Source organism: Histidinibacterium aquaticum (genome assembly GCF_008710275.1).
GTDB classification, from domain to species: Bacteria; Pseudomonadota; Alphaproteobacteria; order Rhodobacterales; family Rhodobacteraceae; genus Oceanicola; species Oceanicola aquaticus.
In genome coordinates, this window is the sequence record NZ_VYQE01000004.1 from 393239 (window position 1) to 447703 (window position 54465).

Sequence of the window (54465 nt, forward strand, 5' to 3'; positions counted from 1 at the left end):
GATCCCGAGATCTCGCGCACCTCGCGCTTCACGCTGGCCCGGGGCGACGTATTCACCTTCGACGACCAGGTCTTCGCGGGCTTCCGGCCCGGGACCGGGACGGCGACGCTGTCGGTCGGGCCGCTCGCGCGGTTCGACGCACCGGGCCTGCTCGCCATGCTCGACCGGTATCCCTACGGCTGCACCGAGCAGATCGCCTCGCAGGCCCTGCCGCTGCTCTACTTCGGCGCGGTCGCCGAGGCGATGGACCTCGGGACGGGCGAGGGCATCGACGCCCGCATAGACGAGGCGATCACGGCGATCCTCGGACGGCAGGACCGCAACGGGGCCTTCGGGCTCTGGGGGCCCTACGCGGGTGATCTCTGGCTCGACGCCTACGTGACCGACTTTCTCTCCAAGGCCCGGGCCCGGGGGCACGAGGTGTCCGATGTCGCCTTCTCGATGGCGATCGACAACCTGCGGAACCGGGTGAACTACTATCCCGACTTCGATGCCGGAGGGACCGACCTCGCCTATGCCCTTCTCGTCCTCGCCCGCGAGGGAGCGGCGGCCATCGGCGACCTGCGCTACTACGCGGACGAGAAGGCCGTGGACTTCGGCACGCCAATGGCGCTCGCCCAGCTCGGCGCGGCGCTGGCGCAGTACGGCGAGCAGAGGCGGGCCGACGAGATGTTCGCCCGCGCGGCCTCGATGATGACGCTCCGCCTCGACCGCGAGGAGCCGGCCCTATGGCGCACGGACTTCGGCACGGATCGGCGCGACGCCGCGGCGGTCCTGACCCTCGCCGTGGAGGCGGGCAGCAACGCGGTGGACCGAGACCTGCTGGCAGAGGCTATTGCCCGGCCCGGCCGCGCCTCCACCCAGGAGGCCGCCTGGCAGCTCATGGCAGCCGATGCGCTGATCGACGATCTCCGCGACACCGGCGTGCTCGTGAACGGCGAGGAGCCCGAAGGACCGCTCGTCCACCTGCGCGAGGACGAGGCGGACGCGGAACCGGTGATTTTCGAGAACCGAGGCGCGGACACCGAGCTCACCCTGCACAGCTTCGGTGTGCCGGAGGAGCCGCTGACCGCCGGCGGGAACGGCTACGCGATCCGACGCAGCTACTACACGATGGACGGCGAGGCAGCGCAGCCCTCCGGCCTGCGGACCGGCACCCGGCTCGTGACGGTGCTGGAGGTCACGCCCTTCGGCGAGCGGGAAGGGCGACTCATGGTAAGCGATCCGCTTCCGGCGGGCTTCGAGATCGACAACCCGAACCTGATCCGCGGGGGCGATATCTCTGCGCTTGCCTGGCTGGAGACCGCCGAGACCGAGGCGGCGGAGTTCCGATCCGACCGGTTCCTCGGCGCGGTGAACCACCGGTCCGGTGAGCCCTTCCGCCTGGCCTACGTCGTGCGCGCCGTCAGCCCGGGCGAGTTCCACCACCCGGCGGCGAGCGTCGAGGACATGTACCGGCCCGACATGCGCGCGAATACCGACGCGGGCCGGGTGATCGTCGTCGAATGAGCCGACGCCCGGCCTACTGGCTCTGGGCGCTGGTCGTCGTCCTCGGTCTTCTCGCGGCGGGACGCGACGCCTTCGACCGCTGGGTCGAGGCGACGGAACTTCCGCCGCTCGTCGCCGAGACTTCCGTCGAGGTCATCGACCGGGACGGCGTGCTGCTGCGTCCTTTCCTCGTCGCCGACGGGCGCTGGCGGCTGGCGGTGGCCTACGACGGCGTCGATCCGCGCTACGTCGACATGCTCGTGCGCTACGAGGACAAGCGCTTCTGGGACCACGGCGGGGTCGATCTCGTCGCCATGACCCGGGCGGTGGCGCAGGCGCTCCGGTCGGGCCGGATCGTTTCCGGCGGCTCGACGCTGACGATGCAGGTGGCGCGGATCCTCGAGGACGGGCCCACGGGACAGCTCGAGGGCAAGCTGCGCCAGATCCGCGTGGCTCTGGCGCTGGAGCGGCGGCTGTCGAAACGCGAGATCCTCACGCTCTACCTCAATCGCGCGCCATTCGGCGGGAACCTCGAAGGCGTCCGTGCCGCCTCCATCGCCTACTTCCGCAAGCCGCCCGCCCGGCTGACCCCGGCGCAGGCGGCGCTGCTCGTCGCCCTGCCGCAGTCGCCGGAGGCGCGCCGTCCCGACCGCGACCCCGAGGCGGCGCGGGCTGCACGGGACCGGGTCCTGCGGCGAATGGTGCGCGACGGGGTCCTGACCGGGGCCACGACGGAGGCCGCGCTGACGGAGGCCTCTCCTCGCCGACGCCACGACTTTCCGGCCCTTGCCGCGCACCTCGCAGAGCGAATTGCACAGGAAGACCCGGTGGCGGGCACGCACCAGCTGACAATCGACGCCGGGCTGCAGGCCTCGCTGGAGGAACTGGCGGCGGACGCTGTGCGTGGATCGGGCGACAGGATGCAGGTCGCGATGATCGTGGCCGATCACCGCAGCGGCGAGGTCCTGGCGCAGGTCGGATCGGCCGCCTACCGCGCGGACGGGCGGCAGGGATTCGTGGACATGACCCAGGCCCTGCGGTCGCCGGGCTCCACGCTGAAGCCGCTGATCTACGGGCTGGCCTTCGACCAGGGGCTCGCGCACCCCGAGACGCTCATCGCCGACCGTCCCGTGAGCTTCGACGGCTACGCGCCGCAGAACTTCGACGGGATCTTCCGCGGCGAGCTGACGGTCCGGCGCGCGCTTCAGCTGTCGCTCAACGTTCCCGTCGTTCAGGTGCTGGAGGCCCTCGGGCCACAGCATCTCCTGACCGCGCTGCGCCGGGCCGGAGCCGAGCCCGATCTCCCCGGCGGCAAGCCGGGGCTCGCGGTGGCGCTGGGCGGGATCGGCGTCACGCTGGAGGACCTCACGCGCGCCTTCGCCGCGCTCGCCCGCGGCGGAGAGGCCGTGGATCTGCGGGTGCGGCCCAATCCGACCGAGGGCTTCCTGCCCCGGCGGATGATGAACAGGGCGGCCGCCTGGCAGATCGCCGACATCCTGCGTGATGCGCCGCGTCCGTCCGGCGTGCTGGGCGAGGGGATCGCCTACAAGACCGGGACGTCCTACGGCTACCGGGACGCCTGGGCGCTCGGCTTCGACGGGGCGCATGTGGTCGGTGTCTGGATGGGCCGGGCGGACGGCACGCCGGTACCCGGCATCTACGGCGGCGGGCTCGCTGCGCCGGTCATGTTCTCGGCCTTTGAGCGGATCGGCGAGATCGAGCCACTACCGCCCCCGCCTCCGGAAACGCTGCTGGTTTCCAACGCGCGCCTGCCCCAGGCGCTGCAGCGCTTCCGCCCGCCGGGCGAGGTCGTGGCGCCCGAGGGTCCGCAGATCGCCTTTCCGCCGGAGGGAGCCATCGTCGAGGGCGAGATGCTCGTGGTGAAGGTCCGGGACGGAGAGGCGCCCTTCACGGTGCTGGCGAACGGCAGGCCTGTCGCCCGGGCGCAGCGGCGCGAGATCCCTGTGGGGGAGATCGGTCGGGGGTTCTCGCGGCTGACGGTGATCGACGCGGAGGGACGTGCGGCGCGGGTCTCGGTCGAGATGCGCTGACCGGTCAGTCGACCGCGCGGATCAGCTTGCGCTCCAGCACGCGCAGCACCTGCTTCAGGTCGTTGCCCCGCTTCAGGATCCGTCCGTCCATGCCGATGACCGAATACTGGCCCTGCTTGAGCCGCAGCCGGGGCCGCTTCTCGATCCGGTAGAGCGGCTGTTCGGCGGTGCGCCGGAAGACCGAGAAAATGGCGACGTCCCGCAGCGCCGAGATGCCGTAGTCGCGCCACTCGCCGGCGGCGACCATCCTGCCGTAGACGGCGAGGATCACGGACAGTTCGGTGCGGTGGAAACTGACCCGTTCCTCGCCGCGTGGCGTCGGAAACGGGACGGGAGGCTGAAGGGTCATGGTGAAAGAGTTGCGTCTTTGCCGCGGCAAATCAAGAGAGGGCGCGGCGTCCTGCCCGCGAATGACCGCCGGTCCGCCTCACCTTCGCCATTCCCCTGCGTCACATAGAAGGCCTGAACGGAGGCCCGGGGCGCCGCGTCATTGCCCCCACCCAGCCGGTGCTTCGGGTCTTCGTTCAGTTTCCAAGGCATGGTGACGCACCGCTCGCGGCGGGCCGATGTGCCCCGACGCGAGCGGTTCTTTCGCGCGCGCCGGCGGCCCTAGCCGCAGAAGGCGCGGACGAGGTTGCCCTCGGCATCGACTTCCAGATTCAGGCGCTCGGGCACGAAATCCATCGTGCGCGCGTCGTTCGGTCCGAGGGTGCGGACCGGGCCCGTGGCCGTGATCTCGAGCTCGCCCACGTTGCGGCCGATGTCGTCCGAGAGCTGGTCGGCGTTGCAGGTGTCCTCCTGTGGAGCAGTCTCGACCGGCGTACCGGGAGCTGTGTCGCAGGCGGCGAGCGTCGCCAGGGCGGCGGCGGGAAGGCTTGCGATGCGAATCATGTGGGACTCCTTCGGGTCAGCCGCAGTAGATGCGGGCGATGGATCCGTCCCCTCCGATAACGAAATTGATCCGGGCGGGTCTGAGGTCCTCGGAAATCGCATCTCCGGGCCGGATCACCCTGACCTGGCGCATGATGAGCACCCGCTCCAGCGCGGTGCCGTCGCGGCCGACGAGACCCGTGTAGGGCGATGCGCCGCAGGTGTCCTCGCCCGGCGCCGGAACCGGCGGGCCGGGCGGCACCGAGGGCGCGCCGCAGGCGGCGAGAAGGAGTGCGAGAGCCGCGAGCGCGGCCCGCCTCATCCGCAGTAGACCCGGGAGATCATGCCCGACGGCTCGACGACCACCGTGATGCGCGAGGGCACCGCGACCTCTCCGGCTTCCATGCCGGGGCGGAGGAAGCGGAGCTGCTCGCTTTCGCCGATGCCGACGGTCGAGGCGTCACGGCCAATGAGGCCCAGGTACGAGCCCGCGCCGCAGGGGTCGGAGTTGTCGCCCACCTCGGGCTGGCGGGGCTGGAACGGAGGGGGAGGCGGCGGCGGAGCGGCGGCCCCGGCGGTCTCCTCTCCGACCGTCACCGGGCCGGTCGTCATCAGCATGGACTCGTCGCAGGCGGCGAGGGCGAGGCAGGCAAGAAGGGCACGCATTTTCATGGCCGCAGCTAGGCGCGATCGCGCGCGCGGCGCAAGTCGATGACAGGTTGCGTCGCGGCCATTCCTGCCGCAGCGTTGCGCGAAAGACATGCAAGCAGGGAGGTCGGGATGAAGACCCGCGCCGCAGTGGCCACGAAGGCCGGAGAGCCGCTCGAAATCATGGACGTGAACCTCGAAGGCCCGCGCGCCGGCGAAGTCCTCGTGGAGATCAAGGCCACTGGCCTCTGCCACACCGACGAGTTCACCCGTTCGGGCGCCGACCCCGAGGGTCTCTTCCCGGCGATCCTGGGCCACGAGGGCGCGGGCGTCGTGATGGAGGTGGGCGAGGGTGTCACCAGCGTGAAGCCCGGCGACCACGTCATCCCGCTCTACACGCCCGAGTGCCGCGAGTGCGAATACTGCCTCAACCCGAAGACCAACCTCTGCCAGGCGGTCCGGACGACCCAGGGGCAGGGCAAGATGCCCGACGGATCGTCGCGCTTCAGCACGCTCGATGGTGACGAGATCCTGCACTACATGGGCTGCTCGACCTTCTCGAACCACACGGTCCTGCCGGAGATCGCGCTGGCAAAGGTCCGGGAGGACGCGCCCTTCGACAAGATCTGCTACATCGGCTGCGGCGTCACCACCGGCATCGGCGCGGTGATCAACACCGCCAAGGTCGAGATCGGTTCCCGCTGCATCGTCTTCGGCCTGGGCGGCATCGGCCTCAACGTGATCCAGGGCCTGCGGCTTGCCGGGGCGGACCAGATCGTCGGTGTCGACCTGAACCCCGAGAAGAAGGCCATGGCCGAGCGGTTCGGCATGACCGACTTCGTGAACCCCTCGGAGGTGGAAGGCGACCTCGTCCCCTACCTGGTCAATCTGACCAAGGGCGGCGCGGACTACACCTTCGACGCGACGGGCAACGTGGGCGTCATGCGCACGGCGCTGGAGTCCGCACACAAGGGCTGGGGCGAATCGATCATCATCGGTGTCGCTCCCGCCGGCGCCGAGATCTCCACCCGTCCCTTCCAGCTCGTGACCGGCCGCTCCTGGCGCGGCACCGCCTTCGGCGGCGCCCGCGGCCGCACCGACGTGCCGAAGATCGTCGACTGGTACATGGAGGGGAAGATCGAGATCGATCCGATGATCACCCACACCATGGGCCTCGACGAGATCAACAAGGGCTTCGACCTCATGCACGAGGGCAAGTCGATCCGGTCCGTGGTCCTCTACTGAGCGATAGAGGCGTCGCCCGGCGTGCCCGCCCTCGGGGCGTCTCGCAGCCGGGCGACGCGCCGTTCTCTCGTGGCCGCTTGGTCCCCCCCTCGCCACGGCGGGCGAGGCCGGATAGGGTCGCGCAGCCCTATTTCTGAAGTCGGAGTCCCATGCCAGTCGACCGCCCTCTCCTCGCCGTGCTCATCGACGCGGACAACACCTCTCCCAAGCATATCGGCGCGATCCTCGAGGAGATCGCCGGTCTTGGCGAGGCCTCCGTCCGCCGCTGCTACGGCGACTTCTCCAGCCAGCAGATGGCCGGCTGGAACCGGGTCCAGGCGGAGCACGGGATCGTCCCGCACCACTCGCCGGCGAACACGGTCGGCAAGAACTCCTCCGACATCAGCCTCGTGATCGACGCGATGGACCTGATGCACACCGGGCGCTTCAACGGCTTCGTGCTGGTCAGCTCCGACAGCGACTTCACCCGGCTCGCCAGCCGCATCCGCGAACAGGGTCTCGACGTCTACGGCATCGGCCAGAAGAAGACGCCCGACGCCTTCCGCAAGGCCTGCAAACGCTTCATCTTTCTCGAGAACATCGGCGCGACCGAGCAGGAGGAGAAGCCGCAGAAGATCGAGGCCAAGGCAAAATCCCCGGTCGAGGCGCGCGATATCATCCTGCGCGCCATGGACGCGATCGAGCAGGACGACGAGTGGTACGCCCTGGGCCCTCTCGGCCAGTACATCACCGCCGCCGACCCGGACTTCGACACCCGTACCTACGGCAAGAAGAAGCTGTCGGACCTCGTCAAGGAACTGAAGGTCTTCGAGACCAAGCGCGGGCCCGACAACCAGCTCCTCGTGCGGCGGCTGGACTAGAGGCTCAGGCCCGCTTGCGCGCGGTGGGATAGAGCAGCGTCATGCCCGGCACCCGGCGAACCGTGGGGTAGGGACGCACGTCCTCGTCCTCCTCCACCGGTCCGGTGTGGCGCGGAATCCGCGGCGGGCTCATGCTCGGCCGGCCCGAGGCGCGGGCGTCCGACATGACGATGCCGAGCGCGCGTCCCTCCTCCGGCGTGAGGATGCGGCGACCCTCCGGTGCACAGTCGGCGCCGACGCAGTCGAGGTCCATCCGCGACAGGCCTTCGGGCTCGAGCGAGCTGCAGAGCGCCATGTCGGCGAAGACCACCTCCGGCCGGTCCAGCAGGAAGCCCACGTAGTCCACCGTGCCTCCGTCGCGGACAGAGATCTCGTGGCCGTCGGCGAGGTCGCCCACAGAGACCATGACCTCCTGCTCGCCCGTGAGGATCTCTGCAGCCCAGCCGGTTACCAGGACCCGGTGCGGAGACGGCAGGCGAAGCGTGCGTTCGTTGCCGAGGACGTGCGGCGCGATTTCCACCGGCGCGGAGCGCCCCGTCGCGGCCACCCGCTTGCGGCCGATCCAGCGGATCGGCTCGTAGCCGCGGTCGCGGGTGATGACCTCGTCGCCGATCTTCAGCTCGTCTGCCCGGATCTCGCCCCGGCGCGTCAGGATCATGGTCTCGGGCGCGAAGCAGCCGGAGAGATCGGGCTGCCGCCCCAGCTCGAGGTCGAGACGGGCGGTGCGGCGAAGGTGGGCCGAGACATCCGCGATCTCCTGCCGGTCGATGGACCGGTCGAGTTCCGGATTGTCGAGGATCGTCCGCTCGAGGCTTTCGAGCAGGTGAGAGAGGTCGTCGTCGGGAAAGCGGACGAAGGTCATGCCGCAGTTGGTCTCGTAGGCGTGGACCCGGATCGACTCCGGCGGGCGGGCGACGAGGCCGCCGCCGAGCGCTAGCGAGATAGAGGCGCGGCCCGTGGTGACGCGGTTGACCGTCTCCTTGCCGACCTTCACCGGAAGCCCGGGAGGATCGGACCGACGGCCGGGCCGGTCGTCGAACACCAGGCTGCGCGGAACGGGCCGGGAGAAGTCCGTCGGCGTCCGGTTCAGTTCAGCCGCGAAGAGCCCGCCACTGAAGATGTGGACGTCGTGCGTTTCAGTCACTCGTTCGGGCATGGGGATCCTCCGCCAACATGATGCGCTCAACCCTCTCCACTCGTACCGTCGGTCCGGGCGGTGCCCCCGCGCCTCCCGGAACATGTACTTTAGTACAGGTACACGCGGCGGCGGGGAATACAATTCATGGTTGTGCCTGCTTCGGGGCGGTCTTTGGGCGCTCTCCTGCCGTTTTTGTACGGAGCGCGTGCTGGCGTGGGAAACAGTCGGGGCCGGCCGGTCGCATTGTGGAGCCGGCCTTGGGAGAATCAGGTCCCGTAGCGGGCCATGAAGGTCTCCACCGCGCCCTCGACGACGCGGCGCTTCTCTTCTGCGTCGAAGCTCCGGGCCATAGAGAACACGAGCCGCGGAAAGAGGTCGGCCTTGCAGAGCTCGTGGAACTGGTCCGCGGCGAGTTCGCGGTCGTCGATCCTCAGCTCTCCTCGCGCGATCGACTCGTCGAAGTAGCTCAGCAGTTTCTTTCTTACGAGGAGCGGGCCGTTCTCGTAGAATTCGCGCCCCAGCTGGGGAAAGCGCTCGGATTCGGCGACGCAGAGACGGAAGACCCGCTGCCCGAAGTCCGAGGTCACGAACTCGATCATCCGCCAGCCGATGTCGCGGAGGACCTCGCGCGGTGAGCCGGACATGTCGACCTGGTGCACCGCGCTGTCGGCCTGCCGGGCGCACTCGGATTTGGCGACCTCGAGGAAGAGAAGCCGCTTGTCGGTGAAATAGCTGTAGAGCGTCGCCTTGGAGACGCCCGCCCGCTTCGCGATCTCGTCGACGCTGGCACCCTCGAACCCGTCGCTCATGAAGACATCCCGCGCGCCCTCGAGCACCTGGTCGAACTTGCGGCCGCGCTTGATCTCAGCCTGGGCGCCGTCGGGCATCTGGGGGTCTCCTCCAACCTAATGGAAAACCCTAGTCCAGTCCCGGCGGTTCCCACAAGCGCGGCTCGCCATCACTGCTGTGGGAGTTCGACCGTCGGCTCGATGGAGGGCGGCGGGGGCGGAGGCGTTGCGGGCTCCGGGTAGAACAGGTGCGGCAGGTCGAAGCTCACCGCACTCGCGGGAAGGGGCAGGACAAGGAGGCAGAGCATGAGAATACGGCGCATGGTCTGGACCTTTCTTCGTTGAACCTGGAACAAGAAAGGGTCGATGAGTGTCACTGTCCGCGAGCAGTTTACCACGAATCCGGCGGATGGGGCGGCCAGTCCCGCGCGCTCCTGACATTAACTGACGTGGTGGCGGCTCCCGCGCGCCCGGTGCCCTAGACCGCGTAGTCTTCGGGCTCGGGCGGATGCAGGAAATCGCCCTTGGAATAGCCCTGCAGGTAGAGCAGCGCGCTCAGGTCGCCGTGATTGACCCGGAGCTTGCAGGCGGCCTGCACCGAAGGCTTGGCGTGCAGCGCGACACCGGTCCCGGCGAGCTCCAGCATGCCGAGGTCGTTCGCGCCGTCGCCCACCGCCATGGCCTCCCGGGGGGAGATCCCCTTGGCCCGGCAGGCCCGTTCGAGGGCCTCGACCTTGGCCTCGCGACCGAGGATCGGCGGCGCGGCTTCCCCGGTGAGCTTGCCGCCCTCGACGATCAGCCTGTTGGCCTGCACCTCGTCGAAGCCCAGTTCGGCGCCCAGGGGCTCCGCGAAGGCGGTGAAGCCGCCGGAGACCAGGACGGTATGCGCGCCGTTGGCCTTCATCGTCGCCAGAAGTGGTTTGCCGCCGGGAGTGAGCGTGATCCGCTCTTCCAGCACCCGGTCGACCACCCCGGCCTCGAGACCTTCCAGCAGGGCGACCCGCTCGATCAGGGCGCCCTCGAAATCGAGCTCGCCGTTCATGGCGCGTCGTGTGATGTCGGAGACCTTCTCGCCCACGCCCGCCGCGTCGGCGAGCTCGTCGATGCACTCCTGGCCGATCATCGTGCTGTCCATGTCGGCGATCAGCAGCTGCTTGCGCCGGTGCCCGGTGCGCTGGATGCAGAGGTCCGCGCCCTGCTCCTGCAGCGAGGACCAGACGTCCTCCCAGTGGTTCGGAACGCGGCGAACCGGGAACTCCGCCGCCTCGTCGGGCGCGAGCCAGACGGCGTCGCCGCCGCCCCAGGCGTTCCGCAGCGAGTGGACCATCTCCGGCGCCAGCGCGCCGGGTTTCGCGATCATCGTGACGGTGAACATGTCCGGTCCTCCTCGGTCGTCTCCAGAAACAGACCTCCCCGCTCCGGTGCAACCCCCTGCTTCATCTAGCTCCAAATACCTCTACCCCGCCCGGAACCGGAGCCCCGGGTTTCCGATAGTGTCCATCCGCCGCGGTCCGTGCCGCCGATTCCGGCGTCCTGCCCGATTTCGCGGCTTGCCGCAGCGCCACCCGCGCCGTAGATGCCGCGGTGGGACACCCCTCCCCAACGAGGGGCGTATATCTGAGAGGGTATCAGAAATGGCACCGACGACACCCGGCACGCGGCCGGCAAACCCGCGTTTTTCCTCCGGCCCCTGCGCCAAGCCCCCCACATTCACGCTCGACAAGCTCTCCGGCGCCGCGCTCGGCCGCTCGCACCGGGCCGCAATCGGCAAGGAGAAGCTCGCCGCCGCCATCGAGCGGACGCGCGACATCCTGGGCGTTCCCGCCGACTACCGCATCGGGATCGTACCCGCCTCCGACACCGGCGCGGTCGAGATGGCCATGTGGTCCATGCTCGGTGCCCGCAAGGCGACCATGGTCGCCTGGGAAAGCTTCGGCGCCGGCTGGGTGACCGACGTGGTCAAGCAGCTCAAGATCGACGCCGAGGTGAAGGAAGCCGGCTACGGCGAGATCGTCGACATGGCCTCCCTCGACTACGCGACCGACGTGGTCTTCACCTGGAACGGCACCACTTCCGGCGTGCGCGTCCCGAACGGCGACGCGATCCCCGCGGACCGCGAGGGCCTCACGATCTGCGACGCGACCTCCGCCGCCTTCGCGCAGGACCTGCCCTGGGACAAGCTCGATGTCGTCACCTTCTCCTGGCAGAAGGTCATGGGCGGCGAGGCCGCGCACGGCATGCTGATCCTCTCCCCCCGCGCCGTCGAGCGGCTGGAGAGCTACACCCCCGCCTGGCCGCTGCCCAAGATCTTCCGCATGACCAAGGGCGGCAAGCTGAACGAGGGCATTTTCCGGGGCGAGACGATCAACACCCCCTCGATGCTCGCGGTCGAGGACTACCTCGTCGCGCTCGACTGGGCCGAGCAGATCGGCGGCCTGAAGGCCCTCATGGCCCGCGCCGACGCCAACGCGCAGGCGATCTGGGACTTCTGCGATAGCCGCGACTGGATCGCCAACCTGGCGCAGGACCCGGCGACGCGCTCGAACACCTCGGTCTGCCTTAAGTTCACGGACGACCGCATCGCCGACGGCGCGGGCTTCGCCAAGGCCGTGCAGAAGCGGCTGGAGGCCGAGGGCGTCGCGCTCGACGTCGGCGCCTACCGCGACGCGCCGGCCGGCCTGCGCATCTGGTGCGGCGCCACGGTGGAGACCTCCGACATCGAGGCGCTCCTGCCCTGGATCGAGTGGGCCTTCCACGCCGAGCTCGAAGCCCAGACCGAATCCGCATGACATGGCCGGGCTGAAGCCCGGCCTACACCAGCATTCACGCAAATCGCCGTAGGCCGGGCTTCAGCCCGGCTCGCTACGGATAAGACAAAGGACCACACGTAATGGCCCCCCGCGTTCTCATTTCCGACAAGCTCTCCGACGCTGCCGTGCAGATCTTCCGCGACCGCGGCATCGACGTCGACTTCCAGCCCGACCTCGGCAAGGACAAGGACAAGCTCCTCGAGGTCATCGGCCAGTACGACGGCCTCGCCATCCGTTCCGCCACCAAGGTGACCGAGAAGGTCATCGCCGCCGCGGACAACCTCAAGGTCATCGGCCGGGCCGGCATCGGCGTCGACAACGTCGACATCCCCGAGGCCTCCAAGAAGGGCATCATCGTGATGAACACGCCCTTCGGGAACATGATCACCACCGCCGAGCACGCCATCGCGATGATGTTCGCCGTGGCCCGGCAGATCCCCGAAGCCAGCGCCTCCACCCACGCGGGCAAGTGGGAGAAGTCGAAGTTCATGGGCGTCGAGCTGACCGGCAAGACGCTCGGCGTCATCGGCGCGGGCAACATCGGCTCCATCGTCTGCGCCCGCGCGCTCGGTCTGCGGATGAAGGTCATCGCCTACGACCCCTACCTTTCCGAGGAGCGCGCGACCGAGATGGGCGTCGAGAAGGTCGACCTCGAGACGCTGCTCAAGCGGTCCGACTTCATCACCCTGCACGTTCCGCTCACCGACCAGACCAAGAACATCCTGGGCCGCGAGAACCTCGCCAAGACCAAGAAGGGCGTGCGCATCATCAACTGCGCCCGCGGCGGACTGGTGGACGAGCAGGCCCTGGCCGATGCCCTCAAGGACGGCCATGTCGCGGGCGCGGCCTTCGACGTCTTCGCCGAGGAACCGGCCAAGGAGAATCCGCTCTTCGGGCTGCCGAACGTGGTCTGCACGCCGCATCTCGGGGCCGCCACCACCGAGGCGCAGGAAAACGTGGCGCTCCAGGTCGCCGAGCAGATGTCCGACTACCTGCTGACCGGCGCGGTGCAGAACGCGCTGAACATGCCCTCGGTCACCGCCGAGGAGGCCAAGGTCATGGGTCCCTGGATCAAGCTCTCGGGCCACCTCGGGCAGTTCATCGGCCAGATGACGGACGAGCCGATCAAGGCGATCAACATCCTCTTCGACGGCGAGGCGAGCACGATGAACCTCGGTGCGCTCACCTCCTCGACCGTGGCCGGGATCATGGCCACCACGAACCCCGACGTGAACATGGTCTCCGCTCCGGTGATCGCGAAGGAGCGCGGGGTGAAGATCTCCACCACCAAGCAGGACCAGTCCGGTGCATTCGAGGGCTACATCAAGGTGACCGTCGTGACGCCCACGCGGGAGCGCTCCATCGCCGGGACGGTTTTCTCGGACGGCAAGCCCCGGTTCATCCAGATCAAGGGCATCAACATCGATGCCGAGATCGGCCGCCACATGGTCTACACGACCAACAACGACGAGCCGGGCATCATCGGCGCGCTCGGCAACACCATGGGGTCGAACGGCGTGAACATCGCCAACTTTACCCTGGGCCGGTCTGCCCGGAACGGAGAGGCCATCGCGCTGCTCTATGTCGACGACCCCGTGCCCGCCCATGCTCTGGACGCGCTCCGGGACACGGGTCTTTTCGGTCAGGTCAAGAACCTGACCTTCGACGTGGCCTGACGCCGTCGCGCCGGCGCTTCGCGGCGCCGGCGCGCATCCGCGCTTGACCCCGCTCCCGGCCGGTGGTCGATGCGGAGCCGAGCGGGGCCGCCCTTAGCGGCCCCGGAACCGGAGGACGCGACATCACCCAGCCCCTCTATGCCATCGGCGACATTCACGGCCAGCTGTCGGAACTCGAACGGGCGCTCGCCCTGGTGGAGGCCGACGGCGGTCCGGAGGCGCCGATCATCTTTCTCGGCGACTACTCCGACCGGGGCCCCGACAGCCGCGGCGTCCTCGACCGGCTGATCGCCGGGCGCGACGCGGGCCGTCCCTGGCGGTTCATACTCGGCAACCACGACCGGATGCTCGTGCGGTTCTACCACGACTGCGAGCAGCACGACGAGAACGTGAAGTCGGGCAAGGGCTGGTTCCACTCCGCTCTCGGCGGAGACGCGACACTCGCCTCCTACGGCATCGACGGCATCGGGGTCCGGGCGCTCGCCGATATCCAGCGGCTGGCGATCGAGCGGATCCCCCGGTCCCACATCGAGTTCCTCGAGAGCTTGCCGCTCTGGATCGAGGACGGTCCGCATCTCTTCGTCCATGCCGGGATCCGTCCCGGCGTGCCGCTGGAGGAGCAGGCCGAGGACGACCTGATCTGGATCCGCGAGGGCTTCCTCGATTTCGACGGGGACTTCGGCTGGCTCGTCGTCCACGGTCACACCATGGTCGAGACGCCCACCCACTTCGGAAACCGCATCGACATCGACGGCGGTGCGGGCGCCGGGCGGCCGCTCGTGCCCTGCGTCTTCGACGGAGGGGCCTGGCATCGGCTGACCGACCGGGGTCGGGCGCCGCTCGCGGCCCCGGCCTGATGCGGCTCGACCACGTCCAGCTCGCGATTCCGCCCGGCGGCGAGGCGAAGGCGCGCGCCTTCTGGTGCGACCTGTTGGGTCTTTCCGAGATCTCCAAGCCGCCCGGTCTGGCCAGGCGCGGCGGTCTCTGGCTCGCGCTCGACGGCGCGGAGCTGCATCTCGGGGTCGAGAGCGGCTTCGCGCCCGCGCTGAAGGCGCATCCCTGTCTGGTGGTGGCCGACCTCCCGGCCCTGGCAGAGCGACTGTCGGGTGCAGGGCACGCCGTTCGGCCGGACGAGGCCATCGCCGGGCGCGAAAGGTTCTATTGCGACGATCCCTTCGGCAACCGGCTCGAGTTCATGGCGCCGGCATCTGCCTGAAGGATGCGGGGCGGCCCTGCGGGCCGCGCCGGGCAAGCCCGCGCCCCGCCTGCGGCGGAACCCGGGCGGCAGGAGGGGCTCCGCCCCTCTGGCGCGATGCGCCATTCACCCCGGGATATTTCCGCCCAGAAGATGGATGGGCGCTTTTTATAATCCAATCAATGGCTTGACCGGGCGTCCAAATTTGGACGCGAGGCCGCCGGCCCTTCTGTCCGGCGCGGGGAGCGGCTAGGAGGGGGCATGGCCCGCACCTTCGAGACCCTCGCCGAGCTCCTCGGTCATGACTACGACAGCGTCATCGACGTCCGTTCTCCCGCCGAGTTCGAGGAGGACCGTGTCCCGGGCGCGATCAACATGCCCGTCCTGTCGAACGAGGAGCGGGCCGAGGTGGGCACGATCTACGTCCAGCAGTCGCCATTCCTCGCCCGCAAGATCGGCGCCGCCATGGTCTTTCGCAACGCCGCGCGCCACGTCGAGGGGCCGCTGCGCGGGAAGGAGGGCGGCTGGCGGCCGCTCGTCTACTGCTGGAGGGGCGGCCAGCGGTCGGGGAGCTTCTCCTACCTCCTGAAGGAGATCGGCTGGCGTTCGGAAACGATCGCGGGCGGCTACCAGAGCTACCGGCGGCTGGTTCACAAGGCGCTCTACGACGAGGCGCTGGAGCAGCGGGTGATCCTGCTCGACGGCTATACCGGGACGGCCAAGACCGACCTGCTGCCGCGGCTCTCCGAACGGGGCGTCCAGGTGATCGATCTCGAGGGGCTCGCCAATCACCGGGGCTCTCTCCTTGGCGCGCGGGCCGGGGGACAGCCCTCGCAAAAGGCCTTCGAGTCGGCGCTGGCTGGTGAGCTGTCCCGGCTCGATCCCGCGCGGCCGCTCGTGGTGGAGGCCGAAAGCAACAAGGTCGGCGAGCGGCTGATCCCGCCCGCGCTCTGGGCGGCGATGAAGCGCGCGGACCGGGTGGAGATTACCGCCCCGCTGGCGGCGCGGGCGGCCTATCTCGTCGAGGCCTATGCCGACGTCTGGTCGGAGCCCGAGGAGCTTGAGGCCCGCTTCGCCCCGCTCGCCCGGCTGCGAGGGCACGAGGCGGTCGAGACCTGGCGGCGGCAGCTGAAGGCGGGCGAGGTGAAGGCCCTGGCCCGGTCGCTGATGGAGACGCACTACGACCCGGCCTACGCCAAGTCCCGCGAGGCGATCGGGGTGCGCACCTCGGCCCGGGTCGAGGCGGAGAGACTGGACGCGGCGGGGCTCGACCATGCGGCGGACCGGCTGGCGCGGGAGATCGAGCGGCTCAGCGCAGGGTGATGCCGGGGGGCGCGTCGGTGACGCGGCCGATCTGCGCGGCCCGGGTCCCGGTGGCTTCGAGCGCAGAGAGGACGGCCGGGCCGTCTGGGACGGCCGCGAGCAGCCCGCCGCAAGTCTGCGGATCGAAGAGGAGGTCGGCGCGGGGATCGTCGGGCGCCTCGGGCAGCACGGTGCGGTTCTCCGGCCAGAGCGTCGAGCGGACCCCCTGCCGCGCGAGATCGAGCGCGCCGGGCAGGAGCAGGACGGCGTCGAGGTCGAGCTCGGCTCCAACGCCGGAGGCCTGGCAGATGCCCATGAGGTGGCCCGCAAGCCCGAACCCGGTGACGTCCGTCATGGCATGGGCCCCGGACAGCGCCCGCGCGGCCTCGCCCTGGCTTCGGGTCATCACCTCGTAGGCCTGCGCCACGTCCGCGCCCCGGGCCAGCCCGCGCATCTCCGCGGCGAGGAGCACGCCCGTCCCGAGCGGCTTCGTCAGGATCAGCGCGTCGCCGGGCTGGGCCCCGGCGAGGGTGATCGCCCGTTCGGGCGCGAGGCCGGTGAGCGTGACGCCCAGGGTCATCTCGGCGCCCATGGTGGAGTGGCCGCCGACGATCTCTGCCCCTTCGGCGGCGAGCATCTCGTCCGCGGTCGCCATGATCTCGGCCATGGTTCGGGCCTGCAGGTCGGAGGACATGCGCGGCAGGATCAGCGAGAGCAGCGCGGTCTGCGGCGCGGCGCCCATGGCCCAGATATCGCCCAGGGCGTGGATCACCGCGATCCGGGTCATGAGGACCGGGTCTTCGGTCACCGCGCGCAGGTGGTCGGTGGTCACGACCTGCCGGACGCCGCCCATGTTGAGGATCGCGGCATCGTCGCCGGGGCGGCTCTCCACGTCGTCCCGGCGGCGGGGAAGGGCGGCGACGGCGCGGCCCAGCGTGCCGCGCCCGATCTTGGCACCGCAGCCGCCGCAGAGGGGCGCGCCGCCGAGCGTCTCGGAAACGCCCTCTGCCACCAGCGGCGGGAGGTCCGAGGTCATCTCCGGCAGATCGTCGAACCGGCGCATGAAGCGTCGGTCGATGTGGTCCTTCCACCGCCACATCGGCGCGCCCGAGAGCTGCCGCCCGCCGCGCTCGGCGAGGGCGCGTTTCCCGCCGAGGGAGATCAGCTTGAGGTAGTCGCGCTGTGGCCGGTAGCGGCGCATCCTGCCGCCGGTCACCGCCGCGCGCAGGTTCTCGAACAGGACAGGCGCGGCGCGGACGGCATAGACTCCCGCCTTGGGACGCGGTGCGTGGGAAAGATGCGCACAGTCGCCGGCGGCGAAGACGCGGGGATCGGAGCTTTGCAGCGTCGGGCCGACGCTGACGAAGCCGTCGTGCAGGTCGAGGCCCGCTCCATCCAGCCAGCCGTGCGGACGCGCCCCGGCGGCGCCGGCGACGAAGTCCGCCTCGATGAGCGTGCCGTCGGCGAGGTGCACGCCGTCGGCGGAGATGCGCGCGATCTCGGCCTGTTCGACCGGCTCGATACCGAGGCCCGTCACCGCATCCACGAGTGCATTTCGAGGTCGGGGATTGAAATCGTCGAGGATCTCGCCCCGGTCAATCAGCCGGATCGTTGCGTTTCGTCCGCGCACGGCGTGGGCCATGGCCATCGCCAGCTCCCCCCCGGCGACGCCGCCGCCGATGACCGCGATGCGGGGTTGCCCGGCCTGTTCCAGCCAAGCGGACCAGCGGCGGGAGAAGGGGCCGAGAGGCTTGGCAGGAACGGCGTGCTCGGCGAAGCCCTCGATCTGGGGCATGTCGGAGGTGATGCCGATATCGAGGGAACAGACGTCGAAGCCCACGGCAGGGCGTCCGGGGACACGGACCTCGCGCGCGACGAGGTCGATGCCGTCGGCCGCAGCGAGGATCAGGCGAGCGCCGGCGAAGCGGGCGAGGCGCACGAGGTCGATGTCGAGCTCGTCGCGGCCGTAGTGACCGGCGACGTAGCCGGGCAGCATCCCGGAATAGGCGGCGGCCGGGTTCGGGTCGATCAGTGTCAGCCGGACCCCAGGGACCGGGGCCATGCCCCATTTGCGCAGCACGAGGGCATGGGTATGTCCGCCGCCCACGAGGACGATGTCGCGCGTCAGGGGAATGGTCGCCTGCATGGCCGAGCCTTACCCCCGGATCAGGGAGAGAGCCAGCGCCCCCGCCAGTCCTCCTTGCGCGAGAAGACGGCGCGGCGATGGGTCTCACCTAGGTGCAGGACCTCCAGCGATTCGACGGTCAGGCGGAGGATGGCGAGGTTCCCGGGCGCGGGCGTGATCTCGTAGTCGAGCGGCGCGGCGATCTCCGTGCCAACGGGCGGCGTCTTGCCGTAGTTCTGCCGGGCGGTCTCGCCGAGGCCGCTCCAGACGTCCCGGTCGTTCTCGCGCAGCGTGACGGTGCAGGCCAGGCGCAGTTGCAGGCGGCTCTCGGCGTCCCAGGTCAGGACAGAGGCCCGGGGGCGGTCACGCAGCTCGCGAACCTTGGCGGAGTCCGCGTCGGTCATGAGCGTGAGCATGCCGGCGGCCCGGTCCGCCCCGCGCAGGACGAGCGTGCGCTGCTGTGGCCGGCCCTCGGGGTCGATCGTGGCGAGGACCGGCCAGTGCGTACCGGTCTGCGGTCCCTGCGCGCCGAGGTCGAGTTGGGCCCAGGCTGCGTCGAGCATCGCGTCGGTGGTGTCGTAGTCACTCATATCCGGTCATCTCCAGGTAGCCCCGGCCCTCATGGCTGCCGGTGACGCTCACCGGACCCTCCCAGTACGGGAAGGAGGTCGACATCCAGGCCTGCGGGTTCAGGGCCTCGACCTCCACGTCGAGGCCGCGGTCTGGGAGGGTGACGCGCCAGCGCACCGGGATCTCGCGCTCCGCCACCGTGGCGGTCGCCAGCGGCTCGGCAGTGAAGGCGCCATCGGGATAGGCGGTGGCGCCATCCTCGATCCAGGTGGCGGAGGTGTAACTGCCGCCCTCGGTTCCGCGCAGCCGGAAGCCCATGACCTTCGCCTCGCCCAGCGAGAGCGAGAACCAGTCCCAGCCTTCCTGGTTCTCCGACAGCGGCTGGGAAGACCACTCGCGATCGAGCCAGGCCTCGCCGGTGACCTCGACCCGGCCCTCGGGGAGCGTGACCGTCCCCTCCACCGCGTAGGCGGGTTGGGAGTAGTAGTAGCTGGCCTGTCCTTCGGAGGACTTCACCGAGTAACCGTCCTCGCCATGGAAGATCAGCGGCCCCTGCGCCTCGAGGGAAAGGTCGTAGGCGAAGTCGGGCGCCGAGGCGGCAAGACGCAGGTCGTCGAAGGACGGTCCCCACATGCGCCATTCGTCGATCCAGGCGTCGAATGGCTCGGTCTCGACACCGGCCGTTCCGAGCCCGCCGCGGGAGAGGCGTTCCGAGACATAGTGTTCGTCGGGTGTCGTGACCGCCGCGTGGCCCATCCAGACCTGCGCCTCCGCCGCACCGCCGGGGGCCATCGCCGTTCGGAAGAGCGTCCACTGCGCGCCCATGGGCGTGCCGTCGGCGGCCTCCAGCGTCGCCGTCACGTACCACCATTCGATGCGGAAACCGGGATGCGCGCCGTGGTCGGCCGGGAAGGTGAACTCCGAATCCGGCGTGGGTGTCGCGTAACCCTCGGAGTCCGTGCCGAGACCGGCGAAGCCCTGTGCCAGCGCGAGGCCCGGCCAGAGCGCGGGGATCAGCCATCTAGCGTTCATTGGAGAAGACCTTGAGCAGTTCGCCGGGCGGTGTCCGCGCCAGCCTGCGGGCGGGCCAGAGCGCGGCCAGCGTCGCGGCAAGCACCGCGAAACCGGCGAGCACCGCGTAGTCGGCGGGAAAGAGATACATCGGCAGTCGCCATCCGAAGGCCGCAACGTTGACCCGGGCCAGAAGGATCCAGGCCAGGGCGAGGCCCAGCGGCAGGGCGGCGAGCGTCGTCAGCAGCGCCAGCATGACCGCGCGGATCATTTCCAGCCCACCCAGCCGTTTCCGCGTCAGGCCGAGCGCCCAGACCGGCGCGAGCTGCGGCAGCCGGAGGGCGGCGAGCGTGAGCAGGCTCATGAGGATCGCGAAGCCAGCGACGGTCAGCGTCAGAACATTGAGCGCGCCGGTGACGGTGAAGGTCCGCTCGAAGACCTGCAACGAGAACGCCTTGATCGACGACTGGTCGACGATCTGCCCCTCGGGCAGGCCCAGGTCCTCGCGCAGGAGGTCGCGGATCTCCTGCGGCCGGTCCGTGCGAAGGCCGTAGCGTTGGGCCGTCACCTCCGGATAGAGGCGCTGAAACAGCGGTTCGGCCACGATCACCTGTCCGATCGGGTTGCCGTAGTCACCGACCACGCCGACCACCGGCAGGCGGGTGCCGGGCCCAACGGCGATCTCGTCTCCCAGCGACAGTCCGGCACGGCGGTAGAGCTGTTCGTTGATGACCGCCCCCTCACCCGCAAAGACAGTCTCCCAGGCGCCCTCCCGCGCCTCGAGAAATACCCAGTTCTCCCGGTAGGTCGCATCGTCCCGGTTGCCGTAGATCTCGGCCGGCAATCCGGCGACGTCCCGCTCGACCCATTGTACCGGCAGGATCGCGCGAACTTCAGGGGAGAGGACTTCCGTGATCCGCTCCGCCTGCGCCTCGTCCTCGGCGGTGACGTAGAGTTCCGCGGCGAGGCGCTGGTCGAGGAAGCCGGTGAAGGTCAGTCGGAAGGAGGAGACCATCGTCGAGACACCGACGTTCGCCGCCATGGCAAGAAGCAGCGCCATGAGCGCGAGCGAGAGGCCCGGCAGCTGCTGGCGGGTGTCGGCCCAGAACCACTCGGCTTGAGCGCTTCGCGCGCCGCGTGCGGCGAGCGCGAGGCAGGCGTCGAGGACCAGGGGGAGAGCGAGTGCCGCGCCGACCAGGAGTGCGCCCAAGGCGGCGAAGCTCGGGGCCAGACCCTCGGTGACGGCCACCAGTACCGCCGCGAGCGCCACCAGCCCGGCCGCTCCGCCGATGCGCAGCCACCGCCCTCCGGCCTGCCGCATGGCCCAGGCGCGGGGCCGGGCGGAGGCGAGGATCGGCATCCGGGCGATGTCCCTCAGCGCCGCCGTGCTCGCCGCCGCGGTGCCGAGAACCGAGATACCGAGGCCGGCCAGCCACCAGACAGGACGCAGCTCGAGCGTGCCCGACACCTGCGCGCCGTAGAGGCCGGAGAGCGTGGCCGCCACATCCGGCAATAGTGCCGCCGCGATGACGTAGCCGAGCGCGACGCCGATCAGGCCGGCCAGCAGCGAGATCCCGAGAAGCTCAACCGCCATCAGCCAGACGAGCCGGTTGAGCGGCATGCCGACCGCGCGGAGAGTCCGGACCATCGGACGACGCTGCTCGAAGGCGAGGCCGATGGCGCCGTGTACGATGAAGAGCCCGACCGCGAAGCTGAGAAAGCCGAATGCGGTGAGGTTGAGGTGGAAGCTGTCGGTCAGCCGGGCCACATCCGTGCCGCCCTGTGCGGGGCGCAGGGACAGTCCCGGCGCGATTTCCGACAGCTCCGGTCGTCCCATCGGCTGATCCGGCGACAGGATCAGCCGGTTTGCCCCGTCCCGTCCGAGCAACTCGCGCGCCACCGAGATGTCGGTCACGACAGTCATCGGCGCGACGTCCGGGTCAGCGACGCGCTCGGGGCCGAGGTCGCCGATGGCGTCGAGCGCTTCGGTCTGGCCGAAGACCTGGCCCTCTCCGCCCAGGAATGTGCCTACCTCGGTGCCCGAGTCGAGGTTCACCGGGCCCAGGCCACCGGGGGCGGTCAGGGGGTCGAGCCCCACGATCCTCACGCCGTTCAACCGGCCTTCGATCACCGGGCTCGCAAGCCAGCCCGAACGCCGGAGCTCGACGAAGGTGTCCATCGGGATTTCGCCGCCATCCGAGTCGACGATCTGCGCGAAGCGACCCTCGCCCAGCGTCGCGGCCGCGGCATCGTAGCTCGCGCGGGCCTCGGCGTTGATCGCCTGAACGCCGGACCAGAGCGCCGTGGCGAGGGCGAGCCCGGCGACGAGTGTAAAGGCCTGGAGCGGGTTCCTCCGCCAGTGCGACAGCAGCGCCCGGAGCCCCTCCCGGGTCACGCGATCACTCCCTTCTCCAGGTGCAGTCGCCTCTCCATCGCCGAGGCGAGCCGGTCCGAATGCGTCACCATCAGGAGCGCCGCGCCGCTTTCGCGCACGAGGGTCAGCATGGCCGCCAGCACGGTCTCCGCGGTGGTCTCGTCGAGGTTGCCCGTCGGCTCGTCCGCCAGGACGAGAGCGGGCCGCGCGGCGAGCGCGCGGGCGATGGCGACGCGTTGCTGTTGGCCGCCGGAGAGCTGCTCCGGGTACTTGGCGAGATGCGGCGATAGGCCCAGCCCCTCCGCGAGCTCCCGCGTTCTCTCCGGGTCGTGGCGGCCCGCGAGCCGAGCCTGGAAGGCGATGTTGGAGGCGACATCGAGGGAGGGGATCAGGTTGAACTGCTGGAAGATGACGCCGACCGTTTCGCGCCGGAGGCGGGCACGCCCCCGGTCGGAGAGAGTGCCCACGTTTTCATCGCCGATCAAAATCCGCCCGGCATCCGGTGTCTCCAGTCCGCCGGTCAGGTGGAGCAGCGTCGACTTCCCCGATCCCGATTCGCCGGTCAGCGCCAGGGTCTCTCCACGGGCCAGCGCCAGATCGACACCGCGCAGGACCGGTACCGGCCCCTCCGCGCCCGGATAGCTCTTCTCGACCCCTTCGACCCTCAGCACCTGCGACTCCCCGGTTCTTCGCTGCGGGACCTAACACGCCGGGCGAAGGGGGAAAGTCAGGCGAAGGCCGAGACGAGGGACAGGAGAGCCATCAGGACCGTGGCAGATAGAAGCATCCGCCGCGACTCGGCCTGCTGAGGGTCGCGCACCCAGTCGGACATCGTGCTGAAGAAACTTGCGGGCCCCGGAAAGATGCGGCCCGTCCGTTGCACCGCACGCGTCCGCAGGTGGAACAGCGTGCGAAAGGCGAGCGCCGCCCAGACCAGGAAGACCACGCCCTGAAGCAGGAAGAAGAGCAGGACCGGCCAGCTCATGGGAGGGTCCCGACGCACGAACGCCGACCCGGTCGCGGCCCGCGGGGCGGCGCGACGGCAAGGGGGCGGATGTGATCCAAGGTGGCAGCTCGGTTCATTCGGGCAGTCTCCAGTTGATGCCCATCGTCGATGATCTTCGGCGGGCGTTTCCGGTCAAGCCGACCTGCGGCGGATCGGCCACAAAATGCGGCTGAAAGGACGCAGTTCTTCACGGCGCCGTGACCCCACGTTCCGGCTGAAGCGACAGGACGCAGCAGGTAGGTTGGGGGCCGAACAGGGAGACCCGCCATGACCGACATCGTGATCCTCGGCTCCGCGCGCACGGCGATCGGAACCTTCGGCGGCTCGCTCGCCGCCGTTCCGCCGATCGAGCTCGCCGCCACCGCGTCCCGCGCCGCCCTCGACCGCGCGGGCGTAGCTGCGGATCGCGTGGGGCAGGTCGTCTTCGGCCACGTCATCAATACCGAGCCGCGCGACATGTACCTCAGCCGCGTCGCCGCGATGGAGGCGGGTGTCCCGGACACCGTGCCGGCGATGAACGTGAACCGGCTCTGCGGCTCGGGGGCGCAGGCGGTCGTCTCCGGCGTGCAGGCGCTGGCTCTGGGCGATGCCGACTTTGCGCTCGTCGGCGGGGCCGAGAGCATGAGCCGCAGCCCCTTCATCGTGCCGCAGCAGCGCTGGGGCGCGAAGATGGGCGACGTGAAATCCCTCGACATGATGCTGGGCGCGCTGAACTGCCCCTTCGGCACGGGTCACATGGGCGTGACCGCCGAGAACGTGGCGGCCGAGCATGGCGTCAGCCGCGAGGATCAGGACTCCTTCGCGCTCGAGAGCCAGACCCGGGCCGCGCGCGCCATTTCCGAGGGTCGGTTCGCCGATCAGATCGTGCCGGTGGTGCAGGAGACCCGGAAGGGTAAGGTCACCTTCGAGACGGACGAGCATCCCAAGCAGACCTCGGCCGAGGCGCTCGCGGGGCTCCGTCCGGCCTTTCGCCGCGACGGTTCGGTCACTGCCGGCAATGCCAGCGGCATCAACGACGGGGCCGCCGCGCTGGTCCTGGCCCGCGCCGACGCCGCGGAGCGTGACGGCCTGACCCCGAAGGCGCGTATCCTCGGCTACGCCGTCGCCGGGGTCCGGCCCGAGGTCATGGGCATCGGACCGGTTCCGGCCGTAGAGGCGCTCTTCGAGAAGACCGGTCTTTCGGCGGGCGATTTCGACCTCGTCGAATCGAACGAGGCCTTCGCCGCCCAGGCGATCGCCGTCTCCCGCGCCCTCGGATTCGACCCGGAGCGCGTGAACCCCAACGGGGGCGCCATCGCGCTTGGCCACCCTGTCGGGGCGACCGGCGCGATCCTGACGGTCAAGGCGCTCTACGAGCTGGAGCGGACAGGCGGCAAGCGCGCCATCGTCACCATGTGCATCGGAGGCGGCCAGGGCATCGCGCTGGCGCTGGAGCGGCTCTAGAGCCTGCGCCGCGAGGTGACCGGCCCGTCGCCCTGGCGGTCGATCCGGGCGAGGGCCGGCTCGATCTCCTCGTAGGCGACGGACATGCTGTGCGCGTTGGCGTGCAGCAGTCGGGCCGCATCCGCGACCCAGGCGACGTGGCCGGGCCAGAAAACCAGGTCGCCCCGGCGCAGCGACTCGTCTTCGGGGAGTCTCGTGCCCAGGTGGGCCTCCTGCTGGTCGCTGTCCCCTGGGCAGGGGATGCCGCAGGCGAGACAGGCGACCTGTACCAGGCCCGAGCAATCGATACCGAGGTGCGAATTGCCGCCCCAGAGATACGGCGTCCCGAGAAACCGCTCGGCCACAGCGACCGGGTCGGTCTCCGTTTTACCAAGGGGCGCCAGGTGCACCGACGGTACGAAGAATGCGGCGCCCTCCGGACCGGTCCAGTCGTCGATCTCGGTCCAGCCGCCGGGGTGGGTCGCACTGACCCGGACCAGAGCACCGGGGGAAACCTGCATGACCTCCTCGCCCGACTTGAGCTCCGGCCGGGCCTTCGCGTAGCTGCGGACCGCGGCGCGATGGGTCGGCTCTGCCGCCGACCGGCCAAGCGTGCCTAGAAGGACGTAGCCAACGTAACCGTCGCGCTCGGCCATGCCGAAGGCGTAGTCACCCTCCTCGTCCAGAACGAGGAAGCCCTCGCCGAAAACGAGCTCCCTCTCGCGCGGCGTACCGGCGTCCGGTCCGCGCCGGATTGCCGTGACGGGCGCGGTGACGCGCCGGCGCTCGCCCTCGACGAAGCGGTCGGCCTCGGACCGCCCGCGGAGGGAGACATGGGCGACACGCCCGTTCGACGGTGTCTCCCGCCGGTCGGTCACTTTGCCAGCAACTCCGGCATGGCCTGGAAGAGCGCACGGGCACCCTGCAGCGCCCCACCCTTCGAGCGGCCCGGTGCCGGAGTCGGGCACCAGCCGTAGATGTCGAAATGCATGTAGCGCGGCGTCTCGGTGACGAAGCGGCGCAGGAAGAGCGCCGCGGTGATCGAGCCCGCCATCCCGCCGGACGGAGCGTTGTCGAGGTCTGCGATGCCGGGTTCGATCATGGCCTCGTAGGGCTCGTGGAAGGGCATCCGCCAGACCGGGTCGGCCACATGGACCGCGGCGCCGGAGAGGGTCTGCGCGTCCCGGTCCTCGGTCGCGTAGAACGGGGCCAGGTCCGGGCCGACCGCCACTCGCGCCGCGCCCGTGAGCGTCGCCATCGAGAGCACGAGGTCCGACGGCGTCTCGTCCGCGAGCGCCAGCGCATCGGCCAGCACGAGTCGTCCCTCGGCGTCGGTGTTGTTGATTTCGACGGTCAGGCCCTTGCGCGATGTCAGGATATCGCCGGGCCGGAAGGCGTTGCCGGAGACGGCGTTCTCGACGGCCGGGATGAGGACCCGCAGCCGGATCTCGGAACCGGTCGCCATGAGCATGTGGGCGAGGCCCAGCACGTTGGCCGCACCGCCCATGTCCTTCTTCATCAGGCCCATGGAGGCGCCCGGCTTCAGGTTGAGCCCGCCGGTGTCGAAGCAGACTCCCTTGCCGACCAGGGTCAGAGTCGGCCCGCTGTCGCCCCAGCGAAGGTCGATGAGCCGGGGCGCACGGGGCGCCGCGCGCCCGACCGTGTGGATCAGCGGGAAGTTGGCATCGAGCAGGGCATCGCCCGTCGTGACCTCGATCTCCGCCCCGAAGCGCTCGGCGAGGGCGCGGGCGGCCACTTCCAGTTCGTCCGGTCCCATGTCGGAGGCGGGCGTGTTGATGAGGTCGCGGGTGAGGTATTCCCCCTCGGCCATCGCCTCGACCCGGGCGGCGTCGATCCCCTCCGGCGCGACGAGCCGGGCCTTCGGCGCCTCCTGCGACTTGTAGCGGTCGAACCGGTAACCTTCGAGCAGCCAGCCGAGCGAAGCCTCCGTCGCCGCATCGGGGTCCAGGTCGCCATCGAACCGCCAGTCGCCCCCGGGGAGGGCGCTGGCCGCGCGGGCCAAGGCGAACCGGTGGCGGGGGCGCGCGGATTCGGCGCCGAGACCGGCAAGCGCCGCGACGACGCGTCCGTCCGGGCCGGGAAGGGCGAGGATCTCTCCCGGCCCCGCGGAAAAGTTCTGCGAGTCGACCCAGGAGCGGGCCGTCTCCGGCAGGCCGTCGAGCGTTTGCTTCAGGGTCTCGGGCGACGTGACGTGGATCGGGCGGGCCGTCTCGGACGGCGCGGCGAAACGCGGGGACATGGGCTCTCCATCCTGGGTCGGGCGGAGCCTATTGCCGGGCCGGACGGGCGGCAAGGCGGGCTGTCGCGCGGTCAATCCTCGAGATCCCAGATCTCGGCCAGGGACCGGTCGGTGACGCGGGTGAGCCGTGCGAGGGTGGCCGCGAGCGCGGCGCCGTCGCCGGAGCGGGCCGCCTCCGCGACGTGGCGGGCGACGGCACGCACCGACGTGAGGCCGATCGCACCGGCGAGCTCGCCCAGCCGCTCGGCCGAAAGGGCGATCCGGGCGAGATCATGGGAGGCGAAGGCCCGCTCCAGCCGCCGCAGGCGGAGGCTGATCTCCTCCAGCCGGGTGCAGACGGCCTCCTCCGCGGCGGTCTCTCCGCGCTCGGCGAAGAGACGGACGAGCGGGCGCGTGTCGAACTGCACGGGCTCGCGTGGCGCGAGTGCCGCGGGCGCGACCGCCCCTGGGCCCTCTTGCACGGTATCCTTCGGCTGCGTCGTCATCGGCGCCGGCATAGGCGCCCGCGGTTGTCATCGCGTGAAGGCCGCGCCATTACTGCACGAAATATCCGCAAAAACCGGTTCAATTCCGGTCAATCGCCCGAACGGGTGGGAGATATCCGATGGACGCGATCCGCCCGCTGCCCGAGTACCTCGTCAAGCGCTACCACGGCTGGAAAGCCACCACATTCGCCGAGAACAAGAGTTGGTACCGCCGCCTGGCCGAAGAGGGACAGCGGCCGCGCGCGATGGTGATCTCCTGCTGCGACAGCCGCGTGCACGTCACGTCGATCTTCGGGGCCGACCAGGGCGAGTTCTTCATCCATCGCAACATCGCGAATCTGGTGCCGCCCTACGAGCCGGACGGGGCCCAGCACGGGACCTCGGCCGCCATCGAGTACGCGGTGACCGCGCTGAAGGTCTCTCACCTGATCGTGCTGGGGCACTCGGGGTGCGGCGGCGTCCAGGGTTGCTACGACATGTGCGAGGGCAAGGCGCCGGCGCTCGAGGAGACTTCGAGCTTCGTGGGCCGCTGGATGGACCTGCTTCGGCCGGGCTACGAGCGGCTGGAGGCGGGAGAGGACGCCGAGAGGCTCCGGGCGCTGGAGAAGCAGGCGGTTTTGGTCTCGCTCGAGAACCTCATGAGTTTCCCCTTCGTGAAGGCGGCCTGCGACGAGGGCATGCTCAAGCTGCACGGCCTCTGGACGCACATCGGCGAAGGGGGGCTGGAGACCTGGGACCCGGAGGCAAGGGACTTCACCCCGGTTTAAGCATTGGTTCACCCTGGCGGACTACCATGCCGCCATGGACACGGCCGTCACACTCAGCCTCGACCCGGCGCTCCTCCGCGCGGCGCGCGACGTCGCGGATGCCCGGGAAATCACGATCCAGCAGCTGCTGAAGGACGCTCTGACGTCGGAACTGGCGCGGGCGCACCGCCGCGCGAGGTCGCCCGTCCGGGCGGACGAGCGCCTGCTCGACCTGATGCGGGCGAAGTTCTCCCGCGACTTCGCGGAGGCGCGGGACTGGCCCGACCTGATGCGCCGCTGCCGGGCGAAAGGCGTGGTGCTGAGGGAAGCGGGCGGCGGACTGGCGCTCTTTGCCGCGCAGAACGGGGCCCGGTTGTGCAAGGCCTCGGATGTGGGGGCGAGGCTCAACAGGCTCGCCCGCCGGTTTCGCGCCCCGTTTCCCGGGGAGGCGCTGGGCCGCTTCGATTACCGCGCCCGCACCACGGATCCCGGAGACGTCGAGGTGCTCGACGACAGCGACAGGGCCGGTCTCAGCCCTTCTTGAGGATGCGGTTGCCCAGCACCTCGGCGATCTGCACCGCATTCAGCGCGGCGCCCTTGCGGAGATTGTCCGAGACCACCCAGAGGTTGAGGCCGTTCTCGATGGTCGGATCCTGCCGGATGCGGCTCACGAAGGTGGCGAAGTCGCCGACGCATTCGACCGGCGTGACGTAGCCACCGTCCTCGCGCTTGTCGACGACCATGATGCCCGGCGCCTCACGGAGGATGTCGCGGGCCTCGTCCTCGTCGAGGAAGTCCTCGAACTCCAGGTTCACGGCTTCGGAGTGGCCGACGAAGACCGGCACGCGGACGCAGGTGGCGGTGACCTTGATCGAGGGGTCCACGATCTTCTTGGTCTCCGAGACCATCTTCCACTCTTCCTTGGTCTGGCCGTCTTCCATGAAGACGTCGATGTGGGGAATGACGTTGAAGGCGATCTGCTTCTGGAATTTCTCGGGCTCGACCTCCTGACCGGGCACGTAGACGCCCTTGGTCTGGTTCCAGAGCTCGTCGACGCCTTCCTTCCCGGCGCCGGAAACGGCCTGGTAGGTGGAGACCACGACGCGCTTGATGCGGGCGCGGTCATGCAGCGGCTTCAGCGCCACCACCATCTGCGCGGTGGAGCAGTTGGGGTTGGCGATGATGTTCTTCTTGGAATAGCCCTCGATCGCGTCGGCGTTCACTTCCGGCACGATCAGCGGGACGTCGGGGTCGTAGCGGTAGAGCGAGGAGTTGTCGATCACCACGCAGCCGGCCTTGGCGGCCTTGGGGGCGTAGGTCTTGGTCGCGTCCGAGCCGATCGCGAAGAGCGCGATGTCCCAGCCGGTGAAGTCGAACTGCTCGAGATCCTGGGTCTTCAGCGTGCGGTCGCCGAAGCTGATCTCGGTGCCGAGCGAGCGGCGCGAGGCGAGCGCGACGATCTCGTCGACGGGGAATTCACGCTCGGCCAGGATGGCGAGCATTTCGCGGCCCACGTTGCCCGTGGCGCCGACGACGGCGATTTTGTAGCCCATGTCTTGGCTCCTTGATCCGGATTGCGGGGGTGATACGGCAGCTAGGCCTTGAAAGGAAGGGGGCGGCCCTCTGGCCGGCCCCCGGCGGTCTGTCCAAGTTTGGACGGAGTGTCATCCCTTTGAAAATTCTTGGGAAAACTCTTAACGAGGAGATTTGTTAACCATCGTTAAAGAGGCCGGCGAAGGTCTCCCGGAGCTGCGCCTTCTGCACCTTTCCCATGGTGTTGCGCGGCAGCTCCTCGACAAGGGCGTAGTGCCGCGGCTGCTTGAATCGGGCAAGGCCGGAGAGACCTGACGCCAGCGCCTCGGGCGAGGGCGGCTCGGCGGGGCCGGCGACGACCACCGCGACGACGGCCTCTCCGAGGTCCGGATGAGGCACGCCGATCACCGCGCTCTCGACCACGCCTGGCAGGGCGTCCAGCGCCTCCTCGACCTCCTTGGGGTAGACGTTGAGCCCGCCCGAGATCACGAGATCCTTCGCCCGTCCGACGATGGTGACGTAACCGTCCTCAGAGATCTGCGCGAGATCGCCCGTGATGAAGAAGCCGTCCTCCCGCATCTCCTCGGCCGTCTTCTCGGGCATCCGCCAGTACCCCCGGAAGACGTTCGGGCCGCGCACCTCCAGCACGCCGATCTCCCCGTCGGGCAGGACCGCGCCGTCCTCGCCCCGCACCCGCGCCTCCACACCGGGCAGGGGCGGGCCGACGGTGCCGGGACGGCGCTCGCCCTCGTAGGGGTTGGAGCAGGACATGTTGGTCTCGGTCATGCCGTAGCGTTCGAGGATGCGGTGGCCTGTGCGGGCCTCGAAGTCCCGGTGCGTCTCCGCCAGCAGCGGGGCCGATCCGGAGACGAAGAGGCGGATGCCCTCGGCCAGCTCACGGGTGAAGTCCTCGCGTCCGAGCAGCCGGGTGTAGAAGGTCGGCACGCCCATCATCGTCGTGGCCCGCGGCATCAGGCGGATCATCTCGTCCGCGTCGAACTTCGGCAGGAGGATCATCGCCCCGCCGGTCGCGAGTATCGTGTTCGTCGCCACGAAGAGCCCGTGCGTGTGATAGACGGGCAGCGCGTGAAGCAGCACGTCCTCCGCGGTGAAGCGCCAGGCCTCGGCGAGGGTGAGCGCGTTCGACAGCAGGTTCGCCTGCGTGAGCATCGCCCCCTTCGACCGGCCGGTGGTGCCCGAGGTGTAGAGGATGGCAGCGAGGTCGTCCTCCGCGCGCGACACGGTCCGGAAGCTGTCCGGTTGACCCTCGGCGAGGTCCGAGAGCGTGCCCGTACCGTCCTCCAGCGTCTGGGCCTGCGCCCCGTGGCGCGCGGCGATCTCGACGAGGGCTGGCGCCGAGGCTTCGGTCGTGACGAGAAGCGCGGCGCCGGAGTTGCCGACGAAGTAGTCGAGCTCCTGTGGCGTGTAGGCCGTGTTGAGCGGCAGGTAGACGAGGCCGGCCTGCACGCAGGCGGCGTAGAGCGCCAGGGTGTCGGGGTGCTTGTCGATCTGGACCGCGACGCGGTCTCCCGGCTCCAACCCGAGGCCGCTCAGGGCATGGGCGAGACGCGCCGCGCGGACGAGGAAGTCGCGGTAGGCGATGGGCGTCCCGTCGGGCCGGAGCAGGAAGGGGGCCGCGCTGTCGGCATGGGCGGCGAAAAGGCGATCGAAGAGAGGGTTGGTCATCCCCTGGTGATAGGAGCCGGCTGCCGGCGCGGCAAGTCAGCCGATGCGCAGGATGCGGCCCTCGGCGGCGCGGGCGTCCTCGGCGTCGTGGGTCACGAGCAGCACCGGCAGGTCACGCGCCATGGCGCGGGAGAAGACCATGCGGCGGACCTGGGCGCGAAGGTCGGCGTCGAGCCCGGAGAAGGGCTCGTCGAGCAGCAGGGCGCAGGGGTCCGAGAGCAGCATCCGCATCAGGGCGACGCGCGCCCGCTGGCCGCCGGAGAGCGTGGCGGGGTCGCGGTCCTCGTAGCCCGAGAGGTCGACCTCGGAGAGCGCCTCGGTCACGCGGGCGCGGCGGTCGGGTGTGCCGGTGGCGAGCCCGAAGGCGAGGTTCTGGCCGACGGACATGTGCTGGAAGAGCAGCGCGTCCTGGAAGAGCAGGCCCATGCGCCGCTTGTGCGGCGGGGCCGCGGTGATGTCGTGCCCGTCGAGGATGACCCGGCCCGTGGCACGGAAGCCGCGCGGCAGGGTGCCGGTCAGGAAGGCGAGCAGCGTGGATTTGCCCGCGCCGGAGGGGCCCATGACGCTGAGCACCTCGCCCGGCGCGATGACCTCGTTGACGGAGAGGAGCCTGTCGCTTCCCTTGGAGATCGTCACCTCCTCAAGCCGCAGTCCCTTATCCATGCGCCATGCCCCTCCGGTTGCGGAAGAGGACTGCGGGGACGGCGAGGGCCAGGGCGAAGGGCAGGAAGGCGACGAGGGTCTGCGTGAGGCTCCAGACGCCAATGGCGCGCCGGTCGCCGCCCGAGGCGAGCGCGACGGCCTCGGTGGTGAGGGTCGCGACGCGCCCGCCCCCCGCGAGGAGGGTGGGCAGGTACTGGCCGACCGAGACGGCGGTGCCCACGGCGGCGGCGGTCAGGAGGGCCGGGATCAGCATGGGCAGGCGGATGCGCCAGAGCGTCCGGTCCGGCCCGGCGCCGAGGGTGGCGGCGACCGTGAGCGTCCGGGGGTCGAAGGCGCGCCAGGGACCGGCGAGGGAGAGAAAGACGTAGGGCAGCACGAACACGATATGCGTCGCTATGACGGGACCGAGGCCGGTGTCGAGGCCAACCGACAGAAGTCCGATCTGGACGCCGGGGAGGAAGGCCGTCTGGGGGATCAGCAAAGGCAGGTACAGCAGCCAGAGCGCGCGCGAGGGGCGCAACCCGTGGCGGGTCTCGGCCTCAAGGCTGCCGACGGTCAGCACCAGCGCGGCGAGCGTGGCGATGGCGGCGATGAGCGCGGTCACGGCGAAACTGTCGAGCGCGCCGGGGCCGTGGCGCATCCAGCTGCGCGCGGTCAGCGCCTCCGGCAGGGCCTCGGGGAAGCTCCAGCGCGCGGCGACCGACCAGAGGGCGAGGCCGAGGAGGCCCGCGATCACCGCGGCGGCGGAGGCGAGGCCGGTGAGATAGCCCGCCGCGCGCAGGGCGGGGTCGGCGGCGCCCCGGCTGCCGGTGGCGATCCAGCGGCGACCGAGCGCGGCGGTCGCGATCTCGGCCAGGCGCCAGAGGGCGATGGCCCCGGCCACCAGGGCGAACTGCCAGAGGGCGGCGGCGGCCGCGAGGTCGCGCATGGCGATGTCGGGATCCGACATCCAGCGCACGATCTGGACGGAGAGCGTGGGCGGCGTGTTCGGGCCGAGGATGACGGCCACGTCGACCGTCGACATGGAGTAGGCCAGCGTGACGTAGACCGGCAGCCGGATCTGGGCGTAGAGGCCGGGAAAGGTGGTCTTGAGAAAGCCGGTGACGCGCCCGTAGCCAAGAGCCTGCGCCACCCGCTGCCGTTCCGGCGCCCGGGTCTGCGGCAGGGCGGCGAGGCTCATCAGCAGAAGGAAGGGGACCTCCTTGGCCACCAGCCCGGCGGTGAGGGCGAGGCCCCAGGGGTCCTGCACGATGAGCAGGTCGGGCGGGCGCTCCCATCCCGTGAGCCAGGGTGAGAGGGCGCGGGCGATCCAGCCCGAGGGCGCGATGAGGAAGGCGATGCCGAAGGCCGCGGCGGCATGGGGCAGGGCGAGGAGCGGCGAGAGCAGGCGCTCCAGCGCGGCGAAGGCGCGGGTGCCGGACCAGCCGGCGAGGATCAGCGTGGTGATGCCGAGCGCGCCGAGCGTGGCCATGAGGCCGGTGGCGAGCGAGAGTCGGGTGGCCTCGGCGATGCCGGGCCAATCGGCGACGGCCCGGAAGGCCCCGGCGGAGAGCCTGCCCTCGTCGAGGCCGGTGGCTGGCGCCAAGGTCCACCAGAGCCCCGCGGCGACGGGGCCCAGCATCGCCGCGAGGGTCAGCAGCGGCAGGGGGCGGAGGCGCCACGGGTCCGCGCGCTCCTCCGCCCGACGGGCGACGTCGCGCATGCTCAGTTCGTCCCGTAGCGCTCCTGCCAGTCCTCGTTGAGGGCGGTGGCCCAGGAGGGGTGCGGCTCGTCGAGCACCTGTCCGAGCTCGGAGGGCGAGAGGGTGGCGATGCCGAGCGGCAGGGTCTCGAAGGCGCGGGCCTGCTCTTCGGGGAGGGCATCGGTGTCGAGGACGGTGCCGTAGCCCAGCACCTCGGGGTCCTGCGCGCGGAGCTGCGCCTCGGGGGACATCAGGAAGTTCGCCAGCACCATGGCGCCTTCCTTGGAGCCGGAGTTGTAGGGGATGGCGAGGAAGCTGGCGTTCCCGATGGTGCCGTCCTCCAGCACGAAGGTCCGGACACTCTCGGGCAGCTGGAAGTTCGCGATCGCGGTCGAGGCCTCGTTGGGCGAGAAGCTGATGGCGAGGTCGATCTCGTCGTCGTTCATCAGCTGGAGCTGCCGCGGGCCGGTCTGCGGGTAGGCGCGGCCCTGGCGCCAGAGGTTCGGCGTCAGCTCCTCGAGGTAGGCCCAGAGCGGGGCGGTGACCGCCTCGTAGTCGCTCTCGGAGACGGGCTGCTGCAGGACGGCGGGGTCCTCGACGAGTCCGATCAGTGCCTGCTTGAGGAAGGTCGTGCCGAGGAAGTCGGGCGGCTGCGGGTAGGTGAAGCGCCCCGGGTTGGCAGCGGCCCAGTCGGCGATGGCCTCCATCGAGGGCTGCGGCTCCATGTCGGCGCTGTCGTACATGAAGACCACCTGCGCCATGGCCCAGGGCGCCTCGTAGCCTTCGGTGGGGACGGTAAAGTCGGTCTGAACCGTCTTGCCCTCGGTATCGACGTATTCCCAGCTCGGCAGCTGCTCGGCCCAGGGGCCGAAGAGCAGGTCCTGCTCCTTCATCGAGGCGAAGTTCGCGCCGTTGATCCAGATGAGGTCGACCGCGCCGTCCTCGTCCTGCCCGGCTTCGCGCTCCGACAGGACGCGGGTAACGGCGTCGGCGGTGTCGGTGAGCTTCACGTGCTCGACGGTGACGCCGTAGTCCTCGGCGACGCGGTCACCGGCCCAGGAGATGAAATCGTTGGTCGTGGTCGAGCCGCCCCAGGCGTGCCAGTAGACGGTCTGACCGTCCGCGGCCTGAAGCACGGCTTCCCAGTCGGAGGGATCGGTCTGCGCCTGGCCCGCGAGCGGTGCAAGCAGCAGGGTCGAGGCAAGGAGAGCGGAACGCATCAGGTATCCTTTCGGTCTTGAAACACGCGGGAGGCCGCGGCCACCCGCAGGATCGCGGTGAGGAAGCAGAGACTTCCGAAAATCCAGGCAATCGGCCCGAAGGCGGTGGGGAAGAGGCAGATCAGGAGGAAGAACCCGATGGTCTCGGTCCCCTCCAGAAGCCCGTTGGAGAAGTAGAGCGACTTGAGCCCCTGGGCGTCGGTTTCCATCCGATGTTTCTCGGCGAGGATGGCGTAGCCGAGGAAGCTCGTGCCGTTGACGTAGAAGCTGGTCAGCACGAAGGCTGCGGGAAGGGCGTTCTCCGGGTCGTGAAGCGCGAAGGCGAGCGGGACGGCGCCGTAGAAGGCGAAGTCCGCCGCGATGTCGAGGTAGCCGCCGAAATCCGTCCTGCGCGAGGCGCGGGCCACCGCCCCGTCCAGGCCGTCCGCGATGCGGGAGAGCAGGATCAGTGCGACCGCGAGGGCGAAGGCTCCGGCCCAGATCGCCACGCAGGCCAGAAGACCCAGGGCGAGGCCGGTCAGCGTCACCGTATCCGCGGTGGCCCCCATCCGCGCCAGCCGCGCCCCGGCCGCGTTGAGCGGCGGGTCGATCAGCTTGCGGGCGGCGGCGTCGAGCATCGGGGGTCTCCGTGGTCGGCGAAATCTTGATGCAGCGGAGACTTAGCGTCCATGACTGAAACGGGAACGTGAGACGCCTGAAAGATTTGTGCCCGAAACGGAGGAACGGGAATGATTGCAGGAGGTCAGATGCTTGAATTCGGCGCAGCAGCACCGATTTGCCGCTGGCCCCGCTCTCGGGGCCAAGGGACACACTCATCGTGATCGACATCGTTTATCTCTGCCTGGGCCTCTTGGGCCTTGTCGCGGGCGGCGAACTCCTCGTGCGCGGCTCCGTGGGCATCGCCCAGCGGCTGGGCATTCCGCCCCTCGTCATCGGGCTCACCCTCGTCGGGTTCGGGACCTCCACGCCGGAGCTCGTCACCAGCCTGCAGGCGGCCTTCGCCGGGTCGCCCGGGATCGCGGTCGGCAATATCGTCGGGAGCAACATCGGGAACATCCTGCTGATCCTGGGTCTCGCCGCGCTGATGCGGCCGATCGTGGTGGCGCCAGCCGCCTTCCGGCGCGACGGGACCGTTCTGGTCGCCGCGACGCTCATCTGTCTCGGCCTCGTCGTACTCGGCGATATCGGCCGGGGGCTGGGCGGCGGTATCTTCGTGCTTCTGCTGGCCTACCTCACCTTCACCCTCTGGCAGGAGCGCTCCGGAGGCACCGCGGCCGGCGAGGTCTATGCCTCCGAGGCGGAGGTCGTCGCGCCGCCGGCCCAGAGCATGGGGCGGCTGATCCTGACCGCGGTGGGTGGTCTCGCGATCACCATCATCGGGGCGCGCTTCCTCGTGACGGGGGCGATCTCGGTGGCGGGTGCGCTGGGCATCTCGGAGACGGTGATCGGCCTAACGGTCGTGGCCGTGGGGACCTCGATGCCGGAGCTCGTAACCTCGATCATCGCGGTCCGGAAAGGCGAGGGCGACGTGGCCTTCGGCAACATCGTGGGCAGCAACATCTTCAACATCCTCGGCATCCTCGGGCTCACTGCGCTGGCGCATCCGCTGGCGGTGCCGGTGGAGATCATCCGCTTCGACATCTGGGTCATGCTGGCCGCCACCGCCGCGCTCGTGGTCTTCGCCATGACGGGCTGGCGGATCGGGCGGCGCGAGGGCGGGATCCTGTTCCTGGCCTACGGCGCCTATGTCGCGAGCCTTCTGGCCCTGGCCTGACGAAAAAGGCCCCGGCAGGTGCCGGGGCCTTTCATCGTTATCGCCTCGCCAAGCGATCAGTTCATCGCCTGGTCCGTGACCTCGTGGGTCCAGGCGGCCTCGCCCGGGTCCTCGGTGATGACCGGGTCGGAGCCGCCGGCGAGGAGGGTGTCGACCGTGCGCTGGTAGGCCTCGGGGTCGAGCGTGCCGTCGGAGCCCGCGGTGAGCTTCGCGACTTCACCCATCATGCGGACCTGGTGCTGCTCGGTCTGGGCGCCGGTCTCGTCGTAGTCGAGCACGATCATCGCCGCCTCTTCCGGGTTCTCCTCGGCCCACTTCCAGCCTTCCATGGAGGCCGCGACGAAGCGGGCCATCTTGTCGACGAAGGCCGGGTCCTCGAGGTCGTCCTCGAGCACCCAGAGACCGTCCTCGAGCGTGGCGACGCCCTGGTCCTCGTAACGGAAGTTCACCAGCTCCTCCGGCGTGACGCCCGCGTCGATGACCTGCCAGTACTCGTTGTAGGTCATGGTCGAGATGCAGTCCGCCTGGCGTTGCAGGAGCGGGTCGACGTTGAAGCCCTGCTTGAGGACCTCGACCGAGCCTTCCGACGCGCCGTCGGTCTCGATCCCGAGCTGGGACATCCAGCTGAGGAAGGGATACTCGTTGCCGAAGAACCAGACGCCGAGGGTCCGGTTGTCGAGGTCGTCGGGGCTCTCGATGCCGACGTCGCCCCAGCAGGTGAGCTGCATGCCCGACGAGGTGAAGGGTTGGGCGATGTTCACGAGCGGCAGGCCCTTCTCGCGCGCGGCGAGGGCGGCGGGCATCCACTCGACGATGACGTCGGCCCCGCCACCGGCGATGACCTGCGTCGGCGCGATGTCCGGGCCGCCGGGGCGGATGGTGACGTCGAGGTTCGCGTCCTCGTAGAAGCCCTGTTCGAGGGCGACGTAGTAGCCCGCGAACTGGGCCTGGGTCACCCACTTGAGCTGAAGCGTGACCTCGTCCTGGGCCTGGGCCGCGCCGGCCAGTCCCAGTGTGGCGAGGGCGCCTGTGATGATCGTCTTCATGTCTTTACCTTTCCCTGAGTTTGTTTTCTTGCTCGAGCCTCAATTCCGGTGGGAGGGGTGCCAGAAGGTCACCCTCCGTTCGATCCAGGCGACGCCGCCGTAGAACAGGGTGCCTGCGAGCGCCGCGACGGCGATCTCCGCCCAGACAAGATCGATGGACAAGGAGCCGACGCCGGTATTGATCCGAAAACCCATGCCGCGTGTCGGAGAGCCGAAATATTCGGCAACGATGGCGCCGATCAGGGCAAGGGTCGTCGCGATTTTAAGCCCGTTGAAGATGAAGGGCATGGCGGCGGGTAGGCGCAGCTTGAAGAGGCTTTGGGAATAGCTGGCGGCATAGGTGTGCATGAGGTCCCGCTGCATGGGCTCGGTCTGGCGCAGTCCGGAGACCGTGTTCACGAGCATCGGGAAGAAGACCATCACGACGACGACCGCGGCCTTGGATTGCCAGTCGAAGCCGAACCAGCTGACGAGGATCGGCGCGATGCCGACGATGGGAAGGGCCGCGACGAAGTTGCCGATGGGCAGCAGGCCACGGGTGAGGAAATCGGAGCGGTCGATGAGGATCGCTGTGAGGAAGGCCGCTCCGGTGCCGATCAGGTAGCCGGTGAGGGCGCCCTTCAGGACCGTCTGCTGGAAGTCGACCCAGAGCGTCTCGGTCGAATTGATGAGGGTGTCCCAGACCAGGCTCGGCGGCGGCAGGATCACGGGCATGACCTGGAAGTGGCGGACGAGCCCCTCCCAGAGCACGAGCAGGGTCACGCCGAAGAGAAGCGGGACGATCACCCGGACCGGGCGCGTCGAGCGCCAGGGCGAGTTTGCGAGCGCCGCGTTGGTGGCCCAGGCGGCGGCCCAGAAGAAGAGGGCGAAGGCCAGCCAGCTCATCGGCCCATCCCCATGCGCTTGAGCGTGGCGCGCTGTGCCACGTCGAGCAGCGTCACCAGCACGCCGGCCAGGATCGCCGCGGCGAAGAGCGCGGCCCAGATTGCGAGCGGCGTGCCGAACTGGTCGCCGATCAGGATGCGCGCGCCAAGGCCGCGGATCGCGCCGGTGGGCAGCTCGCCGACGATCGTCCCGACGAGGGCCGCCGCGATGCCGATCTTGAGCGAGGCGAAGAGGTAGGGGACCGACGAGGGCAAGCGCAGCTTCCAGAAGCTCTGCAGGCTGGACGCGGAATAGGTCTTGAGCAGGTCGAGCTGGGCAGTGCCGGGGCTTCGCAGGCCCTTCACCATGCCGACGAGCACGGGGAAGTAGCAGAGATAGGCGGAGATGATCGCCTTGGGCACGCCGCGCCCCTCGATGCCGACCTGCGCCGAGAGGACGATGATCATCGGCGCGAGCGCCACGATGGGGATTGTTTGCGAGATGATCGCCCAAGGCATCAGCGAGAGGTTCACCACGCGGCTGTAGACGATGGCGATGGCCCCCGCGATGCCGAGCGTCGTCCCGAGCAGGAAGCCCCAGAAGGTCGAGCGCAGGGTCACCCAGGCGTGGAAGATGAGCGAGCGGCGCGACATCGCGCGGCCTTCGAGAGCCATCTCTCCCGTGGTCGCCCAGAGCTCACCGGCGACCTGGCCGGGCGTCGGCAGGCGTGGCCGGTCCTGCGCGTAGGACTGCGGGACGAGATCCGGGTTCTGGGCCATGAGCCGCCAGACCGAGACCTCCTGCCGCGCGATGGGGGTTTCCGGCACGACGGTGGCCCCGCTCCGCTCGGCCTGGTCGAGGGCCAGGCGGATGTTCATGGGGGCGACGGCGGCGTACCAGATACCCACGATCACGGCGAGCACGACGAGAACGGGCAGGGTGCCGCCGACCGTGCTGCGCAGGGCGCGCCCCGCGGTGCGGAAGGGACCGGGCGTGGTCGTCGCGGGCGCGGCGGTCATGCGGCGCTCCGGCGCTTGGTCCGTGGGCAAGCCCTCACGCGTCTTCCTCCATGCCGGCGCGGAGACCGTCGCGGACGCGGTGGGCCACTTCGATGAACTCGCGGCTGTCGCGGATGTCGAGCGGGCGCTCGGCGGGAAGCGGGCTTTCGATCACGTCGGTGATCCGGCCGGGGCGCGGGGACATGACGACGATGCGGGTCGAGAGATAGACCGCCTCGGGGATCGAGTGGGTGACGAAGCCGACCGTCTTGCCGGTCCGTGCCCAGAGCGAGAGGAGCTCTTCGTTCAGGCGGTCCCGCACGATCTCGTCCAGCGCGCCGAAAGGCTCGTCCATCAGCAGGATGTTGGCGTCGAAGGCGAGCGCCCGGGCGATCGAGGCCCGCTGCTGCATGCCGCCCGAGAGCTGCCAGGGGAACTTGGACGCGAAGCCGCCGAGGTCCACCAGGTCGAGCGTGCGGTCGACGCGTTCCTTCTGCTCCTGCTTGGAGTAGCCCATGATTTCCAGCGGCAGGGCCACGTTCTTGCCGATGGTCCGCCAGGGATAGAGCCCGGCCGCCTGGAAGACATAGCCGTAGGCGCGGGCGCGCCGAGCCGCGTCGGGGCTCATGCCGTTGACCGTGAGCGTGCCGCCCGTCGGCTCTTCGAGTCCGGCAATGCAGCGCAGGAAGGTGGTCTTGCCGCAGCCGGAGGGGCCGATGAAGCTCACGAACTCTCCCTTGCCGATGGAGAGCGAGACGTCCCGCAGCGCGTGCACGGGGGCGTCGGCGGTCTGGAAGGTCAGGTCGAGGTTCTTGGCCTCGATCACGGGTGTCGCTGTCATGCGGCCTCCCAAAGGGCGGGTTCTGCGAACTCGATGGAGTTGCCGGCCGGATCGCGGACGTAGACCGAGCGCGGGCCGTGGGGCCAGCGGAAGTCGCTCTCGACCTCGATGCCCTTGCCGGTGAGGAACGCCACCCAATCGTCGAGGTCGTTCGAGGCGAAGCAGACGTGGCCGGGTCCCTCGGCGCCATGGGGCGGGACCGGCAGGGCGCCCTCCTGCGCGGGGCGGCGGGTGGCCTCGGGATTGAAGACCAGCAGGATCGTTCCTCCGCAGCGGAAGAAGATGTGCCGTCCCTCGGCGCGGACGACGATCGGAAGCCCGAGAAGGCCGCTGTAGAACTCCTCCGCCGCCGCGAGGTCGTCGGTGTAGAGCGCCGCTTCGAGCAGGCCGGAAAGGGGCGGGGCGCTCATCGGGAAAGCCTCCCGGGGCGACGGCCGGCCAGGGGCCGTGCCGTCTGTTGCCTGTGCGACGAGTCCTCGCGCATCAGACCCCGCTCGCCGGGATGCCGGAGCGCTGGACCGGGCGGGGGGCGGTGAGCTCCTTCCAGGTGGAGAGGGCCTTGTTCGTGGGGTTGTTCGCCTCGCGCTTGACGAACTTGCCGCGGCCCTCGGCCCCGCGCATCTCGCCGTCGTAGACCGCGACGTGGCCGCGGGTCAGGGTGAAGCGCGGCAGGCCCTTCACATGCTTGCCTTCGAAGACGTTGTAGTCGATCGCCGACTCCTGCTTGGCGGCCGTGATCGTCTTTTCCTTCGCCGGGTCCCAGACGAGGATGTCGGCGTCGGAGCCCACGCGGATCGCCCCCTTCTTCGGGTAGCAGTTGAGGATCTTGGCGATGTTGGTCGAGGTGACCGCCACGAACTCCTCGGGCGTCAGGCGGCCGGTGCCCACGCCGTAGGTCCAGAGCATGGGGAGCCGGTCCTCGAGCCCACCCGTGCCGTTCGGGATCTTGGTGAAATCGCCGACGCCGTAGCGCTTCTGCTCGGTGGTGAAGGCGCAGTGGTCGGTGGCGACCACGGAGAGAGACCCGGCCTGAAGACCGTTCCAGAGGCTGTCCTGGTGCTGCTTGTTGCGGAAGGGAGGCGACATCACCCGGCGGGCGGCGTGGTCCCAGTCCTTGTTGAAATACTCGCTCTCGTCGAGGGTCAGGTGCTGGATCAGCGGCTCGCCCCAGACCCGCTTGCCCTGCTGGCGCGCGCGGCGGATCGCCTCGTGGCTCTCCTCGCAGGACGTGTGGACCACGTAGAGCGGCACGCCCGCCATGTCGGCGATCATGATGGCGCGGTTGGTGGCCTCGCCCTCGACCTGCGTGGGGCGGGAATAGGCGTGGCCCTCGGGGCCGGTGTTGCCCTCGGCCAGAAGGCGCTGGGAGAGGTCCGCGACCACGTCGCCGTTCTCGGCATGGACGAGGGCGATGCCGCCGAGCTCGGCCACGCGCTGGAACGAAGCGTACATCTCGTCGTCCTGCACCATCAGCGCGCCCTTGTAGGCCATGAAGTGCTTGAAGGTGGTGATGCCGCGATCTTCGACGACGGTCTTCATCTCGTTGAAAACCTGCTCGCCCCACCAGGTGATGGCCATGTGGTAGGAGAAGTCGCAGTGCGCCTTGCCGGACTTGTTGTCCCACATCTGCAGGGCGTCGAGCAGGCCCTGGCCGTCTGGCGAGGGCAGGGCGAAGTCCACGACCATGGTCGTGCCGCCGGCGAGCGCGGCGCGGGTGCCGCTCTCGAAGTCGTCCGAGGAATACGTGCCCATGAAGGGCATCTCGAGGTGGGTATGCGGATCGATCCCGCCGGGCATGACGTAGCAGCCCGTCGCGTCGAGTTCCTCGTCGCCGGAGAGGTTGTCTCCGATTTCGACGATCTTCTCGCCCTCGATCAGGACATCGGCCTTCCAGCTCAGATCGGCGGTGACGATCGTGCCGTTCTTGATGACGGTGCTCATGGGGTGACGGTCTCCCTGCGGTCGAGGTTTCGGCGTGTGGTCCGCTGGGGCGGACGGGGTGGTGTGCGGCGCATCCCGGCTCCTCCGGTCAGGCGTCGCACTCGAGCAGGACGGGATCGCCGTCCTGCATCGTGTAGGTGCAGCCCTGGCCTTCCGGGTCGCCTTCGGTGCGGAAGATCGGATCTCCCTCCTCGGTCATCGGCGGGGCCTGGACGGGTGTGCCGGGCGGCTCGGGGCGCGGGCCGCAGGCGGCCAGGGGAAGAACGAGGATGAGCAGGACGATCCGCATGGCTCAGACCGCGCAATCGGGATCGCGCGAGGTCGGAGTGCCGGTGGGCGCGGGCCGCGTCATTCGACGATCTCCGCGGTCTCGACGACGGCGTGAAAGAGCACGTCCGCCCCCGCGGTGGCCCAGTCCTGCGAGATCTCCTCGGCCTCGTTGTGGCTGAGGCCGTCGACGCAGGGGCACATGACCATGGCGGTGGGCGCCACGCGGTTGATCCAGCAGGCATCGTGCCCCGCGCCGGAGATGAGGTCGCGGTGGGAGTAGCCAAGCCGCTCGGCGGCGTCGCGGACCGCCTTCACGCAGTTGGCGTCGAACTCCACCGGGTCGAAGCCGCCGACCTTCTCGAATTCGACGGTCAGGCCCATCTGCTCGCAGATCTCGGTGGCCTCCTCGCGCAGGCGCCGCTCCATGTCCTCGATCACCGCAAGGTCGGGCGAGCGGAAGTCGACGGTGAAGACGGCCTTGCCCGGGATCACGTTGCGCGAGTTGGGGAAGACCTCGATATGGCCGGCGGCGCCCACGGCATCGGGCTTGTGCGACCAGGCGATGGCGTCGACGCGGTCAAGGATGCGCGCCATGCCGAGGCCCGCGTTCTTGCGCATCGGCATGGGGGTGGAGCCGGTGTGGCTCTCCTTGCCGGTCACGGTGACCTGGGTCCAGCTGAGGCCCTGGCCGTGGGTGACGACGCCGATGTCCTTGCCCTCGGCCTCGAGGATCGGGCCCTGTTCGATGTGCAGCTCGAAGAAGGCGTGCATCTTGCGCGCGCCGACCTCCTCGTCGCCCTTCCAGCCGATCCGCTCCAGTTCCTCGCCGAACCTGAGCCCCTTGGCGTCGGTCCGGTCGTAGGCCCAGCTCTGCTCGTGGATTCCGGCGAAGACGCCGGAAGAGAGCATGGCGGGCGCGAAGCGGGTGCCCTCTTCGTTCGTCCAGTTGGTAACGACGATGGGGCGGCGGGTCTTGATGCCGGTGTCGTTGAGGGTGCGGATGATTTCCAGCCCGCCCAGGACGCCGAGCACGCCGTCGTACTTGCCGCCGGTGGGCTGCGTGTCGAGATGGGAGCCCACGTAGACCGGCAGCGCCTCGGGGTCGGTCCCCTCGCGGCGCGCGAACATGTTGCCCATGGTGTCGACGCCGGTGGTGAGCCCGGCCTCGTCGCACCATTGCTTGAAGAGATGGCGGCCCTCGCCGTCCTCGTCCGTGACGGTCTGGCGGTTGTTGCCCCCGGCGACGCCGGGCCCGATCTTGGCCATTTCCATGAGGCTGTCCCAGAGCCTGTCGCCGTTGATCTTCAGGTTCGCGGCGGGGGCTGGCATGGGACGTCTCTCCTTCGATTTGACCAATCGGTCAAAGGGACGCTACCAGAGCTTGGGGGTCAGTCAAGCGCGGTGCCCGGTGCCTTTGCAGGTGCTCATATCGCAGGCAGATCCGGACCACGGATGATGCGCGAGGCGGCGGTGTGAGAAGATGAAGGACGAAAAGCCCCCGACCCGCATCCAGAAGAAGAACCGCGAGGTCATCCTCGACGCGGCGCTCGAAGTCTTTTCTCAGGAGGGCTTCCGGGGGGCCACGCTGGACAGGATCGCCAAGGTCGCGGGGCTCTCGAAGCCCAACCTGCTCTACTACTTCTCCTCCAAGGACGCGATCCACGAGGCCTTGCTGAGGGGGCTGCTGTCGACCTGGCTCGATCCGCTCCGGGCCATCGATCCGAGCGGCGATCCGGTCGAGGAGATCATGGGATACGTCCGCCGGAAACTCGCGCTGGCGCGGGACTACCCGCGTGAGAGCCGTCTCTTCGCGATAGAGATCCTCCAGGGGGCGCCCCGCATCGCCCCGGTGCTTTCGGGGGAACTTCGCGAGCTGGTGGACGAGACCGCCGGGGTGATCGACGGCTGGGCCGCGGCGGGCCGCATCGCGCCCGTCGATCCGCGTCACCTGATCTTCTCGATATGGGCGCTGACGCAGCACTACTCGGACTTCGACGTCCAGATACGGGCTGTGCTGGGTGATGGGGACCCGTTCGCGGGCGCGGAAATTCACCTTGAGGCAGTTTTCCGCCGGATTCTGGGGGGCGGCCCTTCTCTCTCCGGTGTCAACTGATAAGGTCGCCCTGTATTTCTTACTGTCGCGACCAATGAACATCCCTCAGTTCTCGCATGATGACCTGCGGCTCGCAGAGCTGCGCTCCTACGGTATTCTCGATACCGATCCGGAGCGTGACTTCGACGAGATCGCCTCGCTCGCCGCGCGCATCTGCGACGCCCCGGTCGCGCTCGTCAGTTTCGTCGATGCCGACAGGCAGTGGTTCAAAGCGAAGGTCGGGCTCGAGGACTCGGAGACGGGGATCGAGCGGTCCTACTGCGCGCTCGCGATTCGCCAGGAGGGTATCTTCGAGGTCGAGAACCTGCACGAAGATCCCCGGACGAAGAACAATCCGCTCCTCAAGGACCGCCCGGAACTACACTTCTACGCCGGCGCTCCGCTCCGGACCGAGGCCGGGCTGGCCCTTGGATCGCTTTGCGTCCTGGATACGCGGCCGAGGGTGCTGAACGAGACCCAGCGCGAGGCGCTGCGGGTCCTCGCCAAGCAGGTCATCTGGCAGCTCGACGCCCGCCGCAATCTGACCCTGGCCGAGATCCAGCGGCAGGAGGTCGATCATCGCGTGAAGAATTCGCTGCAATCCGTCGCGTCCTACGCGCGGTTGCTGGCGCACAGCGCCGGAAGCGAAGAGACGCGAGCCGCCCTGATGACCTTGCAGGGCAGGATCGACACGGTCGCGGCTCTGCACGAGGCGCTCTATCTCACGAAGGCCGACGCGCGCGTCGACCTGGCGCGCTACCTGCTTCGCGTGGGCGAGCTGCTCAAGCCGCATTGCCCAGAGAACGTGGGGCTCTCGGTCGCCGCCGGCCCTGCGGAGGTCCCGACCCAGGTTGCCACGGCCTGCGCGAGTATCGTGAACGAAGTCGTGGCCAACGCCATCAAGCACGCCTTTCCCGACGGGCGGAGCGGGACGATCAGCCTGACCGGCGCGCAGGAGGGCGAGTGGTACATTCTCGACTGCAGCGACGATGGTGTCGGCCTCGCGGAGGACGGCGGATCCGGCCTGGGGCTCAGGATCATCGACGCGGCGGCGCAGCAGATTGGCGGCCTCGTGGAGCGGCCGGAGGCCGAAGTGGGTCACAGGTTGCGGGTTTCGGTGCCGCTCGAAAACTGACGACTTGATTTATTGGCGGGCCTCGCGGAGTCCTGTGGATAATCAAGCGGATCGAGGACGGACCATGCCTCTGAAACGAGACGGCTCCTGGGTTTTCGACATTCTCGACGACATCGAGAGTCACGTCCGCGGGACCGGACGAACGGCCCTTGCCGACGATCTCCGTCACGTCATCGACCGGCACGAGCCGGAGGGGCGGATTTCGCGGTCTGCGTCGGAGACCGAGGTGCCCGACAACACGATCAGCTTTCCCGGCCGCAACCGCGGCTGAGACCGGAACGGGACGGAGAACCGAATGACGCCCGACGATCCTCTGATCGTCGACGCCGAGTTCCTGGCGCGGCAGGCTTGGAGTCTTCGGTGGAGTTCGCGCCAGCGAAGCTGCGAGATGGCCGAGGCGGCGCTCGAGGCGTCGGACCGTCAGAGCGTGACCGGCTCCGCCTATCGCACCCTCGCCTGGCAGTCGCGCTGGCGCGGCTCTTTCCGGTGGTGCGGCATCTTCGGCCGCAAGGCACTGGAGGTGCTCGACCCGGTTCGTTCGCCGGACATGGTCGGCGACGTCCATGCCTCCCTTGCCGTGATGCACTACTCGTCGGGGCGACGGGACCTCGGGATCGACGCCGTGGAGTCCGGCTTCAGGGCGATCGGGCCGCAGGGGCACACGGAAACGCGGGTCGATCTGATGGCGGTCAGGTCCCGGATCCTCCGCCACCGGAACCGGCCCGAAGAATGCCTGTCGATGCTGCTGCGCGCGCAGGAGCTGGTCCAAGGCGCCCCGGCGGCCCGGATCCAGATGGAGATCGCACGGCATCTCAATGCCACCGACGAGCCCGAGGAGGCCCTGCGCCACGGGCTCGAAGCCGTGGTCAAGGCCCAGCATCACGACAACCGGCTCGTCCTGCCCTATGCCTTCGAGGTGGTGGCCGCGACGCAGATCGCGCTTGGTCAGCTGGTCCGGGCACGACGGCACCTGGAAGACGCCTGGACCTGCGCCGAGGAAACCGAGGACACGCGGGCGCGCTGCCTGGTCCGTTACCAGAGGGGCCGCCTGGCGCGCGCGGAGGGCAATCCGTACGAGGCCCTCGCGGAATTTGAGGCCGGGCTCGAGGCGGCGCGCATGATGCCCTACGCCTATGGCGAAGCCCGCCTTCACCGGGAGCTCGCCGAGTTGCACGAAGAGGCCGGGCTGGCCGACGCCGCCCTCGCGTCGTGGAAGTCCTACGCGCGGCTGAAGCGGGCCGAGTCCGACTGACCCGGCCCGGGTGTGGCGGTCACTCCGCGGCCTTGGCCATCGGGTTGTTCGGGTGCGTCGTCCAGTTGGCGTACTCTTTCGCCACGACCTTGCCCGTGCGCGGGTCGGTGGTGCCGGGGGCGAGCTCCTCCATGGTGATGCAGTCCTCGACCGGGCAGACGTCCAGGCAGAGGTTGCAGGCCACGCACTCCTCGTCGATCACCTCGAAGACCCGGCCGGGCTTCATGGCGATGGCCTGGTGGCTGGTATCCTCGCAGGCCGCGTAGCAGCGGCCGCACTTGATGCAGAGATCCTGGTCGATCCGCGCCTTGGTGACGTAGTTGAGGTTCAGGTACTGCCAGTCGGTGACGTTCGGGACGGCCTTTCCGATGAACTCGGAGGTCGAGGCGTAGCCCTTCTCGTCCATCCACTGCGAGAGGTCGCGGGCCATCTCCTGCACGATCTTGAAGCCGTACGTCATCGCGGCGGTGCAGACCTGCACGTTGCCGCAGCCCAGGGCCATGAACTCGGCCGCGTCGCGCCAGGTGGTGATGCCGCCGATGCCGGAGATCGGCAGGCCTGCCGTCGCCGGGTCGCGCGCGATCTCGGAAACCATGGACATCGCGATCGGCTTGACCGCCGGGCCGCAGTAGCCGCCGTGGCTGCCCTTGCCGTCGATGGTGGGCATGGGCGCGAAGTTGTCGAGGTCGACGCCGGTGATCGAGTTGATGGTGTTGATGAGGCTCACCGCGTCGGCGCCGCCCCGCTTCGCCGCGGCGGCGGGCTTGCGGATGTCGGTGATGTTCGGCGTGAGCTTCACGATCACCGGGCGGTCGTAGTGCTTCTTGCACCAGCGGGTGACCATCTCGATGTACTCGGGCACCTGGCCCACGGCAGAGCCCATGCCGCGCTCGGACATGCCATGCGGGCAGCCGAAGTTGAGCTCGATCCCGTCTGCGCCGGTCTCGGCCACGCGCGGCAAGATGGCGGCCCAGGCCTCTTCCTCGCAGGGGACCATGATCGAGGCGATGAGCGCGCGGTCGGGATAGTCCGCCTTGACCCGCGCCATCTCCTCGAGGTTGGTCTCGAGCGGACGGTCGGTGATCAGCTCGATGTTGTTGATCCCGAGCACCCGGCGGTCTGCGCCGTGGATGACGCCGTAGCGCGGGCCGTTGACGTTGACGACCGGCGGGCCCTCGGCGCCCAGCGTCTTCCAGACGACGCCGCCCCAGCCGGCCTCGAAGGCGCGGCGGACGTTGTATTCCTTGTCCGTCGGAGGCGCGGAGGCCAGCCAGAAGGGGTTCGGGCTCTTGATGCCCAGAAAGTCAGTCGTGAGATCGGCCATGTCCGTCCCTCCCTGTCGGGCGCCGCCTCAGCCGGCGGCCTGGTGTCTGTTGCAGTAATGCGCGGTCCGCCCACCGACGGTCATCTTCTCGATGGTCCCGCCGCAGCGCGGGCAGTCGGCGCCCGCCGTCCGGTGCGGCTTGAGCCAGTCGTCGGGAATGCGGGAGTAGTCGGTGTCGATGTCGAGGATCGTCTGCATGACGTCCTGGGCGGTTCTGGTCAGCTTGAGCCGCTGGTCGTCCGAGAGACTGCCGGTCTCGGCATCCGGGGCGATGCCACACTGGAAAAGCGCCTCGTCCGACCAGAGATTGCCGATGCCGGCGATCTTCTTCTGCGACATGAGGGCGGACTTGATCGCGCCCTTTCCGGTGCCGAGCCGGTCGGCCAGCGTCTCGGCGCTCGCCTCCAGCGCGTCGGGGCCGAGGCCCGTCTCCTCGATGTATCGGTCCGGGTCCTCGATGACGGTGACCGAGCCCAGCTTGCGCGGGCAGCGGAATCCCAGCCGGGCGCCGCCTTCGAACTCGAATGTGATCCGCGTGTAGTCCGGCGGCCCGTCGGCCTCGTCCCAGACCCTCAGAGAGCCCGTCATCCCGAGGCTCACGGCGATCCAGGGGCCAGTGGCGGATCCCGCGAAGATCGCCTTTCCGTGGCGCCGGGCCTCGGTGAACTGGCGGCCCTCGAAGCGGCTCCGCTCCTCCGCGCCTGGGAGATCGACGCTCTTCGTGTCATTGCCGAGCCGGACCGCAGTGATCGTCCGGTTCAGTGCGCCGGCCTCGACGCGCCTCCGGTTCTGCTCGCACTCGGGCAGTTCGGGCATCAGACGGCTCCGCTCACTTGGCCATGAGCGCGGCGTGGATGTCTTCGGCAGCGTCCCGGCCTTCCGCCACCGCCACGACGGTCAGGTCCTCTCCCGGCGTGCAGTCGCCGCCGGCCCAGACGCCGGGAACGGAGGTCCGTCCCGCACCCGTCACGGCGATCTTGCGGCCGTCGAGTTCGACTCCCTCGTAGGGAACGAGGGTCTGGCCGATGGCGCGGAAGACCTGATCGGCGGGAAGGCGCAGGCGTTCCCCGGTGCCGGAGAGACCGTCGGGCCCCTCCTCGGTATATTCCATCTCGATCTCGACGGCGGAGCCGTTGCCGTGCACGGCGACCGGCATCACCCGGTCGATGATCCGGACGCCCTTGGAACTCGCAAGGTCCTGCTCGTACTTCGATGCGCCCATCCGGTCGCGGCCGCGCCGGTAGGCGAGGGTGACGTTCTCTGCGCCGAGAAGCTTCGACTGGACCGCCGCGTCGATGGCGGTCATGCCGCCGCCGATCACCACGACGTTCCGGCCGACGGGCAGCGTCGCAAGATCGGAGGTCTGGCGCAGCTCGGCGATGAAGGAGACGGCGTCGTCGACGCCAGCCTTGTCGGCCCCTTCCGCGTCGAGCGCATTGACGGCCGCGAGACCCACGCCAAGGAACACCGCGTCGAATTCGTCCCGAAGGGTGTCGAGCGACAGGTCCTCGCCCAGTGCACGGCCGGTTTCGATGGTTATGCCGCCGATGCCGAGAAGCCACTCGACCTCGCGGGCCGCGAAATCCTCGGTGCTCTTGTAGGCGGCGATGCCGTACTCGTTGAGGCCGCCGGCCCGCTCGCGCGCGTCGTAGACGGTGACGGCATGGCCCTTCATCGCGAGCCGATGGGCGCACGAGAGACCGGCGGGGCCGGCGCCGACGACGGCGACGCGCTTGCCGGTTTCCGCGGCGCGGACGTAGGGATGACCCTGCCGCGCCATGAGGCTGTCGGTCGCGTGCCGCTGGAGGCGGCCGATCTCGACGGGACGCCCCTCGGCCATCTCGCGCACGCAGGCCTCCTCGCAGAGCTCCTCGGTCGGGCAGACGCGGGCGCACATGCCGCCGAAGATGTTCTGGTCGAATATCGTTTTCGCCGCCGCCTCGGGCTGGCCCGTGGCGATCTGGCGAATGAAGAGCGGGATGTCGATCTCCGTCGGGCAGGCCGTCACGCAGGGCGCGTCGTAGCAGAAATAGCAGCGATCCGCGGCGACCGCGGCCTCGTGGTGGTCGAGCGGCGCATGCAGATCGTCGAAGTTCGAGGTGATCTCTTCGGCGGGCAGGCGCCCGGCGGCGATGCCGGGTGTGAGAGGGCTGGACATGGACGCTCCCTGATCTGGTCAGCGAAGCCTGCCACAGCCCGGAATTTTATCAAACGGTAAAATTTGAGCAGAGCGAGAACAGTGCCTCTCAGGGCTGTGCCGTCTGCGCGGGATCGGGCACCGCGGGGAACCGCGGCGGATGGGCCTCAATGTAGGCATGGGCCGCGCGCAGGATGCGGATGTCGTCGTACTTGCCGCCTGCGAGCTGAAACCCGACGGGCAGACCGGCGTCGGTGAAGCCGCAGGGGACCGAGCAGGCGGGCTGCTGGCTCAGGTTGAACGGGTAGGTGAAGGGCGACCATTCGGTCCAGTCGGTCATGTCGCGCCCGGGGGGCGTGTCGTGGTTCACCTCGAAGGCGGGCACGGCGACGGTCGGTGTCATCAGCAGGTGATACTCCTGGTTGAAGGCCTCCAACTCTTGCGTGAGCGAGGCGCGGGCCGCGAGCGTGCGGAACAGGTCGACGGAGGTCCAGTCGGCCGCGGTCTTTGCGTTGCTGACGAGACCGGGGTCGAGTTTCTCGCGCTCCGCCTCGGTGCAGGAGAGGTAGAGATCGCGAGAGGCGGTGAACCAGATCATCTGGAAGCAGCGGATCGGATGGCCGATCTCGGGAGCGATCTCCACGACTTCAGCGCCCAACGCCTCGAGATTCCGGGCGGCCTCGGCGACGCGCGCGGCGATCTCCGGGTCGGCCTTCGCGCCACCCAGCTCGGGCGCGTAGGCGATACGCAACCCGGTGAGACCCTTGTCCAGGTCCTGTCCCCAGTCGTCGGGCTGGCCGCGGGTGGCGTAGGGATCGCGGTGATCGTACCGGCCGATGCAGTTCAGCATGAGCACGGCGTCCTCGACGGTTCGGGTGAGTGGGCCGATGTGACTGAGATCCGGCGCGTTCGACGGGGGCCATTGCGGTGTCCAGCCGAAGGTGGGCTTGAATCCGAAGGTCCCCGTAAACGCGGCCGGGATGCGGATCGACCCGCCGGAGTCTCCGCCCTGGTGCAGGGCGCCCATGTTGAGCGCTGCCGCCGCGGCCGCGCCGCCGGACGAGCCGCCCGGAGTGAGGGTCGTGTCCCAAGGATTCCGGGTCGGGCCGAAGAGGCGGTTGTCGGTCACACCTTTCCAGCCGAATTCCGGCGTGTTCGTCTTGCCGAGGATGACGGCGCCCGCCTCTCGCATTCGTGCCGCTGGTGGCGCGTCCTGCTCGCAGGGCTTCGCGGAGCTGAGCAGCGAACCCTCGCGGGCGGGCATACCCTTCACCTCGGTCAGGTCCTTCATCGAGACCGGCACACCATCGAGCGGTCCCAGTTGCTGGCCACGCCCCCAGCGCTGCGCGCTTTTCTTCGCCTCGGCCTCGGCACCCTCGCGATCGACATGGACGTAGGCGTTGACCGCGTCGTTGTAGCGCTCGATCCGGTCCAGGGCGGCCCGTGTCGCCTCCAGTGGCGAGGCTTCTCCGGTGGCATAGAGCCGGCTGAGTTCGGCGGCGGTGCAGGTGCCGAGGTCGGTCGTCGTCAAGGGTGGGCTCCGTCGTCATGTGCGCTCGCATCGTCCAACCAGCCGAAATTGCCCCGGTTCCGGTGGGTTTGGCGGACGGCGTGCAGGACCGGAGGCTTCCCGCTGGCGGGGCGTGCACGGCGGCCCGATCCGAACTAGGGTCGCGCCAAAAGGAGATCAGCTCATGCAGACCCAATCCGAGAATCGCTGCTACGGCGGCACGCAGGGCGTCTATTCCCACAGCTCCGAGGCCACGGGGACCGAGATGACTTTCGGCCTCTACCTGCCGCCCGACGCGGCGGATGGCCCTGTGCCGCTGCTCTGGTTCCTGTCAGGGCTGACCTGCACCCACGAGAACGCCATGACCAAGGCAGGTGCCCAGGCCCTGGCCTCGGAGGCCGGGATCGCGGTCTGTTTTCCCGACACCTCGCCGCGAGGGGACGACGTGGCGGATGACGACGCCTTCGACCTCGGCAAGGGGGCCGGGTTCTACGTGAACGCGACGGAGGAGCCTTGGCATCCGCACTACCAGATGTGGGACTACGTCGCCGAAGAGCTCCCGGCACTTCTTGCGAAGGAGTTCCCGATCGACCCGGACCGGCAGGCGATCAGCGGGCATTCCATGGGCGGGCACGGGGCGCTGACCCTGGCGATGGGTCTGCCGGGGCGCTTTCGCTCCGTTTCCGCCTTCGCGCCCATCTGCAACCCGACGGAAAGCGACTGGGGCACAAAGCAGTTCGGGGCGTATCTCGGGCCGGACAGGCTGTCCTGGGCAAAGCACGACGCGACGATGATGATGCGAGAGACCGGGCTCGACGCGCCGCTCCTGATCGACACCGGCACCGACGACCAGTTCGCCGACCTGCTGAAGACGGAGGCGCTGGCCCACGCGATTGCCGAGCGCCGGCAAGAGGCGCAGATCCGGCTGCAGAAGGGCTACGACCACTCGTACTTCTTCATCTCGACCTTCATGCCGGATCACGTCGCCTTCCACGCGGAAGCGCTGTGGTCCTGAGCGGCGCTGCACGATGATCTACGTCGATGCAGACGCCTGCCCGGTGAAGGCCGAGGTGGAGCGCGTGGCGAGCCGGCACGGTGTCCGGGTCGCCGTCGTCTCCAACGGCGGGATTCGCCCCTCCGCCAATCCTCTGGTCGAGACGGTCATCGTTCCCGAGGGGCCCGACGTCGCGGACAAGTGGATCGCCGACCGCGCCGGGCCCGGCGACGTGGTCGTCACGGGTGACATTCCGCTCGCCGCGCGGGCCGTCGAGGCGGGCGCGAGCGTCCTCAAGCACGACGGGGAGGCGCTCACCGCGCGCAACGTCGGACAGGCGCTGGCGACGCGTGACCTGATGGCGGACCTGCGCGCCGCCGATCCCTTCCGCCAGGGTGGCGGGCGGGGGTTTACGAAGGCCGACCGCTCGCGTTTTCTCGACGCGCTGGAGCGCACGCTCCGTTCTCTCGAAAAAGGGGCCCGCCCATGACCGTCTCCGCCGTCGTCTTCGATATCGGCAATGTTCTCATCGAGTGGCAGCCCGAGACCTACTACGACAGGATGATCGGCCGGTCGCGGCGCGAGCGGATGTTCGACGAACTCGACCTGCACGGGATGAACGACCGGGTCGACCGGGGAGAGAACTTCACCGAGGTCGTGCAGGATTTCGCCGCGGAGAACCCCGACTGGGCGGACGAGATCATGATGTGGCACGACAAGTGGATCGAGCTGGCCTCTCCCGCCATCGATCACTCGGTTCGGCTCCTGCGCGCCCTGCGGCGGGAAGGCGTGCCGGTCTTCGCTCTGACGAACTTCGGGAAAGAGACCTTCGCCATCGGCGAGATGCACTACCCGTTCCTGGAGGAGTTCGACCGCCGGTACATCTCCGGCCACATGGGTGTCATCAAGCCCGATCCCCGGATCTTCGAAATGGTCGAGGAGGATTGCGGCGTCGCGCCGGGCGAACTGCTCTTCACCGACGACCGGCCCGACAACATCGCCGCCGCCGAGGCGCGCGGCTGGCAGACCCATCACTTCGAGGGACCGGAGGGCTGGGCCACGCGGCTCGTCGCCGAAGGCCTGCTGCACCGCGAGGCAGCGGAATGAAGGTCGTTCCTTTCGAAGCCGACGCCCAGCTTGACTGGATCGCCCTGACCGAGGCGCTGGAGGCGGGCCACCGGCTGCCCAAGGCCCAGGTCGAGGACATCTTCATCCGGCGGGGCGGCGAGACGTTGCTCAACCGCGCCGCCTGGATCGACGGGCTGGGGCTGGCGGTCAAGAGCGCCACCATTTTCCCGGAGAACCCGGCCTCGGGGATGCCGATGGTCAACGGGGCGGTGACGCTCTTCGACGATCAAGACGGGACGCTCGCCGCCCTGGTCGACTTTCACCTCGTCACGAAGTGGAAGACCGCGGGGGACAGCCTTCTGGCCG

Annotated in this window: 56 protein-coding genes (2 of these 56 only partly in view); 21 read left to right on the plus strand and 35 right to left on the minus strand. The window is 69.3% G+C overall.

Features of this window, described 5'->3' with window-relative positions; all coding sequences use genetic code 11:
• Together F3S47_RS14555 and pbpC are read left to right on the plus strand one after the other, a co-directional pair.
• Positions 1-1509, plus strand: partial view of an alpha-2-macroglobulin family protein gene (locus F3S47_RS14555; protein ID WP_150446002.1) — the final stretch only. It extends 3918 nt beyond the left edge of the window; 1509 of the gene's 5427 nt are visible here — the last part of the coding sequence; its start codon lies beyond the left edge, outside the window; it ends in the stop codon at positions 1507-1509.
• Positions 1506-3539, plus strand: coding sequence for a penicillin-binding protein 1C (gene pbpC / locus F3S47_RS14560; protein ID WP_150446003.1), 2034 nt, complete (start codon positions 1506-1508; stop codon positions 3537-3539). Before F3S47_RS14555 ends, pbpC begins: the two co-directional genes overlap by 4 nt.
• Positions 3540-3543: 4 nt before the next feature.
• Here pbpC and F3S47_RS14565 read toward each other — a convergent pair whose 3' ends face one another.
• The 4 genes from F3S47_RS14565 to F3S47_RS14580 all read right to left on the minus strand — a co-directional run bounded on the left by F3S47_RS14565 (position 3544) and on the right by F3S47_RS14580 (position 5075).
• Entirely contained in the window at positions 3544-3888 is a 345-nt protein-coding gene (locus F3S47_RS14565; protein WP_150446004.1) for a DUF2794 domain-containing protein, read from the minus strand.
• Between the two features lie 260 nt (positions 3889-4148).
• A complete protein-coding gene (locus tag F3S47_RS14570; RefSeq protein WP_191090203.1) occupies positions 4149-4430 on the minus strand; it encodes an I78 family peptidase inhibitor in 282 nt (93 codons plus the stop codon).
• Positions 4431-4446: 16 nt separating this feature from the next.
• Positions 4447-4731: an I78 family peptidase inhibitor gene (locus F3S47_RS14575; RefSeq protein ID WP_150446006.1), complete on the minus strand. Its 285-nt coding sequence runs from the start codon at positions 4729-4731 to the stop codon at positions 4447-4449.
• Entirely contained in the window at positions 4728-5075 is a 348-nt protein-coding gene (locus tag F3S47_RS14580) for a hypothetical protein (protein WP_150446007.1), read from the minus strand. Before F3S47_RS14580 ends, F3S47_RS14575 begins: the two co-directional genes overlap by 4 nt.
• A gap of 114 nt (positions 5076-5189) precedes the next feature.
• Here F3S47_RS14580 and F3S47_RS14585 point away from each other — a divergent pair, with 114 nt between their 5' ends.
• Entirely contained in the window at positions 5190-6302 is a 1113-nt protein-coding gene (locus tag F3S47_RS14585; protein WP_150446008.1) for an S-(hydroxymethyl)glutathione dehydrogenase/class III alcohol dehydrogenase, read from the plus strand.
• A 149-nt stretch (positions 6303-6451) separates the two neighbouring features.
• A complete protein-coding gene (locus F3S47_RS14590; RefSeq protein WP_150446009.1) occupies positions 6452-7162 on the plus strand; it encodes an NYN domain-containing protein in 711 nt (236 codons plus the stop codon).
• Between the two features lie 4 nt (positions 7163-7166).
• Here F3S47_RS14590 and F3S47_RS14595 read toward each other — a convergent pair whose 3' ends face one another.
• The 4 genes from F3S47_RS14595 to serB form a co-directional block, all read right to left on the minus strand.
• Positions 7167-8318 (minus strand): Hint domain-containing protein, encoded by a 1152-nt coding sequence (locus F3S47_RS14595; RefSeq protein WP_191090204.1) that lies wholly within the window; start codon positions 8316-8318, stop codon positions 7167-7169.
• Between the two features lie 248 nt (positions 8319-8566).
• Positions 8567-9187, minus strand: coding sequence for a TetR/AcrR family transcriptional regulator (locus F3S47_RS14600; RefSeq protein WP_150446011.1), 621 nt, complete (start codon positions 9185-9187; stop codon positions 8567-8569).
• 71 nt (positions 9188-9258) lie between these two features.
• Positions 9259-9411, minus strand: coding sequence for a hypothetical protein (locus tag F3S47_RS19455; protein ID WP_191090205.1), 153 nt, complete (start codon positions 9409-9411; stop codon positions 9259-9261).
• Between the two features lie 155 nt (positions 9412-9566).
• Positions 9567-10463, minus strand: coding sequence for a phosphoserine phosphatase SerB (gene serB / locus F3S47_RS14605; protein ID WP_150446012.1), 897 nt, complete (start codon positions 10461-10463; stop codon positions 9567-9569).
• A 259-nt stretch (positions 10464-10722) separates the two neighbouring features.
• On the opposite strand from serB, the gene F3S47_RS14610 reads away from it, so the two are divergent.
• From F3S47_RS14610 to mnmH, 5 genes are all read left to right on the plus strand, one after another.
• The gene (locus F3S47_RS14610) at positions 10723-11877 is read left to right on the plus strand and encodes a phosphoserine transaminase (RefSeq protein ID WP_150446013.1); all 1155 of its coding nucleotides are present in this window, start codon (positions 10723-10725) and stop codon (positions 11875-11877) included.
• Between the two features lie 101 nt (positions 11878-11978).
• Positions 11979-13574: a phosphoglycerate dehydrogenase gene (serA, locus tag F3S47_RS14615; protein ID WP_150446014.1), complete on the plus strand. Its 1596-nt coding sequence runs from the start codon at positions 11979-11981 to the stop codon at positions 13572-13574.
• Between the two features lie 62 nt (positions 13575-13636).
• Entirely contained in the window at positions 13637-14431 is a 795-nt protein-coding gene (locus F3S47_RS14620; protein ID WP_223877837.1) for a metallophosphoesterase family protein, read from the plus strand.
• Positions 14431-14790, plus strand: coding sequence for a VOC family protein (locus F3S47_RS14625; RefSeq protein ID WP_150446015.1), 360 nt, complete (start codon positions 14431-14433; stop codon positions 14788-14790). Before F3S47_RS14620 ends, F3S47_RS14625 begins: the two co-directional genes overlap by 1 nt.
• Positions 14791-15030: 240 nt before the next feature.
• Complete coding sequence (gene mnmH, locus F3S47_RS14630; protein ID WP_150446016.1) at positions 15031-16092, plus strand: tRNA 2-selenouridine(34) synthase MnmH; 1062 nt, start codon at positions 15031-15033, stop codon at positions 16090-16092.
• Here the strand turns inward: mnmH and selD are convergent.
• Genes selD through F3S47_RS14660 form a run of 6 tightly spaced genes read right to left on the minus strand, consistent with a single transcriptional unit; the run spans position 16079 to position 23136 of the window.
• The gene (gene selD / locus F3S47_RS14635) at positions 16079-18217 is read right to left on the minus strand and encodes a selenide, water dikinase SelD (RefSeq protein ID WP_150446017.1); all 2139 of its coding nucleotides are present in this window, start codon (positions 18215-18217) and stop codon (positions 16079-16081) included. The two genes, mnmH and selD, sit on opposite strands and share 14 nt — an antisense overlap.
• Positions 18218-18237: 20 nt before the next feature.
• Positions 18238-18786 (minus strand): pyridoxamine 5'-phosphate oxidase family protein, encoded by a 549-nt coding sequence (locus F3S47_RS14640; protein WP_150446018.1) that lies wholly within the window; start codon positions 18784-18786, stop codon positions 18238-18240.
• Positions 18779-19798, minus strand: a complete 1020-nt coding sequence (locus tag F3S47_RS14645; protein ID WP_150446019.1) for a lipocalin-like domain-containing protein — start codon at positions 19796-19798, stop codon at positions 18779-18781. Before F3S47_RS14645 ends, F3S47_RS14640 begins: the two co-directional genes overlap by 8 nt.
• A complete protein-coding gene (locus tag F3S47_RS14650; RefSeq protein WP_150446020.1) occupies positions 19788-22172 on the minus strand; it encodes an ABC transporter permease in 2385 nt (794 codons plus the stop codon). The genes F3S47_RS14645 and F3S47_RS14650 overlap by 11 nt, the downstream gene beginning before the upstream one ends.
• Complete coding sequence (locus tag F3S47_RS14655) at positions 22169-22822, minus strand: ABC transporter ATP-binding protein (RefSeq protein WP_150446021.1); 654 nt, start codon at positions 22820-22822, stop codon at positions 22169-22171. Before F3S47_RS14655 ends, F3S47_RS14650 begins: the two co-directional genes overlap by 4 nt.
• Before the next feature lie 56 nt (positions 22823-22878).
• On the minus strand, positions 22879-23136 hold the full coding sequence (locus F3S47_RS14660; RefSeq protein WP_150446022.1) for a hypothetical protein: 258 nt from the start codon (positions 23134-23136) through the stop codon (positions 22879-22881).
• A gap of 288 nt (positions 23137-23424) precedes the next feature.
• On the opposite strand from F3S47_RS14660, the gene F3S47_RS14665 reads away from it, so the two are divergent.
• Positions 23425-24600: an acetyl-CoA C-acyltransferase family protein gene (locus F3S47_RS14665; protein ID WP_150446023.1), complete on the plus strand. Its 1176-nt coding sequence runs from the start codon at positions 23425-23427 to the stop codon at positions 24598-24600.
• Here F3S47_RS14665 and F3S47_RS14670 read toward each other — a convergent pair.
• From F3S47_RS14670 to F3S47_RS14680, 3 genes are all read right to left on the minus strand, one after another.
• Positions 24597-25457: a C40 family peptidase gene (locus tag F3S47_RS14670; RefSeq protein ID WP_150446024.1), complete on the minus strand. Its 861-nt coding sequence runs from the start codon at positions 25455-25457 to the stop codon at positions 24597-24599. The genes F3S47_RS14665 and F3S47_RS14670 overlap by 4 nt on opposite strands.
• A complete protein-coding gene (locus F3S47_RS14675) occupies positions 25454-26839 on the minus strand; it encodes a leucyl aminopeptidase family protein (RefSeq protein ID WP_150446025.1) in 1386 nt (461 codons plus the stop codon). The genes F3S47_RS14670 and F3S47_RS14675 overlap by 4 nt, the downstream gene beginning before the upstream one ends.
• A gap of 71 nt (positions 26840-26910) precedes the next feature.
• Positions 26911-27324 (minus strand): hypothetical protein, encoded by a 414-nt coding sequence (locus F3S47_RS14680; RefSeq protein ID WP_150446026.1) that lies wholly within the window; start codon positions 27322-27324, stop codon positions 26911-26913.
• Between the two features lie 119 nt (positions 27325-27443).
• Here F3S47_RS14680 and F3S47_RS14685 point away from each other — a divergent pair, with 119 nt between their 5' ends.
• Entirely contained in the window at positions 27444-28091 is a 648-nt protein-coding gene (locus F3S47_RS14685) for a carbonic anhydrase (protein ID WP_150446027.1), read from the plus strand.
• A 34-nt stretch (positions 28092-28125) separates the two neighbouring features.
• Positions 28126-28614: a hypothetical protein gene (locus tag F3S47_RS14690; RefSeq protein ID WP_150446028.1), complete on the plus strand. Its 489-nt coding sequence runs from the start codon at positions 28126-28128 to the stop codon at positions 28612-28614.
• On the opposite strand, the gene F3S47_RS14695 is transcribed toward F3S47_RS14690, so the two are convergent.
• The 6 genes from F3S47_RS14695 to F3S47_RS14720 form a co-directional block, all read right to left on the minus strand.
• Positions 28601-29623 (minus strand): aspartate-semialdehyde dehydrogenase, encoded by a 1023-nt coding sequence (locus F3S47_RS14695; RefSeq protein WP_150446029.1) that lies wholly within the window; start codon positions 29621-29623, stop codon positions 28601-28603. The genes F3S47_RS14690 and F3S47_RS14695 overlap by 14 nt on opposite strands.
• 157 nt (positions 29624-29780) lie before the next feature.
• On the minus strand, positions 29781-31289 hold the full coding sequence (locus F3S47_RS14700) for a malonate--CoA ligase (protein ID WP_150446030.1): 1509 nt from the start codon (positions 31287-31289) through the stop codon (positions 29781-29783).
• Between the two features lie 36 nt (positions 31290-31325).
• Positions 31326-31952, minus strand: a complete 627-nt coding sequence (locus F3S47_RS14705) for an ATP-binding cassette domain-containing protein (protein WP_150446031.1) — start codon at positions 31950-31952, stop codon at positions 31326-31328.
• On the minus strand, positions 31945-33654 hold the full coding sequence (locus F3S47_RS14710) for an ABC transporter permease (RefSeq protein WP_150446032.1): 1710 nt from the start codon (positions 33652-33654) through the stop codon (positions 31945-31947). Before F3S47_RS14710 ends, F3S47_RS14705 begins: the two co-directional genes overlap by 8 nt.
• A gap of 2 nt (positions 33655-33656) precedes the next feature.
• Positions 33657-34853 (minus strand): ABC transporter substrate-binding protein, encoded by a 1197-nt coding sequence (locus F3S47_RS14715; RefSeq protein ID WP_150446033.1) that lies wholly within the window; start codon positions 34851-34853, stop codon positions 33657-33659.
• Complete coding sequence (locus F3S47_RS14720; RefSeq protein WP_150446034.1) at positions 34853-35470, minus strand: CDP-alcohol phosphatidyltransferase family protein; 618 nt, start codon at positions 35468-35470, stop codon at positions 34853-34855. The genes F3S47_RS14715 and F3S47_RS14720 overlap by 1 nt, the downstream gene beginning before the upstream one ends.
• A gap of 200 nt (positions 35471-35670) precedes the next feature.
• Here F3S47_RS14720 and F3S47_RS14725 point away from each other — a divergent pair, with 200 nt between their 5' ends.
• Positions 35671-36627: a calcium/sodium antiporter gene (locus F3S47_RS14725; RefSeq protein WP_223877838.1), complete on the plus strand. Its 957-nt coding sequence runs from the start codon at positions 35671-35673 to the stop codon at positions 36625-36627.
• A gap of 56 nt (positions 36628-36683) precedes the next feature.
• Here F3S47_RS14725 and F3S47_RS14730 read toward each other — a convergent pair whose 3' ends face one another.
• The 8 genes from F3S47_RS14730 to F3S47_RS14765 form a co-directional block, all read right to left on the minus strand.
• Complete coding sequence (locus F3S47_RS14730; RefSeq protein WP_150446035.1) at positions 36684-37673, minus strand: ABC transporter substrate-binding protein; 990 nt, start codon at positions 37671-37673, stop codon at positions 36684-36686.
• Between the two features lie 39 nt (positions 37674-37712).
• Positions 37713-38558 (minus strand): ABC transporter permease, encoded by an 846-nt coding sequence (locus F3S47_RS14735; protein ID WP_150446036.1) that lies wholly within the window; start codon positions 38556-38558, stop codon positions 37713-37715.
• A complete protein-coding gene (locus F3S47_RS14740) occupies positions 38555-39415 on the minus strand; it encodes an ABC transporter permease (RefSeq protein ID WP_396280107.1) in 861 nt (286 codons plus the stop codon). Before F3S47_RS14740 ends, F3S47_RS14735 begins: the two co-directional genes overlap by 4 nt.
• A 175-nt stretch (positions 39416-39590) precedes the next feature.
• Positions 39591-40376, minus strand: a complete 786-nt coding sequence (locus F3S47_RS14745; protein WP_150446038.1) for an ABC transporter ATP-binding protein — start codon at positions 40374-40376, stop codon at positions 39591-39593.
• Positions 40373-40786, minus strand: coding sequence for a VOC family protein (locus F3S47_RS14750; protein WP_150446039.1), 414 nt, complete (start codon positions 40784-40786; stop codon positions 40373-40375). The genes F3S47_RS14745 and F3S47_RS14750 overlap by 4 nt, the downstream gene beginning before the upstream one ends.
• Positions 40787-40859: 73 nt before the next feature.
• Positions 40860-42317: a dihydropyrimidinase gene (gene hydA, locus F3S47_RS14755; RefSeq protein ID WP_150446040.1), complete on the minus strand. Its 1458-nt coding sequence runs from the start codon at positions 42315-42317 to the stop codon at positions 40860-40862.
• Between the two features lie 88 nt (positions 42318-42405).
• Complete coding sequence (locus F3S47_RS14760; protein ID WP_150446041.1) at positions 42406-42606, minus strand: hypothetical protein; 201 nt, start codon at positions 42604-42606, stop codon at positions 42406-42408.
• A 59-nt stretch (positions 42607-42665) separates the two neighbouring features.
• Positions 42666-43916 carry a Zn-dependent hydrolase gene (locus F3S47_RS14765; protein ID WP_150446042.1) on the minus strand — a complete coding sequence of 417 codons (1251 nt, stop codon included), beginning with the start codon at positions 43914-43916 and terminating at the stop codon, positions 42666-42668.
• Between the two features lie 151 nt (positions 43917-44067).
• Between F3S47_RS14765 and F3S47_RS14770 the strand changes: the two genes are divergently transcribed.
• The 4 genes from F3S47_RS14770 to F3S47_RS14785 all read left to right on the plus strand — a co-directional run bounded on the left by F3S47_RS14770 (position 44068) and on the right by F3S47_RS14785 (position 47066).
• Positions 44068-44700, plus strand: coding sequence for a TetR family transcriptional regulator C-terminal domain-containing protein (locus F3S47_RS14770; RefSeq protein ID WP_150446043.1), 633 nt, complete (start codon positions 44068-44070; stop codon positions 44698-44700).
• A gap of 34 nt (positions 44701-44734) precedes the next feature.
• A complete protein-coding gene (locus F3S47_RS14775) occupies positions 44735-45814 on the plus strand; it encodes a sensor histidine kinase (protein WP_191090206.1) in 1080 nt (359 codons plus the stop codon).
• Positions 45815-45878: 64 nt separating this feature from the next.
• Complete coding sequence (locus F3S47_RS14780) at positions 45879-46085, plus strand: hypothetical protein (protein WP_150446045.1); 207 nt, start codon at positions 45879-45881, stop codon at positions 46083-46085.
• A gap of 24 nt (positions 46086-46109) precedes the next feature.
• Positions 46110-47066 (plus strand): tetratricopeptide repeat protein, encoded by a 957-nt coding sequence (locus F3S47_RS14785; RefSeq protein ID WP_150446046.1) that lies wholly within the window; start codon positions 46110-46112, stop codon positions 47064-47066.
• Positions 47067-47085: 19 nt separating this feature from the next.
• On the opposite strand, the gene preA is transcribed toward F3S47_RS14785, so the two are convergent.
• From preA to F3S47_RS14805, 4 genes are all read right to left on the minus strand, one after another.
• Positions 47086-48390 carry an NAD-dependent dihydropyrimidine dehydrogenase subunit PreA gene (preA, locus tag F3S47_RS14790; protein ID WP_150446047.1) on the minus strand — a complete coding sequence of 435 codons (1305 nt, stop codon included), beginning with the start codon at positions 48388-48390 and terminating at the stop codon, positions 47086-47088.
• Between the two features lie 27 nt (positions 48391-48417).
• Complete coding sequence (locus tag F3S47_RS14795) at positions 48418-49206, minus strand: Fpg/Nei family DNA glycosylase (RefSeq protein WP_150446048.1); 789 nt, start codon at positions 49204-49206, stop codon at positions 48418-48420.
• Between the two features lie 13 nt (positions 49207-49219).
• Positions 49220-50548, minus strand: a complete 1329-nt coding sequence (locus tag F3S47_RS14800; RefSeq protein ID WP_150446049.1) for an NAD(P)-dependent oxidoreductase — start codon at positions 50546-50548, stop codon at positions 49220-49222.
• 88 nt (positions 50549-50636) lie between these two features.
• On the minus strand, positions 50637-52058 hold the full coding sequence (locus F3S47_RS14805; protein WP_150446050.1) for an amidase: 1422 nt from the start codon (positions 52056-52058) through the stop codon (positions 50637-50639).
• Positions 52059-52221: 163 nt separating this feature from the next.
• On the opposite strand from F3S47_RS14805, the gene fghA reads away from it, so the two are divergent.
• The 4 genes in view from fghA to F3S47_RS14825 are tightly spaced (at most 13 nt apart) and all read left to right on the plus strand, a layout consistent with a single transcriptional unit that may run on beyond the window.
• A complete protein-coding gene (fghA, locus tag F3S47_RS14810) occupies positions 52222-53052 on the plus strand; it encodes an S-formylglutathione hydrolase (protein WP_150446051.1) in 831 nt (276 codons plus the stop codon).
• 13 nt (positions 53053-53065) lie between these two features.
• Positions 53066-53521 (plus strand): YaiI/YqxD family protein, encoded by a 456-nt coding sequence (locus tag F3S47_RS14815; protein WP_150446052.1) that lies wholly within the window; start codon positions 53066-53068, stop codon positions 53519-53521.
• The gene (locus tag F3S47_RS14820) at positions 53518-54138 is read left to right on the plus strand and encodes an HAD family hydrolase (protein ID WP_150446053.1); all 621 of its coding nucleotides are present in this window, start codon (positions 53518-53520) and stop codon (positions 54136-54138) included. Before F3S47_RS14815 ends, F3S47_RS14820 begins: the two co-directional genes overlap by 4 nt.
• Positions 54135-54465: the 5' end (the start) of an ornithine cyclodeaminase family protein gene (locus tag F3S47_RS14825; RefSeq protein WP_150446054.1), read on the plus strand. The gene runs 572 nt beyond the window's last position; only the first 331 of its 903 coding nucleotides appear in the window; its start codon is at positions 54135-54137; its stop codon lies off the right edge, out of view. Before F3S47_RS14820 ends, F3S47_RS14825 begins: the two co-directional genes overlap by 4 nt.

What these genes read in the sequence shown, in the direction of transcription:
- F3S47_RS14710 (WP_150446032.1), bottom strand. Translation starts at nt 33,654, where the DNA reads ATGCGCGACGTCGCCCGTCGGGCGGAGGAGCGCGCGGACCCGTGGCGC.
- F3S47_RS14695 (WP_150446029.1), bottom strand. Translation starts at nt 29,623, where the DNA reads ATGGGCTACAAAATCGCCGTCGTCGGCGCCACGGGCAACGTGGGCCGC.
- F3S47_RS14640 (WP_150446018.1), bottom strand. Translation starts at nt 18,786, where the DNA reads ATGAGTGACTACGACACCACCGACGCGATGCTCGACGCAGCCTGGGCC.
- F3S47_RS14785 (WP_150446046.1), top strand. Translation starts at nt 46,110, where the DNA reads ATGACGCCCGACGATCCTCTGATCGTCGACGCCGAGTTCCTGGCGCGG.
- F3S47_RS14580 (WP_150446007.1), bottom strand. Translation starts at nt 5,075, where the DNA reads ATGCGTGCCCTTCTTGCCTGCCTCGCCCTCGCCGCCTGCGACGAGTCC.
- F3S47_RS14815 (WP_150446052.1), top strand. Translation starts at nt 53,066, where the DNA reads ATGATCTACGTCGATGCAGACGCCTGCCCGGTGAAGGCCGAGGTGGAG.
- F3S47_RS14715 (WP_150446033.1), bottom strand. Translation starts at nt 34,853, where the DNA reads ATGCGTTCCGCTCTCCTTGCCTCGACCCTGCTGCTTGCACCGCTCGCG.
- F3S47_RS14800 (WP_150446049.1), bottom strand. Translation starts at nt 50,548, where the DNA reads ATGTCCAGCCCTCTCACACCCGGCATCGCCGCCGGGCGCCTGCCCGCC.
- mnmH (WP_150446016.1), top strand. Translation starts at nt 15,031, where the DNA reads ATGGCCCGCACCTTCGAGACCCTCGCCGAGCTCCTCGGTCATGACTAC.
- F3S47_RS14820 (WP_150446053.1), top strand. Translation starts at nt 53,518, where the DNA reads ATGACCGTCTCCGCCGTCGTCTTCGATATCGGCAATGTTCTCATCGAG.
- F3S47_RS14745 (WP_150446038.1), bottom strand. Translation starts at nt 40,376, where the DNA reads ATGACAGCGACACCCGTGATCGAGGCCAAGAACCTCGACCTGACCTTC.
- F3S47_RS14565 (WP_150446004.1), bottom strand. Translation starts at nt 3,888, where the DNA reads ATGACCCTTCAGCCTCCCGTCCCGTTTCCGACGCCACGCGGCGAGGAA.
- F3S47_RS14595 (WP_191090204.1), bottom strand. Translation starts at nt 8,318, where the DNA reads ATGCCCGAACGAGTGACTGAAACGCACGACGTCCACATCTTCAGTGGC.
- hydA (WP_150446040.1), bottom strand. Translation starts at nt 42,317, where the DNA reads ATGAGCACCGTCATCAAGAACGGCACGATCGTCACCGCCGATCTGAGC.
- F3S47_RS14700 (WP_150446030.1), bottom strand. Translation starts at nt 31,289, where the DNA reads ATGACCAACCCTCTCTTCGATCGCCTTTTCGCCGCCCATGCCGACAGC.
- serA (WP_150446014.1), top strand. Translation starts at nt 11,979, where the DNA reads ATGGCCCCCCGCGTTCTCATTTCCGACAAGCTCTCCGACGCTGCCGTG.
- F3S47_RS14665 (WP_150446023.1), top strand. Translation starts at nt 23,425, where the DNA reads ATGACCGACATCGTGATCCTCGGCTCCGCGCGCACGGCGATCGGAACC.
- F3S47_RS14685 (WP_150446027.1), top strand. Translation starts at nt 27,444, where the DNA reads ATGGACGCGATCCGCCCGCTGCCCGAGTACCTCGTCAAGCGCTACCAC.
- F3S47_RS14610 (WP_150446013.1), top strand. Translation starts at nt 10,723, where the DNA reads ATGGCACCGACGACACCCGGCACGCGGCCGGCAAACCCGCGTTTTTCC.
- F3S47_RS14575 (WP_150446006.1), bottom strand. Translation starts at nt 4,731, where the DNA reads ATGAGGCGGGCCGCGCTCGCGGCTCTCGCACTCCTTCTCGCCGCCTGC.
- F3S47_RS14680 (WP_150446026.1), bottom strand. Translation starts at nt 27,324, where the DNA reads ATGACGACGCAGCCGAAGGATACCGTGCAAGAGGGCCCAGGGGCGGTC.
- F3S47_RS14770 (WP_150446043.1), top strand. Translation starts at nt 44,068, where the DNA reads ATGAAGGACGAAAAGCCCCCGACCCGCATCCAGAAGAAGAACCGCGAG.
- F3S47_RS14740 (WP_396280107.1), bottom strand. Translation starts at nt 39,415, where the DNA reads ATGAACATCCGCCTGGCCCTCGACCAGGCCGAGCGGAGCGGGGCCACC.
- F3S47_RS14730 (WP_150446035.1), bottom strand. Translation starts at nt 37,673, where the DNA reads ATGAAGACGATCATCACAGGCGCCCTCGCCACACTGGGACTGGCCGGC.
- selD (WP_150446017.1), bottom strand. Translation starts at nt 18,217, where the DNA reads ATGCAGGCGACCATTCCCCTGACGCGCGACATCGTCCTCGTGGGCGGC.
- F3S47_RS14760 (WP_150446041.1), bottom strand. Translation starts at nt 42,606, where the DNA reads ATGCGGATCGTCCTGCTCATCCTCGTTCTTCCCCTGGCCGCCTGCGGC.
- F3S47_RS14705 (WP_150446031.1), bottom strand. Translation starts at nt 31,952, where the DNA reads ATGGATAAGGGACTGCGGCTTGAGGAGGTGACGATCTCCAAGGGAAGC.
- pbpC (WP_150446003.1), top strand. Translation starts at nt 1,506, where the DNA reads ATGAGCCGACGCCCGGCCTACTGGCTCTGGGCGCTGGTCGTCGTCCTC.
- F3S47_RS14720 (WP_150446034.1), bottom strand. Translation starts at nt 35,470, where the DNA reads ATGCTCGACGCCGCCGCCCGCAAGCTGATCGACCCGCCGCTCAACGCG.
- F3S47_RS14590 (WP_150446009.1), top strand. Translation starts at nt 6,452, where the DNA reads ATGCCAGTCGACCGCCCTCTCCTCGCCGTGCTCATCGACGCGGACAAC.
- F3S47_RS14570 (WP_191090203.1), bottom strand. Translation starts at nt 4,430, where the DNA reads ATGATTCGCATCGCAAGCCTTCCCGCCGCCGCCCTGGCGACGCTCGCC.
- F3S47_RS14735 (WP_150446036.1), bottom strand. Translation starts at nt 38,558, where the DNA reads ATGAGCTGGCTGGCCTTCGCCCTCTTCTTCTGGGCCGCCGCCTGGGCC.
- F3S47_RS14795 (WP_150446048.1), bottom strand. Translation starts at nt 49,206, where the DNA reads ATGCCCGAACTGCCCGAGTGCGAGCAGAACCGGAGGCGCGTCGAGGCC.
- F3S47_RS14675 (WP_150446025.1), bottom strand. Translation starts at nt 26,839, where the DNA reads ATGTCCCCGCGTTTCGCCGCGCCGTCCGAGACGGCCCGCCCGATCCAC.
- F3S47_RS14585 (WP_150446008.1), top strand. Translation starts at nt 5,190, where the DNA reads ATGAAGACCCGCGCCGCAGTGGCCACGAAGGCCGGAGAGCCGCTCGAA.
- preA (WP_150446047.1), bottom strand. Translation starts at nt 48,390, where the DNA reads ATGGCCGATCTCACGACTGACTTTCTGGGCATCAAGAGCCCGAACCCC.
- F3S47_RS14625 (WP_150446015.1), top strand. Translation starts at nt 14,431, where the DNA reads ATGCGGCTCGACCACGTCCAGCTCGCGATTCCGCCCGGCGGCGAGGCG.
- F3S47_RS14765 (WP_150446042.1), bottom strand. Translation starts at nt 43,916, where the DNA reads ATGCCAGCCCCCGCCGCGAACCTGAAGATCAACGGCGACAGGCTCTGG.
- F3S47_RS14750 (WP_150446039.1), bottom strand. Translation starts at nt 40,786, where the DNA reads ATGAGCGCCCCGCCCCTTTCCGGCCTGCTCGAAGCGGCGCTCTACACC.
- serB (WP_150446012.1), bottom strand. Translation starts at nt 10,463, where the DNA reads ATGTTCACCGTCACGATGATCGCGAAACCCGGCGCGCTGGCGCCGGAG.
- F3S47_RS14775 (WP_191090206.1), top strand. Translation starts at nt 44,735, where the DNA reads ATGAACATCCCTCAGTTCTCGCATGATGACCTGCGGCTCGCAGAGCTG.
- F3S47_RS14645 (WP_150446019.1), bottom strand. Translation starts at nt 19,798, where the DNA reads ATGAACGCTAGATGGCTGATCCCCGCGCTCTGGCCGGGCCTCGCGCTG.
- F3S47_RS19455 (WP_191090205.1), bottom strand. Translation starts at nt 9,411, where the DNA reads ATGCGCCGTATTCTCATGCTCTGCCTCCTTGTCCTGCCCCTTCCCGCG.
- F3S47_RS14690 (WP_150446028.1), top strand. Translation starts at nt 28,126, where the DNA reads ATGGACACGGCCGTCACACTCAGCCTCGACCCGGCGCTCCTCCGCGCG.
- F3S47_RS14600 (WP_150446011.1), bottom strand. Translation starts at nt 9,187, where the DNA reads ATGCCCGACGGCGCCCAGGCTGAGATCAAGCGCGGCCGCAAGTTCGAC.
- F3S47_RS14660 (WP_150446022.1), bottom strand. Translation starts at nt 23,136, where the DNA reads ATGAGCTGGCCGGTCCTGCTCTTCTTCCTGCTTCAGGGCGTGGTCTTC.
- fghA (WP_150446051.1), top strand. Translation starts at nt 52,222, where the DNA reads ATGCAGACCCAATCCGAGAATCGCTGCTACGGCGGCACGCAGGGCGTC.
- F3S47_RS14780 (WP_150446045.1), top strand. Translation starts at nt 45,879, where the DNA reads ATGCCTCTGAAACGAGACGGCTCCTGGGTTTTCGACATTCTCGACGAC.